The sequence below is a fragment of the Vibrio superstes genome (genome assembly GCF_003569005.1).
In the GTDB taxonomy this organism is placed as follows: Bacteria; Pseudomonadota; Gammaproteobacteria; order Enterobacterales; family Vibrionaceae; genus Vibrio; species Vibrio superstes.
Window position 1 is genome coordinate 551,425 of sequence record NZ_BCUR01000004.1, and the last position, 57,671, is coordinate 609,095.

The window sequence follows — 57,671 nt, forward strand, 5'->3', positions numbered from 1 at the left end:
AATAAAAAGCCCTAGTCGAAAGACTAGGGCTTTTTTACATTTGAATGAAATTAAAAGAGGTCAGAGTAGATCCTATAAGTATCTGATTTATATCAGATATTGCGATTTTATTCTGACCCCTCGCAAACTACTGCGGAGTGGCAGTTCAGTTGGTTAGCTATTCCTTGAAAGAAAGCCGGCCTGTCACGCCGGGGGTCGCGGGTTCGAGTCCAGTGAACGAAGCCACTAATAAAAAGCCCTAGTCGAAAGACTAGGGCTTTTTTACATTTGAATGAAATTAAAGGAGGTCAGAGTAAATCCTGTAAGTATCTGATTTATATCATATATTGGGGTTTTACTCTGACCCCTCGCAAACTACTGCGGACTGGCAGTTCAGTTGGTTAGTTATTCCTTGAAAGAAAGCCGGCCTGTCACGCCGGGGGTCGCGGGTTCGAGTCCCGTGAACGAAGCCACTAATAAAAAGCCCTAGCCGGAAGACTAGGGCTTTTTTACGTTTATGACTTACTAATACCAAAAGTTAATGAGATCAACGAGAGTCGTTAGTCTGCTCCATAGACCCCTTGCTTCAAATACAAAAAAGGCCACCTTTCGGCAGCCTCTTCAATCAAAACGATCAGAACTAACTCTTACCGACCTTTCGCTTTATTCTAGAATGAATAAACAACGCTAGCAGGATGATGCCTCCACCAATGATAAGACGAGTCATATCTACATCTCTATTCCAGATAGTGACATTAACAATCAATCCTGCAGGGATTAGTGCGTTGTTCATGATGGCAAGGTAACCAGGGTCTACTTGGCTTGCGCCTCTGTTCCATAAGAAATAACCCAAGCCGGAAGCGCCGATACCTAACCAAAGCAGCACACCAATTTGAGTTGGGTCTGTAGGCAGTTCAGCTTTGCCCCAGATAGCCCACGCGATGGTGACGACCACTAAAGCACCAATATAGAACCAACCAAAGATATCTCGCTGCGCCATTTCTTCGCGGCTCTCTTTGAAGTACTTATAGCCAACCTGACCAAATGCAAAACAAAGGTTAGAGCACTGAACGACCAAGAAGCCGATAAGGTAATCCTCGGTTAGGTTGTCGTAGCGAATAACCAGAGCACCGATGACAGCGATAAAAGCACTGACTAAATACAGAGGATTGAATTGCTTTTTGAGGGCATCATAAATAAGGGTGACATAAATTGGGGTAAATACAGTAAACACTAATACTTCTGGTACCGTAAGTAGCAAGAAGGATTGATAGTAGAAAATGTACATTAAACCAAGCTGGATACCACCAATACCCATAAGCTGCAGTGCTTCGGACTTTTTAACCACTTTTAAGCGAAGCAAAGGTAAAAAGACTACTGCTGCCAATGCGATACGAATCCAAACCGATACATACGCATCCACTTGTCCCGCTAAGTAGACACCAATTAAACTGAACGATAACGACCACATGATCGTTGTAATGATTAAATATCCCAAAACTACCTCGTATAGCGATAATGCAAGTTTTCTTGTTTACGTGGACCGCTGATTGACCAATTAAACTCGATAGAGTCATTATTCCATTTGGCCATGCCGCTATATAGGTCATCACCACAGACATGTGCTGAATCACTAATCCATTGTTTTGTCTCAGCGTTGTAGCTGAGTACAAATAGCTCTACTGCGTTCTCTCTGCCGAAGCGGCTGTGCAGCAGTTTAATTTTCGAAGCGTCCAGACGTTGCCATATGAACTCGTTTTGAGTGTCGACAGTATGTCCATTTTGCTCGAGAGTGAAACGGCCTTGCTCTTTAAAGTAAAGGGTATGGTTTCCTTCCATCTCTATGTTGACTGAACCACTCCCTTCTCCCGCCCAGCCCATCACTGAATTGACTCCGGGTTTTGATTGGTATTGGTAGTGATTAATCAATTGCAGCTGTTGCCAAAGATCAAACATAGTCGCTCTCTGTCTTCCCTTAGTTAAAAAAAATCCGATAGTCACTAATGAGTATCGGATTTTATAGAATGATAATTTTAGTGGCTCTATGCCATACCCTGAATAATCACAAACTTCTCTAGTAGTTCCTCTTCGGTCTCTACATGCTGAGGGTCAGTAATAATACACTTGGTAATCGGACACACCGATTGGCACGTAGGTGCGTCATAGTGCCCTTTACACTCAGTACACAGATTTGGGTCTATCTCGTAGATAGAGTCACCCATACTGATAGCATCGTTCGGACATTCAGGTTCGCACATATCGCAATTTATGCACGTTTTTTGGATCAATAGAGCCATCGATTATTTACCTGATGGGTTACGAGTATCTTGACCAGCGCCTAGGTTGCGCATTAGCAAGCCAAACTCTAGGTTCATATCTTCTGGTACTGGGATAAAGACAAAGTGTCCATTACCTTTCGCATCGTCGATGCTTTCAGATTTACGGTTTTCCATTAGTTCAAGATTGAAAACAACGTTACCTTCTGGAGTCATTAGCTCTAGGCTATCACCGACCAAAAATTTATTTTTTACTTCTACTTCAGCTAAGTCGCCACGGCGTTTGCCGGTAAATTCGCCTACAAACTGTTGAGAGTCTGATATTGAGTAACCGTATTCATAATTCTGGTAAGCATCATGGGTATGGCGACGCAAGAAACCTTCAGTGTAGCCACGGTGAGCAAGGCTCTCTAGAGTACCTAGTAGGTTTGGATCAAATGGCTTGCCTTCTACAGCATCATCGATAGCTTTACGGTAAACCTGAGCTGTACGAGCACAGTAATAGAAAGACTTAGTGCGGCCTTCAATTTTCAGTGAGTGTACACCCATTTTAGTTAAACGCTCTACGTGTTGAACTGCACGTAAATCTTTAGAGTTCATGATGTAAGTACCATGCTCATCTTCAAATGCTGCCATTTTTTCTTCTGGACGATGAGATTCTGATAGCAAAATCACTTCATCCGTTGGCTTACCAAGACCTAGAGTATTGTCAGGGCGATCTTGGTTTTCAGTAGTCACGGCTTCTTGAATTTCAACGATTTGACCAGCGTCATCTTCCGTAGCTTTCTCTGCCTTGTACTCCCAACGACAAGCATTGGTACATGTACCTTGGTTAGGGTCACGTTTATTCATGTAGCCAGACAGTAAGCAACGACCTGAGTAGGCCATGCAAAGAGCACCGTGTACAAAAATTTCTAACTCAGTTTCAGGGCAGTGCTCACGGATCTCTTCGATTTCTTCAAGAGAAAGCTCACGAGAAAGGATAACGCGCTCTACACCTTGAGTAGACCAGAACTTCACTGTAGCCCAGTTTACCGCGTTTGCCTGAACGGATAGGTGAATAGGCATATCCGGGAATGCTTCACGAACCATCATGATAAGGCCTGGATCAGACATGATCAGAGCGTCTGGGCCCATTTCAACCACGGGCTTAAGGTCGCGGATAAAGGTTTTTAGCTTAGAGTTATGAGGCTGGATGTTACAAACCACATACAGTTTCTTGCCTTGGGCATGTGCTTCATTGATACCGATTTGTAGGTTTTCGTGGTTAAACTCGTTGTTACGAACACGAAGACTGTATCGTGGTTGGCCTGCATAAACCGCGTCTGCGCCGTATGCAAATGCGTAGCGCATGTTTTTTAGGCTACCCGCAGGAGAAAGTAATTCTGGTGTGAACATGTTTTTATACTCTATTCTGATTTCAAGTCAGGATCTCGCCACCTTGTAGCGAGATATAAGGAGGGCGAATTTTACGGGATCGTCGCAAAAATCGCCACTAAAAAGTATACATGTCACAGAATGTAGTGGGTAATTAGGGTTAGTTTTTCTCTAAACCGCCTAATTCGGTATGTAAATTGCCCACCAAAGCCAGCAATTCACTGCTCATCAATGAAAAGTCAGCATCAAAACGAGCGGCTTTATCCTCACGAGGAATGTCTTCGTTTTGATCTTTTACCTCTTCACCAAACTTAATTCGCTTCAAACTCGCGTCTTCAGCAAGGATAAACTCGACACGATCCTGCCAATTTAACGCCAATTTTGTAACAAACTTATTCGCTTCGATATGATTTAGGATCTCTTCGCTTTGTAAATCTTGCTGCTTACAGCGAATGATGCCTCCGTCTTCTAGCGCTGATTTTAGCTCTGCTTCAGCGAGGATTTCGAAGCCAGTTGGTTGGCTTTCGCCCTTAACCCACGCGGTCAATGTTGTCTCAACCGGTGTCTCTGGTAGGGCTGGTACTACAGGTAAACTGCCGATAGTTTTACGCAGTAGCGCAAGCGCATCCTCTGCTTTTTTCGAGCTAGCAGCATCCACTAAAATGACGCCATCTTCGATGGAAACAAGCAGGTAAGTAAGTTGGCTACGAGTGAAGGCGCGAGGCAGTAAATCCATAAGGATTTCATCTTTGATGGTATCGCGCTCTGTCTTCTTCAGACGTCGGTTTTCCTGCTCTTCGAGCATATCAACCTTGTTCGCTACAGCGTCATTGACCACTGATGCTGGAAGCAGTTTTTCTTCTTTTTTTGCACACAGCAGAATGCGATTTTGCGCTACATGGCTGAGTAATTGGTCTTGGCCTGGCATCGCAAAAGACCAACCAAATTTTTGTTTGTCTTGGCTGCCGCAAGGCTTGAATTGAAACTCTTTAAGTTGCTCTTCAAGAGCTTCAGCTTGTATGTCTACTTCACGGTTGAAGCGATAGACTAGGCAGTTTTTAAACCACATGATGTGTCTCTGTATTGCAATGGGAAAACCTAATGATAAAGGAAGGTTTGTACCTATGCCTAATACAATATTCGTCTTGTGCGATGAATTTATTATGATTTTTTGTTTTCAATAGACACAAAAGTGTCATAATTTAGCAAGATAATAAGCCGAGTTTACGAATAATCGAGGTTATCAGAAAAATGTCTAGAAGAATCCTAGTTGTAGAGGATGAAGCACCAATTCGCGAAATGCTTTGCTTTGTTTTAGAACAAAAAGGTTATGAAACGGTAGAAGCTGAAGACTACGATACCGCGGTAAGTATGCTCAAAGAACCCTTTCCAGACTTGATCCTTTTAGATTGGATGCTGCCTGGTGGTACTGGTATTAACTTCATCAAGCACCTTAAGCGAGATGAAATGACGCGTAACATTCCAGTTGTGATGCTGACTGCTCGTGGAGAAGAAGAAGATAAGGTGAAGGGCCTAGAGGTAGGCGCTGATGATTACATCACCAAACCTTTCTCACCAAAAGAGCTACTTGCTCGTCTGAAAGCAGTGATTCGTCGTGCATCGCCAACCTCAACAGAAGAGGTGATTGATGTGCAAGGACTGCGTCTTGACCCGGTATCACACCGAGTGACGGCTCATGACCAAGCACTGGATATGGGACCAACCGAATTTAAGATGCTGCACTTCTTTATGACGCACCAAGAGCGTGTCTATAGCCGTGAGCAGCTTCTGAACCATGTTTGGGGCACCAATGTTTACGTGGAAGATAGAACCGTCGATGTTCACATTCGTCGTCTACGTAAGGCACTGGAAGCCACTGAGCATCATAAACTTGTTCAAACTGTACGCGGTGCAGGTTACCGATTCTCGACCAAAGCCTAACCAGCAGGCTCGTCGAACTCTGGAGTACGCCTTTAGATGGTAGAAAAACTGACATGGAGAAAGCTGGCTTTAGAGCTGGCTTTTTTTTATACACCTTGGGTTTTGCTTGGATGGTTTGTAGGATACATGCCATGGATGCTGCTGATTGCCACCGTATTGCAATTAGGGTGGCATCTGCATAATCAAATCCGTTTTTCACAGTGGCTGTGGAATGACAAGCGCCTTTCACCTCCTTCAAGCTCCGGTAACTGGGAGCCTTTGTTTAATGGCATGTATCGCTTGCAGCAGCGTCAGCGCCGTAAGCGAAAGGAGCTCACTGGGCTTATTCGCCGCTTTCGTAATGGTGCAGAATCCTTGCCCGATGCGGTAGTGGTGTTTCGCGATGAAGGCAATATCGTTTGGTGTAACCGACTAGCGCAGCAACTGCTGGGCTTTCGCTGGCCTGAAGATTCTGAACTCCCTATTACCAATCTGCTTCGTTCTCCAGATTTCATTAAATATCTGAATAAGAATGACTTTTCAGAGCCTTTAGAGATGCGTTCTCCATTAAATGTGGAGCGTATACTGGAACTACGTATTGTGCCGTATACCGACGGTGAGCACCTAATGGTAGTACGTGACGTTTCTCAGCTTAAAACCCTTGAGGGTATGCGTCGTAACTTTTTTGCCAACGTATCTCATGAACTGCGCACGCCGATGACGGTATTGCAGGGCTACTTAGAAATGACGGCCGATCCCGATATGTTGGTGGGCCCAATGTGGCCAAAAGCTCATGGAGTCATGACTGAGCAGCTCAATCGAATGAACAGCCTAGTCAATCAGCTTCTGACGCTATCTAAGATCGAAGCCGCTCCGATGGGAGGGGGGGATGATATTGTCGATGTACCTCGCATGTTGCATGTGCTCGAGAAAGAAGCTCAGGCACTAAGTGGTAGTAAAGAACATCAGCTTAAATTTGATATTGATGAGTCACTGAAGGTAATGGGTGATGAAGACCAGCTGCGCAGCGCCATCTCTAACTTGGTTTATAACGCGGTGAAATATACGTCAGCGGGCTCTCATATTCATGTTACCTGGAATGAGACCGTACAAGGTGCTTACTTGCAAGTCGCCGATACTGGTGAGGGAATCGAACCTCAGCATTTACATAGGCTGACCGAGCGCTTTTATCGGGTGGATAAGGCACGTTCAAGAGAAACGGGTGGCAGTGGTTTAGGTCTGGCAATCGTGAAGCACACCCTGAGTCATCACGATTCACAGCTAGAAATACAAAGTGAAGTGGGCAAGGGCAGTCAATTCTCGTTTGTGCTGCCTAAACGCTTAGTCGCTAGGGAGTTAGCACAATAGTGAGACGCTCGTTGATTGCTGGTTTGTTGGTTTTTGTGACGTCCTTTTGCAGTGCATCAACCCCTTTACCAGATTACAAAGCCATTCAAGGGATCTCCGGTAATCTAACATCCGTGGGTTCAGACTCCCTTGCGGGTATTATTACTGCGTGGGCAGAAGAGTTTTCTGCTCTTTATCCTAGCGTCAATGTGCAGGTTCAAGCCTCAGGCAGCTCAACGGCTGTTCCTGCTCTCACTGAGGGGACGGCGCAGTTTGGGCCTATGAGTCGTGAAATGCAGCCGAGTGAAATTGCCGCTTTTGAGCGTGAATATGGCTATGCACCTACTGAGCTCGTAGTGGCACTTGATGCTTTGGGCATATTTGTACATCAAGACAACCCAATTCAAGGACTAAACTTTGTTCAGCTAGATGCGATCTTTTCCACCACTTACTTTTGTGGCACCAATCGATATATCAATACCTGGAGTGACCTTGGGGTTTTGCAGCCTTGGGGTAAGCTAAAAATACAAAAGTATGGACGTAATCCGGTATCGGGCACTCATGGTGTGTTTAAGAGTAAAGTATTGTGTGGTGGAGACTTTGATAGCTCGGTTAATGAGTTGTTGGGGGCCACATCTGTGGTTCAAGGCGTTGCTTCGTCGGTATCCTCTATCGGGTACTCGGGTGTAGCGTCTAAAGCGGTAGGCACACGTCTGCTTCCAATTGCTGAGTTTGATGATAACTATACGTTACCAACATCGGAGAACATTATTAGCGGTAAGTACCCACTGAGCCGCCAGCTTTATATCTATGTTAATAAACAGCCGAATAAGGCGTTGCCGCGAAGTCAGCGTGAGTTGATTCGCTTTATCTACTCTAAGCAAGGGCAACAAGCGGTATCTCGTGAGGGGTATATTCCTATCTCCCGTGAGCTGGCTCAAAAAGAGCTGACCAAGGTCGATTTGAAACTATAAAGGGCTCAGTGAGCCCTTTTCGCTATCTTTCTTCAAGTAAATCACCAAACTCGAATCTCAATCCCCAACTGGCACTTTGCCAATAGAGTTGCTCTTGCTCTAAGTCTGATATCAATAAGCGATTTTCTCGTAAATGGTCTAAATCCGAGTGAGACAATACCCAATCGCCATCCTCAATGGTGAGTTGCCAAAGGCCGGCCTTTGCATCATTTCGCGAGACATTAATCACAATGGAGAGACGCAAAATCTTGATAAGTTCAAGGATGTCTTCCTTGGCATATAAGCTAAACTCGTCCATCTCACTGAGCTTTAAAGCCTTCCTGTGATATCGAACTAGGGTGGCGATCAACCTTTGTTGCTCGCTGTTGAAGCCGGGCATATTGGTATGCTGAAGAAGGTAATGAGAATGTCGGTGATAGCCACGATAGCTCAGGCTCAATCCTACTTCATGCAATAAGGCTGCCCAGTTGAGTAGCTTGACCAATTCGCTGCTTTTTTCTAAGTCCGTATCGGCAATCACTTGTTTAAGGAAATGCTTGCTGTGCTGTCTCACTCGATTGGCTTGCTCGACATCGATTCTGTGTTGAAGAGCTAGGTTTTCGGCGGTGCGCATACGAATATCGGAATGGGCAAAGCGCTCTTCCATCTCATACATTGCCCCTTCGCGCAGAGCGCCAGAAGAGTAATGAAGTTCTTCGATCTCTAGGGACTGCAGAATGGCTTGTAAGAGAGCAACTCCAGGGGCGAGCACCGACAGTCGCTCCTCAATAATGCCCTTAATCGCTATCTTTTCTACCTTCTTAAACTCACAAAGATGCTTCACCAGCTTTTTGAGGCGCTTGGGTGTGATGATTCCGTCTTCATAGTCCAGGCTAATCAAGCATTCACGAATGGCTTTTACCGTTCCTGATGATCCTAAGGTTAGCTCCCAGCCATGTCGCTTGTATTGCTTCGCCAGAAACTCTAATTCTCGCAGGGCAGCAAGGTTTGCGGCAGTGAAGTTCTTGTTATTTAGCTTTCCGTCACTAAAGTAGCGATGAGCGTAGCTAACACACCCCATCTGTTGGCTATTAACCAGCTCTGCTTCAAAGCCTTCACCAATCACAAGCTCGGTACTACCACCACCGATATCGATAACTAGCTTGCTTTTCGATACGGGTTGAGTGTGAGCAACACCTAAATAGATAAGGCGCGCCTCTTCTTCTCCCGGAATCACCTCTATGGGAAAGGGAAGCACTTGCCTTGCTCGCTGAATAAATAAATGCGCATTGTTGGCAATACGCAGGGTATGGGTGGCAACGATTCTCACATTGCCTGTTTTGAACCCGTCGAGTCGTTCGGCGAACATCTTCAAGCAATCGAGGCCACGTTGCATGGCCTCATTGGTGAGATTGTTATGCGAATCCAGTCCACTAGCCAATTTGACTCGTTGCTTATGGCGACTGATTATCTGTAGGTCTTGCCCTACCACCTTTGCCACAACCATATGGAAGCTATTGGAGCCGAGGTCAATGGCTGCAATATCTTTTTCTGGGGTAGCCTCACTGTTGTGCATCACGTCAGGATGCTTCAATTGTTTGCTCACTCAGTCTTCTAGCCTGCTTTTCTACTTGTTTAATATACTCGTAGGTAGCGATTTGAGAGCGAACCTTGCGGCGATTTCCTCGTGCCACGTAGCTGTTCGACATCTCCTTGTCGATCCATCGAGCCTTAACGGTATCTGTAAATTGTAGCTCCATAATATCAATGATTCTTTGCTTTAGCTTATTATCATTAATCGGTGCTGCTACCTCGATACGGTGCTCTATATTTCTGGTCATCCAATCTGCCGATGAGATAAATACCTTAGGGTCGCCATTATTCTCGGCAATGATGACTCGCGGGTGCTCAAGAAAACGGTCTATGACACTGATGATTTTGATATTCTCGCTGATCCCGTCTACTCCTGGAACAAGCGAGCACATGCCTCGAATGATCATGCGTATAGAGACACCAGCACTGCTCGCTTGATAGAGCTTGTTGATCAGCCCTTTATCTACAAGGTTATTGATCTTAAGGGTGATCCCACTTTTGTTGCCCAATTCTGCATTTTCTATCTCATTATCTATTAGCTTGTAGAGGCGCTTTCGTGAGTTCTTTGGAGAGACGATCAACTGATGAAAGGCAACAGGGCGATAAGGGTTCTCAATATAACCAAAGACATTACGAACCTCATCAGTAATCTCTGGCTTGGCGGTCAGCAGAGAGTAATCGGTATAGATACGAGCTGTTTTCTCATGGAAATTACCAGTCCCTATATGAGCATAGCGCTTTATTTCTTCACCTTCACGGCGGCTAATTAATAGCAACTTAGAGTGTATTTTTAGGCCGGGAGCACCAAAAACCACTTGCACTCCAGCGTCGGTTAAGCGCTTTGACCATAAGATATTTGCTTGCTCATCAAAGCGCGCTTGCAACTCAACCACAACGGTCACTTTCTTGCCGTTATTCACTGCGTCAATCAATGAATTCATGAGCTTTGAGTCTTTAGCGACGCGGTAGATATTGATCTTAATACTGATCACTTTTGGATCAAACGATGCTTGCCTGACAAGCTCAGAGACGTGATCAAAGGTATGGTAGGGGTAATGAAGCAAAATATCTTCAGCACTAATGGCATCAAAGCTGTTGTTGTACTGCTCAAATACGGCGGATTTAAGTGGTGGCAATGGCTTATTTTCCAGGTAATCTCGACCTACGTTTGGAAAGCCAATAAAGTCCTTGAAGTTATGATAGCGTCCACCCGGTATTAAGCTGTCATAGTTGGAGATCTCAAGTTTTCGGCATAGGAATTCCAGCATCTCACGTGGCATGTCTTTTTCGTAAACGAAGCGTACAGGCATGGCGGATAAACGCTGACTCAGGCCTTCCGACATTTGCTCAAGTAAGCTGTGCTCAACCTCGTGACTGAGATCGTACTCCGCATCTCGGGTCATCTTCATTGAATAGCAGTTGATTTCATCGTACTCAAAGAAGCCATTGAAGATATCGTCTAGGCAGTAACGAATCACATTGTCTAACAGGATGATAGTCTTACGACGCTTTCCCTTCTGCTCTGGCACCATAACAAAGCGTGGCAGGTGATCGGTTGGGATCTCGAGCAGTGCGTATTGCGATACGTTGTCTTTAACTAACGCTACGCTTAGGTAAGCATATTCATCTTTGAGGAAATCCAGTACATTAATATCCTCATGCATGACGACAGGCGTGATATGGGGCAGTACTTGCTTACGAAAGAACTTTTTGAGCCATTGTTGCTGAGTTTCGTTGATCTGCGCTTCGTTGACTAAGAAGATACGGCGGCGGGCCATTTCGAGAAGTAATTCGTTATACAAGTCGTCAAATCGCTGATTGAGTTTCATTGCCTTGCTTTGCATTTTGCTGAGTAGACGTTTTGAATTATCTTGGCGGCCTCGTTCCTGGTTGATCAAAATACGGCGTTTAACATCGGAAAATCGCACCTTGTAGAACTCATCGAGGTTGTTGGAAAATATGCCTAGAAATCGGATTCTTTCTATTAAGGGAACCGACTTATCAGCGGCCTCTTGCAGGACTCGTTCATTAAAAGAAAGCCAGCTAAGTTCTTTTTCTACATACAGTTTTTCTGTGCTCATCTTCTGTTCCGTTTTCTAGTTTGCAATGCAAGTCTAGTGCTAAAATGGGGGGAGTGAATATTATTGCAGTTAGATTTCAGCCATGTGACAGTGGTCACGTTGCGTGTAAGGAAATGTGTCGCACAAACTATTACTAATTTGTGTCACCTTTATGTCAAATGCTTGAGTTACAATCATCGGATCAAAGAAGATCACACTAAATGAATAGGGCTACATCGTTGTTAAAAGAGACCAATAGAGCTCGTCTGATCAAAGATAAGTTGATAACCGTATTGGTCAAGGCTAGTGGCCTAGGAATGCTGGTGGGCTTATTCGGCATTCTTATTTATTTCATTTCAGAAACCCTGCCGATTTTTGGTACATCCACCTATCAGCAAACGGAATATCACCTGCCTGTTTCCGGTGATTCATTCATTGATGTCAACATTGATAATACGGGTCGAAATGGCACAGCAATCAATAACAAAGGCGAGGTTATTTACTTCTCGCTAGATGATGATATTAAGGTGATCAACCGAGCCTTGGCGCAAAAAGATCCGGTAGCTATAGCGAAGGACTCTCCGCAACCATGGACGGCAATGTTAGATGCGAGTGGCAATATAGAGGTGGTCATGCCTGAATTTATCGTCTCTCATTCGCAAACTAGAAAGGTATACACGCCTAACTTGAGAGTGAATCGTGAGCTTTCGGCTCTGCGATTCGACAATCCCAACTTTAATACTCAATATTTAGATTTCTCCGTACTACCTGCTGGTGCGGTGCTCGCTAGAGCGAGTGAAACAGAGGTAGAAGTCTTTGATTACTTTGCAGGGAATAGCTATCGAATAGTGTCGTTGCCTATGGTGTTTGATGACATCAACGGCCTGTATATCGCTCGAGATGGGCTTTATGTGGTAGTGCTTGATGGAGACACGGCTAAATTATTCTTTCGGCGCACCAGGACGGAAGAGTTTAGGCTAGCGTTTCAGCATCAAGAGAAAACACAACAAGGGAGTAATAGAGAGTTCAATTTTCTCAGTGGAGATAAAGGCGCCATTGTCTCTAATGGCACTGAAGATCTCGAATTTTGGTTCTTGGTGTTTCAAAATGAAAGACGCTTGCAGACCGCTCGAAAATATACCACCAGCGCTGAGGTGACAAATATACTTTCAGAGCATACGACTAAAGGCTTTTGGACTATTGGTGCCGATGGAACACACAGTCTTTTTTATGCGACACGCTCTAAGCCGATTTTAAACATAAGCACTGATAGCCCGCCATTATTGAGCGCCTTATCGCAAAACGATCGTTACTTGATGAGTGTGTATCAAGATAAAATCCAGCGCTTTCGCATTGATGCCCCTCATCCTGAGATCTCTGTAAAAGAGCTGACGCAAAAGGTGCAATACGAGGGTTACTCGGAGCCGGGTTACGTGTGGCAAACTTCTGCGTCAGCAGAAGATGTCGAACCCAAGTTTAGTCTTGTCCCATTGGTGTTTGGTACGATTAAAGCGGCGCTGTATGCCATGTTGTTCTCAGTACCTATCGCTGTACTAGGCGCCGTCTATACCGCCTATTTCATGTCGACCAAGATGCGAAATACCATTAAACCGGCGATTGAATTAATGGAAGCATTACCGACTTTGGTGATAGGTTTCCTTGCGGCTGTTTGGCTTGCGCCTATTATGGAGAAAAATCTACTCGCCTTTATGCTGAGCATTGTGGTTATTCCGCTTACCGCTCTTGGGTGTGGTGGTTTATGGGCATCGCTACCATTGCGAGTAAAATCTCAAGTGCCCAAGGGATTACACTTAATTACTTTGCTGCCAGCGATTGTTCTGATCTGGTGGGGACTGTTTGAATATTCGCCATACTTGGAAAAGCTCTTCTTTGATGACGGCTTGATTTACTTTCTTGCCGATAAGGGGTGGGATTATCAACAGCGCAACACCTTAATCGTTGGTATTGCGATGGGCTTTGCGGTTATCCCAACCATATTTACCATCTCGGAAGATGCTATTTATTCTGTGCCTAAGCATTTATCCAACGGTGCATTGGCGCTAGGCGCTACCGAATGGCAAACCTTGACTCGAGTCGTATTATTGACGGCGAGCCCCGGCATTATATCCGCCATTATGTTGGGATTAGGGCGCGCAATGGGAGAAACCATGATAGTGCTAACGGTGACGGGAAATACGCCAATAACCGACTGGAATGTGTTTGAAGGCTTGCGTTCATTGACGGCAACTATTGCGACGGAACTACCGGAATCAAAAGTGGGCAGCTCTCACTATCGATTGCTGTTTTTGTCAGCACTGATTTTGTTTTTGTTTACCTTTATCGTGAATAGCGTCGGTGAGAGTGTTCGCCAGCGTCTTCGTGATAAGTATCGATCTCTATAGGCAGGTATATTGAGTGATTAAGTGGTTTAGGTCGGGTAAACCTTGGATATGGTTAACTTCCATGGCAGTGACGATCAGTATTCTTTCAATGCTGACCGTACTGCTGTTTATCGGTTGGAAGGGCATGAGTCATTTCTGGCCACAAACAGTTTATGAGTGGAAGAACGACTCGGATCAGCCATTAATTGGCCAGATTTACCAAACACAACAGGTGCCCTGGTCTCAATTATCCATAACCCAACGCCAAGCTATTCCTAGCACTTTGCGAAGTGAACTAGAAACTCAAACTCTTCCCGAGCTTGAGCGTCTGGTGATTAAGGTGGGTAACCGAGATATCTATGGGGGGGATTTTGTCTCCGAGTTTTCTCATGATTGGTCACAGCCTGTTGCTGAACCTGATTTACTTGTAGTAGAACGAAGAAGAGGCGGCCAGTTCTTTGGTCGTGTTGTAGCCTTCGAGGATCAAGGTGAAAAACACCCAATTAGCTCTGCAAAAGAGATAAAAGAGTTACTGGCTCTTACTCAAGGAGAGAGAGATAAGATTGAGTCTATAGTCGATACGCAGGTTGAACCCGCAAGTGATGGATTGCGAAGAGCAGATCAGGCATTGCGTCGCTTGCAAGCTGACAACTCGATGGATAAACAACGAATTTCGCAATTGGTCTCTACCAAAGATCAGCTGAATGCCAACAGAACTCAAGCCGAACTGCAAATAGAGGAAATTCGCCAGCAAATAGAGCAGCGTATGCTGGTGGTAAAGGACATGAATGGCGATATTCACAGTATCAGCTTTTCTTTGATTTTAGATGCTTGGTATCCAAACCAGATGACCTTGCTCGATAAAGTGGGGCATTGGTTTCACCAAGGCGCATTGTTCTTGTATGAGGAACCTCGCGAGTCCAACTCCGAAGGTGGTGTGTTCCCCGCAATATTCGGCACCATACTGTTAGTCTTACTCATGTCGGTGGCTGTGATGCCACTTGGGGTGCTCGCAGGATTATATTTGCATGAATATGCTCAGAATAATTGGCTGACTCGATTGATTCGAATCACAGTACAGAACCTCGCCGGTGTTCCGTCGATAGTATATGGGGTATTTGGCTTAGGCTTCTTTGTATATACCCTAGGGGGGAGCATCGATGATCTGTTCTACTCTGATAACTTGCCTGCGCCCACCTTTGGCACACCAGGCTTGCTATGGGCCTCGTTGACCTTAGCAATGTTAACTCTGCCAGTGGTAGTAGTGACCATTGAGGATGGCTTGTCGCGTATTCCCAAATCGGTGAGAGATGGCGCGTTTGCTCTTGGAGCGACTAAATCTGAGACCATTTTTAGAGTGGTATTGCCAATGGCGCTTCCTGCTGTGCTGACCGCACTCATCTTAGCGGTGGCGAGAGCGGCTGGTGAAGTGGCGCCACTGATGCTAGTTGGGGTGGTGAAACTTGCGCCTAACCTGCCTATTGATGGCCAATTTCCTTATATACATTTAGAGCGTAAGTTTATGCATCTTGGCTTCCATATCTATGATGCTGGGTTTCAAACCACTAATTTAGAAAGTGCCAAGTCACTGGTATACGCGACCTCTATGTTGCTTGTTACCGTTATTATCGGTTTGAACCTAATTGCGATTCGCATACGAAACTCTTTACGCAACAGTTACCGAAATTTAGGATTTGATGAGCATGTATTCTAGCCCTGCAACCATAAATGTATTGAAGCCTCTTGATGTTGCTAACCTGCCTGCAGGAAAAACTGCGATAGAGATAGAAAACCTCAACCTTTTTTATCGTCAAAAGCAGGTATTACATGATATCTCTATGCGAATACCTAAAGGCAAGGTAACGGCCTTCATAGGTCCGTCAGGCTGTGGAAAGTCAACTATCATGCGTTCGGTCAACAGAATGAACGATTTGATAGAGGGGTGTAAAGTCGAAGGCAATATTCGATTACTTGGCAAGGATATCTACGATGAAGAGGTCGATGTATCCGCGTTAAGACGAAGAATTGGTATGGTGTTTCAAAAACCCAATCCATTCCCTAAAACCATTTACGAGAATGTGGTTTTTGGACTTCGCTTACAAGGCATTAGAAACAGTCGAGTACTGGATGATTGTTGTGAACAAGCATTACGCGGCGCAGGACTATGGGATGAAGTGAAAAATCGTCTCCATGAAAATGCAGTGAACCTCGCAGCGGGTCAACAGCAAAGGTTGGTCATTGCCAGAGCCATTGCCATTGAACCAGAAGTTTTGCTACTCGATGAGCCGACTTCTTCATTGGATCCTATCTCTACACTCACCATTGAAGAGCTGATCAACGATTTAAAAACAAAATATACGGTAGTCATAGTCACCCATAACATGCAACAGGCCGCTAGAGTGAGTGACTATACCGCGTTTGTGCATATGGGAAGAATTGTTGAATACGCGGATACAGATACGGTGTTTACATCACCGAAAGAGAAGAAAACTGAAGATTACATAACGGGTCGAATAGGGTAAGGAGAAGTAAACTAAATGCATACTGGTCGCCATATATCGGGGCAATATAACGTTGAGCTAGAGGCTATTCGAAGCCATGTTCTCACTATGGGAGGACTGGTAGAGCAGCAATTGGCTTACGCATTGCGCTCGCTGGTTAAGCAAGACTATGAGCTGGCGAAAAAGGTAGTGGCCGAAGACCATAATGTAAACTCTATGGAAGTCGTTATCGATGAGGCGTGCACTCGGATCATCGCAAGGCGTCAGCCTACAGCAGGTGATTTAAGGTTGGTAATGACCATTATCAAGACCATCACTGAGCTCGAACGCATTGGAGATGTTGCTTCGCGTCTTGCTCGTACCTCTTTGGAAAATAAAAGCGCAGACCCTCGCTATCAAAACTCCCTTGAGCCTCTTTGTCGATTGGCTATTGATATGCTTCATCAAGTGCTTGATGCCTTTGCTCGCCTTGATATTGACGCGGCGGCACACATCTATGAGATCGATGATAGAGTGGATGAAGAGTATCAGAATATCATCCGTCAGCTCACCCAAAATATGATGGATGAACCGGAAATGATTCCCACTATCTTGCAGGTGATGTGGTCAGCCCGAGCTATCGAGCGCGTCGGGGATCGTTGTCAGAATATCTGTGAATACATCATTTACTGCGTGAAGGGTAAAGACGTCAGGCACTCTGACGATAAAGAAATCTACAAATACAAAGATAAAGAGTAAGTCTCCTTACTCTTTACTTCATAGAAGACTTACTGGAACTCTTATTGGTAAAGGTTTTTCACTGATTGGATAGCAGAAAATCCAGTCACTGGGATTTGAAAATCATCGACGTCACTTGCGCCCATTTGAGCTTCGTTTTGAATACACTTCATTTTGCTTGCGCGTACTGTTTTTCCTGACAGGTGCAGCTCGTTGATGCCTGTCTTATTCAAAATCTCTAGCGCATTGCCAGCATTAACGCCAGCTCCGGCCATAATTTGAATTCGTCCAGCTGCTTGTTGATGTAGCTTAGCCAGTGTTTCGAGACCTGCCTGTGCTGTGCTTTTTTGTCCCGACGTCAGGATTCGTTCGCATCCAAGGGAGATAACGTCCTCCAATGCTTGCTCAACATCTTGGCACTGATCGATCGCTCGATGAAACGTCACCCCCATTCCTGATGCTGCGTCTATCAGCTTCTTGCACATAGAAACGTTTACCTTGGCATCAGTGGTCAAAACACCAATAACGATACCATCTAAGTTCGCATCTTTCGCAGCCTGAACATCGGCAAGCATGATGTCGAGATCTTCTTCTGAGAATAGGAAGTCGCCTTGTCTAGGTCTTATCATTGCGTAGATTGGGATAGAAGAGGCTTGTTTAGCTTGCTTCATGAACCCTAAGCTAGGAGTGAGTCCACCAAGAGCCAGTGAAGAGCAAAGCTCGATACGTGTTGCACCAGCGCGAATAGCCGTGTGCAGGGATTCTATATTGTCGATACAAACTTCAAGTTGATAGGTCATAGGTGTAGGCCAAGTGATTTTTTACGATTATACCTAGGGTCTGTTGACCTTGTGCGATTAAATTTTGCTTGACCAGAAGACATTTTATCAAGGCGAGGGACTTGCCGCCTAGTCATCTAAGCAAAAGTCGCTCAACGAAGAGTAAATGGCTTCTGGACGAGCCCTTCTTGCCGAGCCCTTCGGGTAGCGCTTTGTTGGTCATTTCTACCGCGTTAGTCACTTTTCATGTGGAACCACCACACCTAAAAGCGACTGCCTTGTATTAATACCCAACAAATCGCTACAAAAAGTAACCTCAAAAGGCCAACAGACCCTAATCAACAAATAATAAAAAGCCGGCCAATACAAAGTATTGGCCGGCTTAACGTTAACTAGTTACAAGTAGTAAATTACTTGCTTAGGTCTGCAGCGTGCTCAGATAGGAAGTCTGCAACACCTTTTGGAGATGCGTCCATACCTGCTTTGCCTTCTTCCCACTGTGCTGGGCAAACTTCACCGTTTTTCTGGTGGAAGTTAAGAGCGTCAACCATGCGTAGCATTTCGTCGATGTTACGGCCTAGAGGAAGGTCGTTAACTACTTGGTGACGAACTAGACCGTCTTGGTCGATTAGGAAAGAACCACGGAAAGCAACGCCTGCTTCTGGATGCTCAACATCGTACGCTTTACAGATTTCGTGCTTAACGTCAGCAACTAGAGGGTATTTAACTTGACCGATACCGCCATCATCGATGGCAGTGTTACGCCATGCGTTGTGAGAGAACTGAGAATCGATAGAAACGCCGATTACTTCAACGCCTTTATCTTGGAAATCTTGGAAACGGTTGTCGAACGCGATCAACTCAGATGGGCAAACGAAAGTGAAGTCTAGAGGGTAGAAGAAAACTACCGCTGTTTTGCCTTTAGTGAATTCTGCAAAGTTGAAGTTATCAACGATCTCACCATTGCCTAGTACAGCTGCTGCTGTGAAATCTGGTGCTTGACGGCCTACTAATACCATTTTGAACTCCTAAAATTTGTAATGATGCCTGTGTTTCAGGCTTGGTCCATGTTTGTACGGGACAAACTATAATACACAATATACTATTGAAAAAAGCGAATTAAATAGATTAAGTCAATCGAAAAAAGCGATGTTTAAAACTTGTTAACCAGCGCACAAAACGAATGATAACCGACGGTAATTTTTGAACTTAATATGAATAAATGGCCCAGTCTCAAACAGCTTCATTATCTGATCACTTTGCATGAAACGCGTCACTTTGGTGAGGCCGCTCAGCTGTGTTTTGTTAGCCAATCTACTTTAAGTAAAGGAATCCAGAATCTCGAAGAACAATTTGGTTGTTCACTGTACGAGAAGAAAGATAAGAAGAGTGCATTGGTATTTACCCATATCGGTGAAATGGTGGTTAAACAAGGACGAGAGCTGCTCACTAAGAGTCAAGATTTGATGGAGCTTGGCCAACTTGCGTGTGGCGGCGCAATGCAGGGACAATTGAGGCTGGGGGCTATCCCAACGATTGCCCCGTTTCTTCTCAGTGGCCTGGTTCATGAGGTGAACAAAAACTTCCCCGACTTGACCTTATTACTAAGAGAAGACACCACTGCAAATCTGCTGACGGCTTTGCAAGATGGGCAATTGGATGTTTTAGTGCTAGCCCTGCCTGTGGATATCGGTAACTTTGCCAGCAAGGTTGTTGGGCGAGATCAATTTAGAATGGTGATCAGTGAATCTCAAGCTGGAAGTGTAAAGACTCCATTGCATTATTCGGATCTCCCTGATGAGTCGGTGTTTTTACTAGAAAAAGAGCACTGCCTTACCGATCATGCCGTTTCAGCGTGTAATCTGACTGAAAAGAGCAAGATAAACCCATTTACTGCAACGAGTTTACATACCTTAGTGCAGATGGTGGCCAATGGTCTGGGCACCACCTTTATTCCTCAGATGGCGATTGATCACGGGCTACTGGCAAACCATTCACTGCGTGTTATCGATCCACCAGGTCGTCAGGCTTATCGCAATATAGGGTTAGTGTGGAGGCCAAGCAGTACCCGAACAGAAACCTTTGCTCAACTGGCCGAAGTGATCGAGAAATTATTAGAGAAATAACGATAGAGCCACATTGTCTGCTCCCTTGCGTATATCTAAATGAGTCTAATTTTCAGAAAGATCCCCAATTTAGTTGATCCTCTATAGCTGGTGGTCTTTACTAAAAAGTAGTGTGGGGGTGTATCATGCAAAAACATCAGTTCGACCAATGGATTCATGCTGATATCGAGAGGCATATGGAAGTGCCAAAAGTCTTCGTTATCGGGTGTGCTGATCTTTCTACTTATCAGCTTGCTGTTGAATTTAAGCACAAGCTTGAGCCGATACGTGAAGACGATAAGCCTATGTCTTTTGCTTCATTGGAGATCGTCAAAGAAGAGTTGATTAAGCTTGGGTTAGATAGCGCATACCTGCGACTGCATAATGCTTATGACGAGTGTGGCTCACCGGAAGATAAGCCTTATTGCGATATTGAGTTGTCTCTTAAGAGTTATTAGCCCTCATTCGAGCTGTTAGCTTTCAAGCAAAATAGAGTGAGTAAAGTGCGTTCGTAGGTAGAAACCTCGAGGCAACGTCTTTATTTGCTTACCACTAGCGCCATAGGCATCAGTCAAGGCTCGATTATTGGCGGCTTTGGGGCGAATTTGCATTACCTCACCATGCCTTGCACTGATCTCGTGGATACGCCCTGTAGCTATCATCTCCATTAATTCCTCCCAATCCTCTCTCAGCAATGTTTCTTGCTCATGAGATGGTGTCCATAATTTAGGAAAGCCGACGTGGCGCTCTGCAATCGGTAGCTCTCTCTCTCCCTCTACGGGAACCCACAATACCTTGCTGAGTTTTTGCCTGACATGACTTTGCTGCCATGTTAGTCCATGAATTCCAGTCAAGGGTGCGACACAAACAAAGGTACTCTCTAGAGGTTTACCTGAGTGACTAAGAGGGATTGTTTTTAGTTCGATACCAAGGTGAGCAAAATCTTGTTCAGGTCTACTACCTGCTTCAGCACCAAGGTGAGCTTCGATAAGTTGACCTACCCAGCCTTTATTACGACGAAGATCCGTTGGCACCTCAATACCCGCTTCTTCTGCTAATTCAGCAAAGGAATATCCAGCTAACGATTCTGCCCTGTCTAGCAGTTCTCGTTCGGATTGTGGGGGAGTTGTCTGCAAAGCTGATCTCCATTTGCAAAAGATCGTTATTTATCAAAGATCTTTGATGATAGGGGAATGGGCAATTATAAGCCAACTAGAGTGCAAAATGAAGGTTATCCACAGGGTGGGTGATAATAACTGTAATAATTGATACTTATGTATAAATAAACAGGAGTTTATGTCACGTTATATGCTTGTTTTGCTGACTTAAGTATGCCTCTCTAACCTTGGCGTGTGGATAAATGAGTGTATGGTTGAATTTTAAACGATCCTAAAGGATCAAATATTAAGCAGTTTAACCCTGAGTGATCTATACGCGATTTTTCATTTATACTATTGATATTAAAAGATTAATTATTTTTTGAATATGGTTTTGTAGTTTTCATTGAGATCAAAAATTAGTCCGTACATTAATTATCTCAAGTTTTCTCACAAAGTTACTCACAGATATAGTGAATAAATAGCACTAAACAACGTTACTCTGTTGATAAAGTAAGATTTGCTCGCTATTTATCCAATATTGGTATTCGGACTTCATAGTTTAACAACTTTTACTACGGTTGCATTTGCTCAACTGGGGGATCTGTGGAAAAATCGACTCATATAAAATTTATCAGTAGAGGTTAGCCAGTGATCGATGGCGATGGTTACCGCTTAAATGTGGGAATCGTAATATGTAACAACCACGGTCAAGTGTTTTGGGCTAAACGATACGGACAACATTCATGGCAATTTCCACAAGGTGGAATCGACGACGGTGAAACGCCAGAACAGGCGATGTACCGAGAATTGTATGAAGAGGTCGGATTAACCAAACAAGATGTAAGAATTGTCACTACTAGTCGTCATTGGTTGAGATATCGCTTACCAAAAAGATTAGTGCGTTGGGACTCCAAACCTGTCTGTATCGGGCAAAAACAGAAATGGTTCTTATTGCAACTCACCTGTGATGAATCGCAGGTGAATATGCAAAGAGGACCAACTCCAGAATTTGATGGATGGCGTTGGGTAAGTTTTTGGTACCCAGTGAGACAAGTTGTCTCTTTTAAAAGGGATGTCTACCGCAGAGCAATGAAAGAATTCGCTTCTTTTGCTATGCCGTTCACAGATCGAAAGCAAAACCGAAAACGCAAACACCGTAAAGGGTAGTGAGGCGCAATAATGCTAAATCAGCTAAGGGATATAGTTGAGCACGTATCTCGGGTCGAGGATATACATCAAGCACTTGAGGTGTTTGTTGAACGTACCTGTGATGCTATAAATAGCGAATGTTGCACCATTTACCTTTCTAATCATCAAAAGCAGCGCCTTGAGTTAATGGCAACCAAGGGGCTGACTTTTTCTGGTGAGCGCCTGCATATAGGCTTTCAAGAGGGTTTGGTTGGCTTAGTCCACAGAACAGCAGAACCCTTAAACGTTGCAAAAGCTTCTCTTCACCCTGATTTTAAATTTTTTCCCCAGCTTGGCGAAGATGTCTATCAAGCTTTTTTAGCGACGCCTATCGTCCACCGCAAGCGAATGCTCGGTGTGGTGGTAATCCAACAGAAAACGCCTCGATTATTTAGTGATACCGAAGAGTCTTTTCTAGTGACTCTCGCCGCTCAGTTAGCCGTGCTTATTGCCAGTGAGCAGCAGCAAGGTAACTGGCTTCTACAAGAAAGAAAAAGCTCCACTGTTACAGGTCTCTCTGCATGTAATGGGATTGCGATTGGACCTATCTGGCGTGGTAACGATGAGCCTTTACTCAAAGATGTATCTCCAGCATCTGCTATTGATACCGAGAAAGACAAGGAATGGCTACTCGTAGCGGTAGAGTCGGCTCTGACCGAATTTAGACGCCTTAGAAAGCAACTCGATAGCGACCTTAATAAAGATGCCTTAGCAATCTTTGATTTGTTTACTCACTTGTTGAATGACCCCAAACTTCGGGGTGATCTGATTAAACAGATAGAAAAAGGGGATACTGCTGATTGGGCGCTGCGTCAGGTGATAGAGCGTTACTCTAATCACTTTGCTCGTATGAATGATATTTACCTTCAAGAGCGCTCTCAAGATGTTAGGGAACTAGGTCAGAGACTGCTGTATTTCCTTTATCATTCGCAAACCAAAGAAATCAAACTCGAGAAACCGGTTATCTTTGTCGTGAATGAACTCACAACGACATTGCTGGCGTCAGTACCAAGAGACAAGCTTCTAGGGGTGATTTCATTGCAAGGCGGGGTAAACTCCCATGCTGCAATCCTTTCTCGCGCTTTGGGCATACCCTCGGTCATTGGTTCGAACCTCAATGGTATTGAAGCGGATGACAGACATATTATCTTAGACGGCTATAGCGGTGAGGTATTGCTAAACCCTACAGCTAAAGAGATGAGCGACTATCAGAAGCTATTGGCTGAAGAGCAAGAAGTTCGCTCTATGGTTGAATCAGAGGTGCGTGAGCCAGCGCTGACCTCGGATAAGGTTCCAATCACTATTTTGCTTAATGCCGGATTGGGCGGCGACGCGAGCTATTCATTCTTTGATGTTGTGGATGGTGTGGGACTCTATCGTACCGAGATATCCTTTATCGTTAAGCAGGCCTTCCCTTCCGAAGATGAACAAGTGGAGACGTATCGAAAAGTGTTGGCGTACTCACAAGGGAAACCTGTTGTGATGAGGACGTTAGATATTGGTGGGGATAAATCACTACCTTACTTCCCAATGGAAGAAGAAAACCCATTCTTGGGCTGGAGGGGGATTCGCTTTACTCTCGACCACCCTGATATCTTCTTGATTCAGGTACGAGCGATGATGAGAGCGAGTGTCGGTCAAAAGAGTGAACTGAAGATCCTTTTACCTATGATCTCGGGCGTGCCTGAATTAGACTCCGCACTCTCTTTGATTGCTCAGGCGTATCATGAGGTGGCGCTCACTCATCCGCGTGTGAAAAAGCCTAAAGTCGGCATCATGCTTGAAGTACCTTCTATGATCTATCTACTGCCGGTGATTGCTAAGCGCATTGATTTTGTCTCTGTGGGTACTAATGACCTTACTCAATATCTATTAGCCGTGGATCGAAATAACAGCCAAGTTTCAGAGCTCTATGAAGTGGTACACCCTTCTGTATTGATGGCGCTGAAACAAATACACGATGCTTGCCGATACTCAAAAATCCCAGTTTCAATTTGTGGTGAGTTAGCGGGTGACCCTATCGGTGTTTTACTGTTACTGGGTTTGGGATTCAAGCAACTCAGCATGAACTCAGCCAACGTAGCCAATATAAAATACGTGATTAGGCAATCAAATCTTGATGATTTAGAGGCGCTTGCCAATCAAGCCATAACCAAAGCCTATGCCTCTGATGTGCATAAGCTTGCCTTCGACTACCTAGAGAAACGAGACCTTGCCGGGTTTGTTCGGCCCGGAAAACATTAATGATTACATTCGAATTAATCGCCATCTTAGTGATGATTGGTGCGCTGGTGGGCGTGCTTGCAGGATTGCTAGGCATCGGCGGTGGCCTTATTATCGTTCCTGCATTGTTATTTTTACTGCCAAAGTTCGGAGTATCAGCGGATATTGCCATGCAAATGGCGCTCGCTACTTCCTTAGCCTGCATCATCATTACCTCTGGCTCATCGGCACTCAATCACTATCGAGTGAACAATGTCGATATGTTTGTGGTCAAATTCTTGATTCCAGGTGTCATACTGGGTGGCTTTGGTGGTAGTTTTGTGGCGGAGTTTATACCGAGTCAGTATTTGCCCCCTGTTTTTGGTTGTATTGTCCTGTTCTTATCCATCAAGATGTTTATCTCGGTGAATGCAAGGGCTACAAAACCTTTACCAAGCGCCACAAAGACCTTTATATCTGGAACCACGATCGGTACTATCTCAAGCTTGGCTGGTATCGGAGGTGGCTCTTTGATGGTTCCATTTCTTAACCGACACGGCATAGAAATGCGCAAAGCGATAGGCACCTCATCGTTTTGTGGCGCATTACTTGCTGCTTCTGGAATGATTGGTTTTATTTTGCATGGAGTTGGGGCGAAAGATTTACCTGCCCATAGCGTGGGCTATGTGTACCTTCCAGCCTTGCTTGCGATTGCATGTAGCTCTGTACTAACCAGTAAGCTTGGTGTGAGGTTAACCTCGGTATTACCCACCCAAGTACTGAAAAAATGTTTTGCCGTATTGCTGCTGATAATAGCGATACGAATGCTTTTCTTTTAATGATTTGCTCTAAGAAGATTTTATGAATCAAGGATTTATCTCTTTTCCCCATATCGACCCAGTATTGCTAGAAATTGGTCCAGTTTCTATTCGCTGGTATGGACTGATGTACCTATTTGGCTTCGCATTTGCTATGTGGCTAGCCAATCGTCGCGCGGATCAACCTAATAGTGGTTGGACGCGAGAGCAAGTGTCTGACATGTTGTTCTTAGGGTTTCTCGGCGTGGTCGTCGGTGGGCGTGTTGGTTATGTATTGTTCTACCATTTCGACCTGTTTTTAGATAATCCGTTTTACCTATTCCAAGTATGGACGGGGGGGATGTCATTCCATGGTGGCTTGCTTGGTGTGATCTCAGCGATGGCATTCTATGCTTACCGCAACGGTCGTACCTTCTTCAATGTGGCTGATTTTATTGCGCCGCTTATCCCATTTGGATTGGGCGTTGGCCGCATCGGCAACTTTATGAATGACGAATTGTGGGGCAGGGTAACGGATGTTCCATGGGCGGTGATGTTCCCATCAGGCGGCTATTTGCCACGACACCCTTCTCAGCTTTATGAAGCGATTTTAGAAGGAATAGTGCTGTTCTTTATCTTGAACTTTTTTATTCGTAAACCGAGACCGGCTGGCGCTGTGTCAGGGCTGTTCTTAATTGGCTACGGTTCTTTCCGATTTATCGTAGAGTACTTCCGTGAGCCGGATGCTCACCTAGGGTTGTTTGGTAACTGGATCTCTATGGGCCAAATACTTTCAACTCCAATGATCCTAATTGGCGCCGCTATGATGTGGTGGGCATACAAATACAACCAGAAGTCCCTTGAAGTGAACAAGGCGAAGGAGAAGTAATGAAGCAGTATCTAGACCTATGTCGCCGTATCGTTGATGAAGGGCACTGGATTGAGAACCAGCGCACTGGCAAGCGTTGTTTGACTGTTATCAATGCAGATTTAACCTATGACGTAGCGAATAACGCTTTCCCATTGGTAACGACCCGTAAAAGCTTCTGGAAAGCGGCTGTTGCTGAGCTACTTGGATACATCCGTGGTTACGACAACGCAGAGCAGTTCCGCCAACTAGGCACTAAAACCTGGGACGCAAACTCGAACCTCAACGACGCATGGCTAAACAACCCGTATCGTAAGGGTGAAGATGACATGGGTCGAGTTTACGGCGTTCAAGGTCGTCAGTGGGCTAAGCCTGATGGTGGGCATATTGACCAACTCCGTAAGATTGTTGATGATCTTACAAACGGCGTTGACGACCGTGGTGAGATCCTGAATTTCTACAACCCAGGTGAGTTTCACATGGGCTGTTTGCGTCCATGTATGTACAGCCATCACTTCTCTTTGCTTGGTGATACCTTGTACCTAAATAGTACGCAGCGCTCGTGTGATGTGCCGTTAGGACTAAACTTTAATATGGTACAAGTGTATGCCTTCTTGGCTATCATGGCACAGATAACGGGTAAGAAGCCGGGCGTGGCCTATCATAAGATTGTGAATGCGCACATTTATGAAGATCAACTTGAGTTGATGCGCGATGTGCAACTGCAACGAGAGCCACTAAGTGCACCTAAATTTATCATTAATCCAGAGATTAAGAGCTTAGAAGACCTCGAAACTTGGGTGACCTTAGACGATTTCTCCGTGGAAGGGTACGAATCTCACCCTGCGATTCGCTATCCATTTTCGGTATAAGAACAAATAATTTAAATTTATCTCACTGAATTTTAAAAACTATTATTTAAGAGGCTAATATTTAGGTATTAGCCTTTTTTATGCTTGGAACTCAGTGGATAGAGTTAACTTTAATATGAAACATGGATGTCGTTTGGCGCTGGTAGCTGCTATGTGTGGAAGCTCTGGTTCGGCTATTGCTAGTCTTATTGATCCAGACCAGTATTTAACGGATATTTACGCAACGGCCTTGGTTGCGACTGACAGTGAATTGGTGACAATCGGTTTTGGCCGTTTCGATCCAAATCAAATATTTGGTACCGATAATCCTGATTTTGGTGGTCAAGAGAGTATTGATACCCAACGAAAGGTTACAGTGACTTCTCTCCCTATCTCTTTTTTGTTTGCTAATGATGAAAGCCCTTGGTTACATCGTTTAAAGCTCAGGGCTGCCTATATGGGGCTAACTAGGGATATTGACTATGACGAGCTTGAAGACTTTGGTGTCACTTGGGAGAGTGATAAGAACGAAGACCACGTAATAGCAGGTTACACTGAATACGCTATAGGTTACCAAATATCCGAGGGATGGCAGCTGTTTACAGGAGCAGGCCTTCACCTTATGCATTACAAGAACAAGTTTACCGCGAATAGCCCCGCGGCTGATAGGATTCAAGAGCAAGGTATTGCTTCAGCGATCAATGGGTCGTCTAATGTTTGGGTTATTGAGCCTCAAGCTGATTTGATTTATACCAAAGATACCGGCCCCGGTGAGTTTCGCTTTAATAGTGAATACCACTATTTTTGGGGGAGAAGTTTTGGTGGCAGTATTGGCTCAACTAATGCGACCCCTGAAGGTTGGCGTATTATGAATGGTATACAATACAAATATCATTTAGACCCTTGGGGAAGCCGTAAGCAAGACCTGTTGTTTCGAGCACGCCGAATCGATGTCGGTGGTGACTTAAGAGCTCCTCTAGATACCACTCACTATGCGGAATACAGCTTTGGGTGGGTGATAGACACCAGCGATTATTCTTCATTGATATATAACGTGGGAGTGGGTATTTCATTAAATTATGGTAGCGCATTAAAAGGGGGGGCATTGGTTATTTATTACAATGAGTAACCCTAATGCTTCAAACAAAAAAAACCTGCCAATCGGCAGGTTTTTTTGATTCTTTAGTTGCTTATGCAGTCATAGCGATAATCGCACCAGGCATCACAACGAATACTGCAATTAGATATCCAGCAACAACGCTCTTGTTCTTAATGGCCATTGTTGAAATCCAATCAGCGCCCTTCAGTGGCAGTTCACGTAAGAATGGAATACCAAAGATGAATAAGGTTGCCGCTACGTTGAACAATAGGTGCACTATAGCAATCTGAAGCGCAAAGGCTGCAAACTCGCCGGTTACTGCTGTTGCAGCAAGAAGCGCGGTAATACAGGTACCGATGTTAGCACCTAGTGTAAATGGATATACATCACGTACCTTAAGAACACCAGAACCTACCAATGGAACCATTAAGCTAGTCGTCGTTGATGAGGACTGAACCAGTATCGTTACAACAGAACCAGAGAAGATACCGTGAAGTGGACCGCGACCAATAGCGTTCTTCAAAATCTCACGTGCACGACCTACCATTAGGCTCTTCATTAGCTTACCCATGATGGTAATAGAGATGATGATGGTAGCGATACCTAAAATAATCATGCTCACACCGGCAACGATAGGGCCGAAGGCGGTTAGCGGTTCTTGAATCACACTAATTAGAGGTTTTGTTAGAGGCTTAATGAAGTTAAAGCCACCCATGTCTAGGTCACCGGTACTCATCAATGGAGCGACCAGCCAAGCTGAAAGCTTGCCAAAGATGCCAAACATCATCTCTAGTGGTAGGAAGATCAATACCGCCAGCAAGTTAAAGAAGTCATGAACGGTCGCACTCGCGAATGCGCGTTTAAACTCTTCTTTGCAGCGAAGGTGACCAAGGCTAACTAGAGTATTAGTTACTGTGGTACCGATATTTGCACCCATAACCATAGGGATAGCGATTTGAACCGGAAGTCCGCCCGCTACAAGGCCTACAATAATAGAGGTAACTGTACTTGATGATTGAATAAGCGCCGTTGCTACAAGGCCGATCATCAAACCTGCTACTGGGTGAGAAGCAAAGTCAAAAAGTGTTTTGGCATGTTCGCCAGAGGCCATCTTAAAGCCACTGCCAACCATTGATACCGAAACAAGAAGTAGGTACAGCATGAAAGCCAAGTTAGCCCAACGTAGCCAGCTGGTTTTACCTGCTGTTACTGCTGAAACTGAGGATGCTTGGTTGTTCATTTGTTATCTCCGGGCCTGTTTTAGGCTTTTAATCAACTGTTGGCGAGTTTAGATAACTAATATTTCAGTTATATTACAGTTTTATAAATAATCGCCTTTTTCTTACCCAATGTAAGTAAACGTTTGCGTAAGTTTTTATGTGAATTAAGTTGTTGATTTTTAGGTGTTTTAATTCCGTTGGTAACCTTACCTTTGGACGCTCCTTGAGCAACTTTAGTGTCAAATGTTGATCTGGTCCAAATATTAATGTGACAAAACTGTCATCTTACTTTAACTTGGTTTCGGTAATATCGAAGGTTAATGCACTTTACCTTTAATTTTGAAGGTTGGTATAGGAGAGGAAATGTCGCATTTAAATTACAATCATCTCTATTATTTCTGGATGGTCTGCAAACAAGGGTCTTTGACCAAGGCTGCCGATGCTCTATTCCTTACACCACAAACGGTGACAGGGCAGATCAAAGCACTAGAGCAACGTCTCAATGGCAAGTTAACTAAGCGCAACGGCCGAAGCATAGAGCCAACTGAGCTTGGGCAGTTGGTATTTAAGTATGCCGATAGAATGTATGACTTGAGCTACGAAATGCTCGATATCGTTAACTACAGTCAACGAGCTAACCTATTGTTTGAGGTTGGGGTAGCGGATGCACTCTCTAAAAGTTTAGTGAGCCGTATTCTTTCCACGACGATTCCATCTGACGGTAACATTCACCTTAGATGCTATGAGTCGACCCACGAATTGTTACTAGAGAAACTGTCTCAGCATAAGCTGGATATGATTCTCTCTGATTGCCCTATTGACTCATCTCAAAATGCTGGCCTTTATAGTAAAAAGCTAGGAGAGTGCAAAATGAGCTTTTGCTCAGCGACTCCGATTGATGAGAAAGAGTTCTTAGCCAATTTAGAGCAATACAAGCTACTGATCCCAGGTTCTAGAACGTCAATGGGACGCAAGATAACAGAATGGTGCGATAGACAAGGGTATCAACCTACCATTCTTGGCGAGTTTGATGATTTTGCCTTAATGAAGGCATTTGCTGAGGCGCACCCTGATACCGTATTTGTAGCTCCCACTCGCTATCCTTATAAAAAGGACACCGCTGGCTTCCATCGCATTTCATCAATAGATGCTTTAAAAGAAGAGTATTACGTGATTTTTGCAGAACGAATGATCCAGCACCCAGCAGTAAAAAGTGTCTGTGACGCTGATTTTTCTAATATTTTCCATTAATTTTCGCCAGCAGAGGTTTAATTTTGTCAGCCTCAACGGTAGTCTTAATTCAGTAATCGAACTATGAGATATGATTAATACGCTATGAACTTGCAAGCAATGGAGAAAAATTCTCCTCAAGCCATTTCATTGCTTAAGGCAATGGCAAACGAGAGACGCCTTTTTATCCTGTGTATGTTGCATGACAGGGAGTTATCGGTAGGGGAGTTGTGCCAACAACTCGACCTTAGCCAGTCCGCATTATCTCAACATCTTGCATGGCTCAGAGGTGACGGGTTAGTTGAGACCCGCAAAGAGGCTCAAACGGTGTATTACTCGCTAAGTAGCCCAGAGGTGAAACGCATGATTCATCTTCTGCACGATATGTATTGCTCTGAAGAGTAGTGAGGGGGCGCAACCGGCGCCTTTGACGTGTTACAGGATCGATAGATACAAAAAAACCGGCAGAAGCCGGTTTTTTATCTGAATCGAAGTTCTAATTAAAGAGCTTTGATTGCAGCAGCGAAGCGTGCCTTATGACGTGCAGCTTTATTCTTATGAATAAGGCCTTTAGTCGCAGCGCGATCTAGGATCGGTGCAACAGCTTTTAGTTCAGCAGTTGCAGCTTCTTTGTCGCCAGCTTCAATAGCAGCGATAGTTTTTTTCATGTAAGTGCGCATCATAGAACGACGGCTAGCATTGTGCTGGCGACGTTTCTCAGCTTGGATAGCGCGCTTCTTAGCAGATTTACTGTTTGCCAAGGGTCTAACTCCCAAAAACTTGTTCGGTAACAATATAGGGCGTGGAGAATGCCTGTTTGCTAATCGAAAGTCAATTGATTTGTGTGAAAACTCATCTAAAACAATGTAATTTTGTTTCGACGGGTTAACACGGTTAAGATGGCGGGGATTTTAACAGCATTTAGGGGTTAGATCTACACTCAACCTCAGATACTTCCCCCTAAGTGTATATATCAATAAGTTGGAGTATCTTTCTGGTAGGCTATGCCTTCGCTAGGAGCATGCTAATTGCTAGTTGCATCAGTTGATTAAGGAATAAAAGTGAGTAAAGGACTTCTTCGGTCGGGCGCTATTGTCAGTGCCATGACTCTAGTCTCTCGTGTTTTAGGGTTAGTTCGCGACGTTGTGGTTGCCAACCTTATGGGTGCAGGAGCAAGTGCAGACGTATTCTTCTTTGCCAACAAGATCCCAAACTTTTTAAGACGATTGTTTGCTGAAGGGGCATTCTCACAAGCCTTTGTCCCCGTGTTAACTGAATATCATTCCAAAGGTGATATGAATGAAACGCGGCAATTGATCGCTAAGGTGTCAGGAACGCTCGGGGTGATAGTCTCCATTGTCACCGTTATTGGTGTTTTAGGATCTGGTGTGGTGACGGCGATCTTTGGTACTGGCTGGTTCCTAGATTGGCTTAATGGCGGTCCATCGGCTGAAAAATTTGAGATGGCCAGCTTTATGCTGAAGATCACCTTTCCTTATCTGTGGTTTATCACCTTTGTTGCCTTATCTGGGTCAATACTGAATACCTTGGGCAAGTTTGCGGTTTCTTCTTTTACTCCCGTATTCTTGAACGTGATGATCATTCTATCGGCAACCATGATCTCACCACGCCTCGAAAATCCAGAGATAGGATTGGCGATCGGTGTTTTCCTTGGTGGCTTGGTGCAGTTTTTCTTCCAACTTCCTTTTCTTATTAAAGAAGGCGTTTTGGTTAAACCAAAATGGGGTTGGCGTGACCCTGGTGTGGTGAGAATTCGCACCCTGATGATCCCTGCATTATTTGGTGTCTCTGTTAGTCAGATCAACTTGTTGCTGGATACCTTCATTGCCAGTTTCTTGCAAACAGGCTCGATTAGCTGGCTTTATTACTCTGACCGTCTTCTTGAGTTTCCCTTGGGCTTATTTGGTATTGCCATTGCAACTGTGATTTTGCCTGCTTTGTCCCGAAAACACGTCGATGCACAAAGCGAAGGCTTTGCCTCAACGATGGATTGGGGAGTACGTATGGTGCTACTACTTGGATTGCCAGCCATGCTGGGTTTGATCGTATTGGCTAAACCTATGCTAATGGTACTGTTTATGCGTGGGGAGTTTGGTGTCTATGAGGTGCAGCAGTCCTCTTATTCATTAGTGGCCTATGCCACCGGTTTGTTGAACTTCATGTTGATTAAGGTATTAGCGCCTGGTTACTACTCCCGGCAAGATACGAAAACGCCTGTGCGCTACGGCATTATCGCAATGACGTCTAACATGGTGTTCAATATTATTTTTGCTTGGCATTACGGTTATGTCGGGCTAGCAATGGCCACGGCCTTGTCGGCATTTGTGAATATGGGCTTATTGTATAGAGGCTTGCACAAAGCTCAGGTGTACCGCTTAACTCGTCAAACCCTTGGCTTTATGTTGCGCCTTGGGATATCGGGTGGCGCTATGGTAGGCGCCATCTTGTATCTACTTAAGCCACTTGAGAGCTGGGTGAGCATGTCTCTTACTGAGAGAATCCTTGAGTTAACCTTGATGATAGGGACTGGTGCTACGGCGTATTTATTGACGGCATTAGTGCTTGGTGTTCGATTTAAGCACCTAAAAGCTAGTGCTTAATTTAGGTCAAAATAAATCAGCGCTTCTCGTTGCTAGCATCTATTACAGGTTTCGGTATATAATTCGCCAGTTTAGGGCTTTATGGCCTGCAATGTCGACTGAGAAGGTTAGGTTTTAACACGTTACATGCATCTTATCCGAGGTAGCCACAACATACGCTCTGAGCATCAGGGGTGTGTCTTGACCATAGGTAACTTTGATGGTGTCCACTTAGGACATCAAACGGTCTTGAAGCAGGTACAACAAAAAGCTGAAGTTCTTGGTCTTCCCGCTGTGGTGATGACGTTTGAACCGCAGCCTTTAGAGCTATTCCTGCAAAGTAAGGCGCCAGCTAGGCTGACTCGGTTGCGTGATAAATACGTGCAACTCAGTAAATTGAACCTAGAGCGATTGCTTTGTGTGAACTTTAGTAAGCGCTTTGCTGGACTTCCTCCAGAGCAGTTTATTAAAGAGTTGCTAGTGGAAAAGCTCGGTGTGAAATTTCTCGTTGTCGGTGATGATTTTCGCTTTGGACGTAAACGTCAAGGTGACTTTTCTATGCTTCAACAAGCAGGAAAAGAGTATGGATTTGAGGTTGTGAGCACTGAAAGTTTCTGTCTAAATACAGAAAGAGTCAGCAGCACAGCAATTCGTCAGGCATTAGCCAATGATGAACTGGCACAAGCCAAATCCATGCTAGGAAGACATTACAGCATTAGTGGCCGTGTATCACACGGACGAAAGCTAGGGAGAACCATAGGTTTTCCTACTGCGAATATCCCATTAAAGCGAACTGTGTCTCCCGTCTCTGGCGTGTATGTGGTGGAAACTAGCATAGACGGTCGAATGGTTGGTGGTGTGGCTAATGTTGGCCAGCGACCAACAGTAAACGGTGTACGACAGCAACTAGAAGTACACTTTTTTGATTTTTCAGAAGATTTATACGGCAGACAACTAGAGGTCTGCCTTTTACACAAGTTGCGCGAAGAAGTGAAATTCCCTTCGTTCGAGGCACTTAAAACACAAATTGAATTAGATGCAGAAGCTGCTCGGGTGTGGCTGCTTCAGCACAGGCGCTGACGATATTTGAGGCTTTGCAATACCATTTGCACTGCATTGAATAGGCGTTCGCCATAATGTCTAACTTCGCCCAATATTACGGAACTAAGAATCGATGACTGACTATAAAGATACCCTGAACCTCCCAGAAACAGGGTTTCCAATGCGCGGTAATCTGGCGAATCGTGAACCAGAGATGCTTAAGCGTTGGTATAAAGAAGATCTTTACGGTGCTATCCGTGAAGCTAAAAAAGGCAATAAGCCTTTTGTTTTGCATGATGGCCCTCCATACGCAAACGGTGACATCCACATTGGTCACGCGCTAAATAAGATTCTTAAAGACATTATTATTAAATCAAAGACTCTTTCTGGTTACGATGCACCTTATATCCCAGGCTGGGACTGTCACGGTCTTCCAATCGAATTAATGGTTGAGAAGAAAAAAGGCAAGCCAGGGCATAAGATCTCTGCGGCTGAATTTCGTGAGGAGTGTCGTAAGTACGCTGCTGGTCAGGTTGAAGGTCAGAAAGAAAGCTTCAAGCGCCTTGGTATCATGGGCGAGTGGGATAAGCCATATCGCACTATGGACTTCGGTACTGAAGCCAACATCATTCGCGCTTTAGGTAAAATCGCAGATAACGGTCACCTATTGAAAGGCTTTAAGCCAGTTCACTGGTGCACGGACTGTGGTTCTGCTCTTGCAGAAGCCGAAGTGGAATACAAAGACAAGGTTTCTCCGTCAATCGATGTGAAATTTGCGGCGGCTGATGAAAAAGCAGTATTGAACAAATTCTCTCTAGCGGATGGCCATGAAGGCGAGGGTGACATTTCAGTTGTTATCTGGACAACGACGCCTTGGACTCTTCCTGCTAACCGCGCTGTATGTATGCGTGACGATCTTGAGTACGTGCTAGTTCAAGTAGAAGGTGAAAACCCTCAGCGCTTGATCCTTGCTTCTGATCTTGCAAAAGATGTGATGGATCGTGCGGGTATCGAGCACTTCCATAACCTTGGCTTTGCTAAGGGTGCTGACCTTGAACTGTTGAACTTCCAACATCCGTTCTATGACTTTACTGTTCCAGCGATCCTTGGTGAGCACGTAACAACAGATTCGGGTACTGGTATCGTTCATACCGCACCTGGACACGGTCAAGAAGACTTTGTTGTCGGCCAACATTACAACCTAGAGGTCGCTAACCCTGTGGGTTCAAATGGTGTGTATCTTCCAGATACTGAGCTGTTTGCTGGTCAGCACGTGTTTAAAGCAAATAACTCGGTACTAGAAGTACTTAAAGATAAAGGTGCTCTGCTACATCACCATGCTTATGAGCACAGCTACCCACATTGCTGGCGCCACAAAACGCCGATCATCTTCCGTGCTACGCCACAATGGTTTGTCTCTATGGATCAAGCTGGCTTGCGTACAAATGCACTTGAAGCTATCAAGGGCGTTCAATGGATGCCTGAGTGGGGTCAAAGCCGCATTGAAGGTATGGTTGAAGGTCGTCCAGAATGGTGTATTTCTCGTCAGCGTACTTGGGGTGTACCGATCACCTTGTTCGTACACAAAGAGACTTCTGAGCTTCATCCAGACACTCAACAACTTATCGAGAAAGTCGCTCAACTTGTTGAGCAAAAGGGCATTCAAGCTTGGTGGGATGTAGACGCAGTAGAACTTCTTGGTGAAGAAGACGCAGCAAATTACGAAAAAACTTTAGATACACTCGATGTATGGTTTGATTCTGGTGTGACTCACTACTCTGTAGTTGATGCTCGTGAAGAGTTTAACGGTGCAGGTGCTGATCTATACCTTGAAGGCTCAGACCAACACCGCGGCTGGTTCCAATCATCACTAATCTCTTCTATTGCAATGAAGGGTGAAGCACCGTACAAGCAAGTATTGACGCATGGCTTTGTGGTTGATGGCCAAGGCCGTAAGATGTCTAAATCAGTAGGTAACGTTGTTGCCCCTAAAGATGTGACGAACAAGCTAGGCGCAGATATTCTTCGTCTATGGGTCTCTTCTACTGATTATACTGGTGAAGTCGCGGTTTCTGATGAAATCCTAAAACGCAGTGCTGACGCATACCGTCGTATTCGTAACACCGCGCGTTTCTTCCTTGCAAACCTAAGTGGTTTCAACCCTGCAACCGACCTTGTTCCTGCAGAAGAGATGGTTGCGCTAGACCGCTGGGCAGTAGGTCGTGCACAAGCTGCACAACAGGAAATTGTTAAGGCTTACGAAGACTACAACACACATGCAGTAACACAGCGTTTGATGCAGTTCTGTTCTATCGAGATGGGCTCTTTCTACCTAGACGTAATTAAAGACCGTCAGTACACAGCCAAGCAGGGCAGCCATGCTCAACGCAGCTGTCAGACTGCACTTTACTACATCGTAGAAGCGCTTGTTCGTTGGATGGCACCAATCATGTCGTTCACTGCAGACGAGATCTGGAATGAAATGCCAGGTGAGCGCGATAAGTTTGTATTCACTGGTGAATGGTTCGATGGCCTATTCGGCTTAGCGGAAGGCGAAGAGCTAAACAACGAGTTCTGGGCTGACGTACAACAGGTTCGTGCTTCTGTGAACAAGCTTCTTGAAGACGCGCGTAAAGAGAAACTGATCGGTGGTTCACTTCAGGCTGAAGTCACTCTGTACGCAGACGACGCATTGGCGAGCAAGCTAAACAAGCTTAGTGATGAACTCCGTTTTGTTCTGTTGACGTCTCGCGCTGACGTAGCATCAGTAACAGACAAGCCTGATACTGCTCAGCAAACCGAGACTGAAGGCTTGTTCGTTCAAGTTAACGCGACTGAGCTTGAGAAGTGTGATCGTTGTTGGCACCACACTGCAGATGTAGGCACTATCGAAGGCCATGAAACAATCTGTGGTCGTTGTGTGTCAAACGTAGAAGGCGAAGGTGAGGTTCGTAAGTTTGCCTAATATGAACTTACTAAAACAAACAGGGTTACGCTGGCTTTGGCTAGCGGCTCTGATCTTTGTTGCAGATTTAGCAATAAAGCTGGTGGTGATGGACACCATGGGATATGGCTGGGCGAACCGCATTGAGGTATTGCCCTTCTTCAACCTGCTTTATGTACATAACTATGGTGCTGCATTTAGCTTCCTTGGCGACCAAGGTGGTTGGCAACGCTGGTTATTTACTGGCATCGCCTTTGCCGTATGCGGAATGTTGATGTTTTGGATGCGAAAACTACCTCAAACTGAAAAGTGGAATAACATTGCGTATTCACTGATCATTGGTGGCGCTCTAGGCAATGTTTTTGACCGTATCGTGCATGGTTTTGTGGTTGATTACCTCGATTTCTTCGTGGGAACGTATCACTGGCCTGCATTCAACCTTGCTGATAGCGCTATTTGTATTGGTGCTGGCATGGTTATTCTTGATGGCTTTATTAGCGGTAAACGCGACTCAGCTGGTTCTGCTGAGAAGTAATAACCTTTGATTGGGTGCTCGATAAGTGAGCACTTGATGGTGGTGGCAGTATATTTTACTTGTCACCGCTACAAGGTTTCGCTAGTATTGCGTCCGCCCTATGAAGGGGCGCGCTAGCTTTGTTGTAATCCAATTTAAATCACGATTATGACGCGCTGGCTCAACAATTTGGAACATAGGTGGAAAGATGTTTGAAACTCTACTTGTGATTTACCTGTTGGCTGCGCTTGGTGTGATTGGCCTAGTTCTGATTCAACAAGGTAAAGGCGCAGATATGGGAGCCTCGTTCGGTGCAGGCGCATCAAATACAGTATTTGGCGCAGGCGGCTCTAGTAACTTTTTAACCCGAATGACTGCAGTTTGTGCAACAGTCTTCATCGTTGTTTGTTTGTTTCTTGGTAATATGTCTACGCATAAAACCGAGTCTCAGTGGGTTGACCCAACAGCTGGTCAAACTATTCAAAAAACAGACGACGCAGTGAGTGAAATTCCAGCCGAAAAAGGCGCGGATATTCCTCAGTAAGCTGAAATGCTTATTGCCGAGATGGTGAAATTGGTAGACACGCCAGCATGAGGTGCTGGTGCCTTTGGTGTGAGGGTTCGAGTCCCTCTCTCGGCACCATATATTGTTTGAAAAGCAATCTATTAAGCATATAATGCTTAGTAGTCGGACGCGGGGTGGAGCAGCTTGGTAGCTCGTCGGGCTCATAACCCGAAGGTCGTCGGTTCAAATCCGGCCCCCGCAACCATTTTTAGTTGAGTCTGAATTTTCAAACATCATAACTGAAATTTTTCGGTTATGAGCTAAGCTTCTTTTAGCTTAGTGATATCAGGGTCCAGCAGCATAAAACCCCGACTATCGGGGTTTTTTGTTATCTGCGGTTTATCACTGTGGATGTGTGCTTGGTAAATGAAATGGGCTTTATGCCCTTTTTTTGTTTCTGGAGTGGTTGAACAATGACTGGTTTAGAAAGACAACTAACTGAGATGCTTGAAGCGCCTGTAGAGGCATTAGGTTATGAGTTAGTTGGACTTGAGTTTATTCGCGCGGGCGAATATTCGACATTACGCATTTATATCGATAGCGAAAACGGTATTAATGTTGACGATTGTGCTGAAGTAAGCCATCAGGTTAGTGCGGTAATGGATGTAGAAGATCCTATTTCTGTTGCTTATAACCTTGAAGTGTCTTCACCAGGACTTGAACGACCGCTTTTCAAAGCCGCACACTATGAACAGTTTGTAGGCCAAGAGGTCAGCATTGTGTTGAAGATGGGTGTTGGAAATCGCCGTAAGTGGAAGGGCGTTATCAAGGGTGTTGATGGTGAACTCATCACTGTTGAAACCGACAACCAAGATAATGAGTTTGCTCTGAGCAACATATCTAAAGCCAATCTGATCCCTAAGTTTTAAGTCTATTTAAAGAGGCTATAAGAATGAATAAAGAAATTCTAGCTGTAGTAGAAGCGGTTTCAAATGAGAAAGCCGTTCCTCGCGAGCGTATTTTTGAGGCGCTAGAAATCGCGCTTTCAACTGCGACAAAGAAAAAGTACGAGATGGAAATCGAAGTACGCGTTGAGATTGATCGCAAGAGTGGTAACTTCGAAACTTTCCGTCGCTGGGAAGTGGTTGCTGAAGTTGAAAATCCAACATTGGAAATGTCAATCGAAGCTGCACAGTTCGACGATGAAACACTGGGTTTAGGTGATTTCGTTGAAGACGAAATCGATTCGGTTAAATTTGACCGTATTACGGTGCAAACAGCGAAGCAAGTTATCGTACAAAAAGTACGTGAAGCAGAGCGTGAGCAAATCGTTGAGCAGTTTATTGATAACGAAGGTGAGCTAATCACTGGTGTTGTTAAGAAAGTAAACCGCGAAACTGTTGTTCTAGACCTTGGTAACAACGCTGAAGCCGTTATCCTTCGTGATGACCAGCTACCTCGTGAGAACTTCCGTCCAGGCGACCGTGTACGTGGTCTTCTTTATTCTGTACGCCCAGAAGCGCGTGGCTTCCAGCTATTCATTACTCGCTCTAAGCCTGAAATGCTAACTGAGCTATTCCGTATCGAAGTGCCTGAAATTGCAGAAGACATCATTGAGCTTAAAGCAGCAGCTCGTGATCCAGGTTCTCGTGCGAAGATCGCAGTTAAAACTAACGATCGCCGTATCGACCCAGTAGGTGCATGTGTGGGTATGCGTGGTGCACGCGTACAAGCTGTATCTGGTGAGTTAGGTAATGAGCGTATCGATATCATCCTTTGGGATGACAACCCAGCGCAATTCGTTATCAACGCAATGGCTCCTGCTGATGTGGCGTCAATCATCGTAGATGAAGACACGCACTCAATGGATATCGCTGTTGAAGCTGATAACCTAGCGCAAGCAATTGGCCGTAGTGGTCAAAACGTACGTTTGGCATCGCAACTTACTGGTTGGGAACTGAACGTAATGACTGTAGAAGACCTACAGAAGAAACACGAAGCAGAATCAACTGAAGCTATTGAAAGCTTCATGAAGCACCTAGACCTTGAACAAGATTTCGCAGAAATGTTGGTAGAAGAAGGCTTCTCAACTCTTGAAGAAGTGGCATACGTGCCAATGAGTGAGCTTTTGGAAATTAACGGTCTAGATGAAGATTTGGTCGAAGAACTACGTAGTCGAGCTAAAGATGCACTCACCACCCTTGCACTTGCGCAAGAAGAGTCGTTTGAAGGCCTGCACCCAGCTGATGACCTATTAGCATTAGAAGGCTTAGAGCGCGAAATGGCGTTCAAACTAGCTGCCAAAGGTGTAGTGACCCTAGAAGATCTTGCTGACCAAGGCACAGATGATCTTGAAGGTATCGACGATTTAACAGAAGAACGTGCTGGTAAGCTAATCATGGCTGCACGTAACATCTGTTGGTTTGGTGACGAAGAATAATCCGGCACGGAGGTAGTTGCATGACACAACTTACAGTTAAAGCCCTAAGTGAAGAAATTGGTACGCCGGTTGAGCGCTTAATTGAACAATTAGAAGACGCAGGTCTGAAAAAGAACTCTAGCGACAATGTAACTGACGAAGAAAAGCAGGCATTGTTGACGCACCTGAAGAAAGAACATGGTGATACGTCTGGCGAGTCTGAACCAACCCGTCTAACTTTACAACGTAAGAAGCGAAGCACACTGAGTGTTGCAGCTGGCGGCGGCAAGAGCAAGGATGTGACAGTAGAAGTACGTAAGAAGCGTACCTACGTGAAGCGTAGCTCTGTTGATGAGCAAGCTCGTCTAGAAGCTGAGGAAAAAGCTCGCCTAGAAGCAGAAGTTGCAGCGAAACAAGAAGCTGAAGAGAAAGCAAAACGCGAAGCTGAAGAAAAAGCACAGCGTGAAGCAGAAGCAAAAGCAAAACGTGACGCTGAAGAAAAAGCGAAACAAGAAGCAGCAGCTAAGGCGAAAGCTAACTCAACTGAAGCTCCACAAATTGACTCTGAAGAGCGTAAAGTGAAAGATCAAGCAGCAAAAGATGCGGCTGACCTAAAACGTCGCCAAGAAGAAGAAGCTAAGCGCAAAGCGGAACAAGAAGCAGAAAAACTTCTTGAAGACGCACGTAAACTTGCAGAAGAAAATGCAGAGCGCTGGGCAAAAGAAGAACAAACTAAGAAGACCGAGACTACGGACTACCACGTCACGACTTCTACTTACGCTCGTGAAGCTGAAGATGCAGCTGACCGCCGTGCAGATGGCGGTGGCCAACGTAAGAAGAAGAAGAAAAAGCCAGCTGATGCTAACGCAAATGCTCGTGGTAACAACCGTAACCAACGCGGTCAGCGCGGTCGTAAAGGCAAGCTAGCTAAGCCGACTTCAATGCAACAAGGTTTCGATAAGACAGCAACAGTAGCAAAAGCTGACGTTGCAATCGGCGAAACTATCGTTGTATCTGAACTGGCTAACAAGATGTCAGTTAAAGCAACTGAAGTGATCAAGGTTATGATGAAGATGGGCGCTATGGCGACTATCAACCAAGTAATCGACCAAGAAACTGCAGCACTTGTTGCTGAAGAAATGGGTCACAAAGTGGTTCTTCGTAAAGAGAACGAACTAGAAGAAGCAGTAATGTCAGATCGTGACAGCTCACTTGAGTCTGTATCACGTGCTCCTGTTGTTACTATCATGGGTCACGTTGACCACGGTAAAACTTCTACACTTGATTACATTCGTAAAGCACACGTTGCTGACGCGGAAGCGGGTGGTATTACCCAGCACATTGGTGCTTACCACGTAGAGACTGAGAACGGTATGATTACCTTCTTGGATACTCCTGGACACGCAGCGTTTACCGCAATGCGTGCTCGTGGTGCTCAAGCGACAGATATCGTAGTTCTAGTTGTTGCTGCAGATGATGGCGTAATGCCACAGACTGTGGAAGCGATTCAGCACGCACAAGCGGCTGGCGTTCCATTGATCGTTGCAGTGAACAAGATCGATAAAGAGGGTGCAAACCCAGACAACGTTAAGAACGAACTAGCACAGTACGACGTTATTCCTGAAGAGTGGGGCGGTGAGAACATGTTTGTTCACATCTCTGCGAAACAAGGTACTAACATCGAAGGTCTACTAGAAACTATCCTTCTACAATCTGAAGTTCTTGAACTTACAGCGGTAGCAGAAGGTATGGCATCTGGTGTGGTTGTAGAATCTCGCCTTGATAAAGGTCGCGGTCCTGTTGCAACGGTTCTTGTTCAGTCTGGTACGCTTAACAAAGGCGATATCCTACTTTGTGGTCAAGAATACGGCCGTGTTCGTGCAATGCGCGACGAGAACGGTGCTGAAATCACAGAAGCGGGTCCTTCTATCCCTGTAGAAATCATCGGTCTATCTGGTGTTCCTGCGTCAGGTGATGAAGCAACTGTAGTTCGTGATGAGCGTAAAGCTCGTGAAGTAGCAAACTACCGTCAAGGTAAATTCCGTGAAGTGAAACTAGCACGTCAACAGAAAGCGAAACTAGAGAACATGTTCTCTAACATGACTGCTGGTGAAGTTGCTGAGCTTAACGTTGTACTTAAAGCTGACGTTCAGGGTTCTGTGGAAGCTATCGCTGATTCTCTACGTAAACTTTCTACTGAAGAAGTGAAAGTGAACATCGTAGGTTCTGGTGTTGGTGGTATCACTGAAACTGACGCAGTACTTGCTGCAGCGTCTAACGCTATCGTACTTGGTTTCAACGTTCGTGCTGATGCATCTGCTCGCCGCGCTGTTGAGAACGAGAACCTAGACCTTCGTTACTACTCGATCATTTACCAATTGATTGACGAAGTTAAACAAGCGATGGGCGGTATGCTTGCTCCTGAATTCAGACAAGAAATCATTGGTCTTGCTGAAGTACGTGACGTATTTAAGTCACCTAAACTAGGCGCAATCGCTGGTTGTATGGTTACTGAAGGCGTGATTAAGCGTAACAACCCAATCCGTGTACTTCGTGAAAACGTTGTAATCTACGAAGGTGAGCTAGAATCTCTACGCCGCTTTAAAGATGACGTACAAGAAGTTAAGAATGGCTACGAGTGTGGTATCGGCGTTAAGAACTACAATGATGTTCGCGTTGGTGACCAAATCGAAGTATTCGAAATCGTTGAAGTTAAGCGTACTCTTGACTAATCAACACATTGACAAAAATTGTCTGACCCCTAAGGTTAGATAATTGGTTGTTGAATACACCATGGGGGGCTTATGCCCCTCATTATTTTTTCTAAAGTGAGAAAAACAATGTCAAAAGAATTTAGCCGCACACAGCGTGTGTCGCAACAATTGCAAAAAGAACTGGCTGTTCTACTACAGCGTGAAGTTCGTGACTCTCGTATCGGAATGGTGACCATTTCAGACGTAGAAGTATCTCGTGACTTAGCAGTTGCAAAAGTATTTGTTACCTTCTTCTGTGTGGGTGAGCAAACGCCAGAGTCTTGCCTTGCTGCTCTTCAAGAGCATGAAGTTGAGATTCGCATGATGCTAGGTAAGCGTATCCGCCTTCGCCTAACTCCTGAAGTTCGCTTTGTTTACGACAACACTCTCGTTGAAGGCATGCGCATGTCTAATCTTGTGAGCGAAGTTGTTTCTAAAGATGCGAAGAAGAAAGCAGAGTCAGGTCGCGAGGACGAAGAGTAATGGCAAGACGTCGTAAAGGTCGTCCAGTTAACGGCGTCGTATTGCTGGATAAACCAACCGGAATCTCTTCAAATGATGCGCTACAGAAAGTAAAGCGCATCTACTTTGCTGAAAAAGCGGGCCATACTGGTGCTCTTGATCCTCTAGCAACGGGCATGCTGCCTATTTGCTTAGGTGAAGCGACCAAGTTTTCGCAGTTCTTGTTGGACTCCGATAAGCGTTATCGCACCATTGCTAAGTTGGGTGAGCGTACTAACACCTCAGATTCTGATGGTGAGGTAGTGGAAACACGCCCGGTCTCCGTCACGAAAGATCAGCTGCTAGATGCGATTGCTACCTTCCGTGGCACAACGGATCAAGTCCCTTCTATGTTTTCAGCATTGAAGTATCAGGGCAAGCCTCTGTACGAATATGCACGTGAAGGTATCGAAGTGCCTCGTGAATCTCGCAAGATCACTGTGTACGAGATTGAACTGATTCGCTTTGAAGGTGATGAAGTTGAACTCGAAGTTCACTGCTCTAAAGGTACCTACATCCGCACTATTGTTGATGACCTTGGCGAAATGCTAGGTTGTGGTGCTCACGTTACTTATTTACGTCGTACTGGTGTTGCTAAATATCCGTACGAAAAGATGGTGACACTGGAGCAACTGCAAGAGCTACTTGATAAAGCGAATGCTGAAGAGATTGCACCGAAAGAGCTATTGGATGAGCTATTGCTACCAATGGATACCGCGGTAGAAGACTTGCCAGAAGTGAACTTGATTCCAGAATTAACGGATATGGTTCAGCACGGTCAACCTGTACAGGTATTTGGTGCACCAAGCGAAGGCGTGGTTCGCATGACTTCAGGTGAAGAAAAAACCTTTATCGGCGTTGCTGAAATTGATGATGATGGACGTATCGCACCGAAACGCTTAGTGGTGTTTAGAGACGAAGTTGAAAGTTAATAGCGTTAAGCTTTAAGCCGGACATTAGTACACATTTAATACCAGATACATCATAGCTGAGGACTTTTATCGGCTATGTCTGGATGATTAAGATTCCCGATAAAACACTCGGGAATGACAGTGTTATAGTCATCCCCGAATGCTTTTATCGGGGATCTCTTTGCCATCAGACCCTCTCTAGCAACGGCAAGTATGCCGAGGCCTAGAGCGGTCGGGTATATTAGAGGGCATTCTGCTCAAGAGGCAGACATTAAGCTATCGGAAACTCGATAACTTTTAATTATTGCTTTAATGTTTTCTTGTCAGTATAATCCGCGCTTCGCGTAGCGGCTGAATCAGAGATTGGCGCTACAACTTTTAAACTTACTCTTATCAGGAGAGAATTATGTCTCTGAATGCAGAAACTAAAGCAGCGATCGTTGCAGAATACGCACAAGGTGAAGGCGATACAGGTTCACCAGAAGTTCAAGTAGCTCTACTTACAGCTTCTATCAACCACCTTCAAGGTCACTTTGCGAACCACAAGCACGATCACCACAGCCGTCGTGGTCTGCTACGTATGGTTTCTCGTCGCCGTAAGCTTCTAGATTACCTTAAAGGTAAAAACCTAGCTCGCTACCAAGACCTAATCAAACGTCTAGGCCTACGTCGCTAATTAAGCGACTGCGTCAAGCAGTTTGAAGAAAAAGGAGCCTATGGCTCCTTTTTTTGTATCTGTTGACCCATCCTAAATAAGGTTGAACAACACTCTGACTAGAATGTTTTCAGGTATAGCTCAGCTTTTTCCGCTCTAGATTACAAAATCTAACTCAAGTAGTTTATACTACGCCTCGTTATTTGTATTTTCACGAATAGCTACCGACCCAACACATTACAGTCACAGATTGTCGGCCAATAGGTCGCGACTATTACAAGTAGATTCAAGACCTGTCTTTAGTCTGTTTTTACTAGTCGCGATTAGTAATGGTTTGGGTTTTCACTAAATTTTTCTATGGCTCAAAGGCTATGGAACAAGGAAACAAGAATGTTCGAAAAACCAGTTGTTAAGACTTTCCAGTACGGTAACCACACGGTTACTCTAGAGACTGGCGTAATTGCACGTCAAGCTACCGCTGCTGTTATGGCGACAATGGACGATACTTCAGTATTCGTATCTGTTGTTGCTAAAAAAGAAGCGGTAGAAGGCCAAGATTTCTTCCCTCTAACAGTAAACTACCAAGAGCGTACTTACGCTGCAGGTAAAATCCCTGGTGGTTTCTTCAAGCGTGAAGGCCGTCCTTCTGAAGGCGAAACACTAACGGCTCGTCTTATCGACCGTCCAATTCGTCCTCTATTCCCAGAAGGCTTCAAGAACGAAGTTCAGGTTATCGCGACAGTAATGTCTGTTAACCCTGACGTACAACCAGACATGATCACTATGCTTGCAACATCTGCAGCATTGTCTATCTCTGGTGTTCCATTCAACGGTCCTATCGGTGCAGCACGTGTTGCTCACATCGATGGCGAGCTAGTGCTTAACCCGTCAATGACTGAACTAGAAAGCTCTAAGCTTGACCTAGTTGTTTCTGGTACTGAAGGCGCTGTTCTTATGGTTGAGTCTCAAGCAGACAACCTAACAGAAGAAGAGATGCTAGCGGCTGTTGTTTACGGTCACGACCAACAACAAGTTGCTATCCAAGCGATTAACGAATTTGCGGCAGAAGTAGCAACTCCTTCTTGGAACTGGGAAGCACCAGCTGAAAACACTGAGCTTGTAAACAAGATTGCTGCACTAGCAGAAGCACAAGTTGTTGAAGCTTACCAAATCACTGAGAAGATGGCGCGTTATGACCGTATCCATCAGATCGGCGACGAAGTAAAAGCAACTCTACTTGCTGAAAACGCTGAGCTTAACCCGAAAGAAATCCACACTATCTTCCATGATCTTGAGAAGACAGTAGTACGTCGTGGCATCATTGCGGGTAACCCTCGTATCGATGGTCGTGAAAAAGACATGGTTCGTGCTCTAGACGTACGTACTGGCGTTCTTCCTCGTACTCACGGTTCTGCACTATTTACTCGTGGTGAAACTCAGGCGATCGTTACTGCAACTCTTGGTACTCAACGTGATGCACAAATCATCGACGAGCTAACAGGCGAGCGTAAAGACAACTTCCTACTGCACTACAACTTCCCTCCATACTGTGTAGGTGAAACTGGTTTTGTTGGTTCTCCTAAGCGTCGTGAAATCGGCCACGGTAAACTGGCTAAGCGTGGTATTGCAGCGGTAATGCCTTCAGTTGAAGAATTCCCATACACCGTTCGTGTTGTATCGGAAATCACAGAATCTAACGGTTCTTCTTCAATGGCTTCTGTATGTGGTACTTCTCTTGCTCTTATGGATGCAGGTGTGCCAATTAAAGCTTCTGTTGCGGGTATCGCAATGGGTCTAGTTAAAGAAGGCGACGACTTCGTTGTTCTTTCTGACATCCTAGGCGACGAAGATCACCTTGGTGACATGGACTTTAAAGTAGCCGGTACTAACGACGGTATCACTGCACTGCAGATGGATATCAAGATCGAAGGTATCACTAAAGAGATCATGCAAATTGCTCTTAACCAAGCGCAAGGTGCACGTAAGCACATCCTATCTGTAATGGATGACGCTATCTCAGGTGCTCGTGAAGAAATTTCTCAATTCGCTCCACGTATTCACCAAATGAAGATCAACCCTGAGAAGATCCGTGACGTTATCGGTAAAGGCGGCGCAGTTATCCGTTCACTTTGTGAAGAAACTGGCACAACTATCGAGATCGAAGACGACGGTACAGTGAAGATCGCAGCAACTTCTGGCGAACAAGCACAAGATGCAATCGACCGCATCAAGGCGCTAACGGCTGAAGTAGAAGTGGGCACTATCTACGTAGGTAAAGTCGCTCGTCTAGCTGACTTCGGTGCGTTCGTTACTATCCTTCCTGGTAAAGATGGTCTAGTACATATCTCTCAAATCGCTGACAAGCGTGTAGAGAAAGTATCTGACTACCTAACTGAAGGCCAAGAAGTGAAAGTTAAGGTTCTTGAGATCGACCGTCAAGGTCGTGTACGTCTAAGCATGAAGGAAGCTGTTGAAGCTCCTGCAGCAGATGACGCAGCACCAGCCGCTGAATAATATTGATTTTTAAGAAAAAATTGATGTATGTGTAAATAAAGAGGAGCTTTTTAGCTCCTCTTTTTCTATGCTAAAGGGATATGATTCGAATTCGATGATCCACATGGAGGTAGTATTTCGTGAAATGGTTTAGTGTGCTGATAGCGGGTGTAGTACTGATGATGTCCGGCTGTTCAAGCATCGGCGGTCAGAGTCAACAATGGGCGCCACCACCGATGGCCGTTCCTCTGCAGCCTTCAATCCAACAAGAAGTACAGATTGCGCGTACAACGCAACTGCTGTTACGCAATGATATTAATGATAAAGAAAGGGCAGAACTGCATTTTCAGCGTGGTGTTTACTACGATAGCCTAGGGCTAAGAGAGTTGGCACGTTACGACTTCAATCAAAGCCTATCTATTAATCCGGCTCAACCGGACATCTTTAACTTGCTTGGCGTTTACTTTACTCAGGTAGGACAGTATGACGCGGCCTACGAGGCGTTTGATTCCACTTTAGAGTTAGACCCTAGTAATCAGTATGCAGAGCGTAACAGGGCGATAGCGCTCTATTACGGTGATAGAGTGGATTTAGCTTTAGAGGAAATGACTCGTCATTACAATGATGATCCAAGCGATCCGTTTCGCGCATTATGGTTGTATATCATTGAGGAAGAAACCAATCAGCAGCTAGCGTTCGAGAAACTAAGTAAAAGCTACGCTAATCGAGATCAAGAGTGGGGCTGGATTCTGGTGGGCTTGATGCTGGATGAAGTTCCAGAAGATGATGCCTTTATGGAGGTAGCTGCAGGGGCGAAAGATAACTTAACCTTAGCTCAGCGACTAACAGAAGCCTATTTCTACCTTGCAAAGCGACATCAGCTAAAAGGAGAGTATGCTGAAGCGGTTAGCTTGTATAAGCTTTCTTTAAGCCTGAACGTCTACGAATATGTTGAACATAGATATGCGTTTCTTGAGTTAGGACGGATTTTTTCTGATATTCGCGCTGAACGAAAACAGCAGTTAGAGCAAACTTCGCAGGAAAATGAATAATTAATGTCATTTTATTGAACTTACTTTTGTCTCTAGACTCTTACAAATACCGTACTCATTGAGGCGGTATTTTTTGTTTTTACTCCCATCACCGTAGTTATTGTTCCATTCATCATCGTTACCGTCTTTATTTCTTTCATAAATTTCAAAAACATGAAAGTTATGAAAGAAACTCTTCAAGAACACACTTCCTCCTTTGATATTTTTGTGACCATTTTCTGCTATCTCATGAAATGAAACCGCTTTCTCAAAGTGTGGACTATGGGGGTTAATTTGTTAACTCATTGTATTTATTGATGTGTTGCGTTTCATGTGTCCTATGAATATTTCATGGGATTCCTATCCATCATTCATTGTGAGGTATCGCTGAACTTTCATCTCTTTCATCAGATAACATTTGTTTCGTGGACATAAAACCTATAACAAAACTAGGAAATAACATGAAACTTTTTAAACTCTTACCTCTATCCCTTGCAGTGGCTGGTACCCTAGCTTCTGCTGGCGCTCTTGCCGATAATCACGACATCGATGCAATGGAAGCTCGTCTTGCTGAGCTTGAAGCTCGCGTTGGCGGTGAATTCAATGACACTCAACAACCAGCGGTACTAAACGCACAGTCTGAAGTTCCTCTAGGTATCGTATTCTCTGGTTATGCTCGCTACGGTGCGGGTTACCAAAGTGGTGACTCTCTTTATGTTGGTACTGCGGGCTCTCTAAACGCAAATGCAACAGGTCGCCTAGGTAACGAACAAAACGGTGGTGAAATCCAGTTTGCTAAAGCATTCGAAAGTGAAAAAGGTGCAATCTGGGACATCGTATTCATGGTAGACCATTGGGCTGATGCTTCTTGGGCTAACGACGGTGGTGTTCAAGTTAAGAAGCTATACGCTGGTGCATCGAATGTATTTGAATCTCAACCTGACCTATACATCTGGGCAGGTCGTGACTTCCACCAACGTCCACAGACAGATCTAGATGATTACTTCTGGATGAGCCATGATGGTCAAGGTGCTGGTTTCTACAACCTAAGCCTTGGTGGCATTAAACTGGACTTTGGTGTTGTTGGCCAAGTTGATGGTGAGATGGTAGGTGATAACGGTAAGTACGCTGCAACTTCTAAACTTCATGGAATGGAGTTTGGTGGTCTAGATCTTGCTTTCTACGCAAACTACGGCTTCAAATCTGAAAAACTAGAAGATGACAACGGCGTTGCTGATAGCGCATACCAAGTAGCGGCAGAAATGAAATTCTCTGGTCAGAAGTTCATTGTTCGTTACTCTGACAACGCAAAAGACAGTGTATATGACCTAGCTGAAGACCAAGAAGCATTGCTATTCAGCCTTGGTGGTGGTTTCGGTCTGACTGATAACGCTGGCATCCAATACCAAGCGGCTTACCAAACACTAACAGGTGACGCAGTAGAAGATCGTGCAAACTACAACATCATTGTTCGCCCAACATACCAGTGGAACGACGTTCACTCTACTTGGCTTGAAGGTGGTTACAACGTAGTTGATTACGATGATATCGATGCAACTAACTCATCTTGGAAAGTAACACTGTCTCAAAACATCGCAATCGGTGGTATGACTTGGTCTCGTCCAATGCTTCGCTTCTACGCAACAGTGGGTGAGGCGGATAACGAGTACACAGGCAAGAATGCAGATGGTTCATACCAAACTAGCAACCCAGACACTCTAACTGTTGGTGCTATGTTCGAGGCATGGTGGTAAGCACTAGCTAACTGTTAATTTGATGTAAGTTCTTCAATTGGTCCCTTTTCCCTTGAAGGGGCCATTTTTTCGACAAAATAACTCCCGTCGGTTGGGTACCTTGGTGCCCACTTTTCTTCACTCGTTAATATAAAAACTTAAAGTTAGTGCTCCAATCGAGCATGAAAGCGTTAGATCGATCAAACTTCTAATGTTCAATGAATATCAGATATTCAGCCTGTGATCCCTTTCCTTATCTTTCCCTTATTTGATTGCTATTGTCACCACGGCAAGAAAGCGCTTTCTTTTTAAGGTCGAGAATATGGCAACAATCAAGGACGTTTCAGAACTGGCAGGAGTATCTCAAGCCACGGTTTCACGCGTAGTAAATGGTACTAGTCGGGTGAGTCACACCAAAAAACTAAAGGTTGAAAAAGCCATCAGAGAACTTGGCTACAAACTGAGCGCTTTTGGACGAACCCCAAGTAACACGAGAACGGGTAGTATCGGGATCATTGTTCCTGAGCTTGGAGGACCGTTTTACTCTGAGATCTTGAATAACATTGAAAGCACGCTTAGTCGCTATGGTTACCACACCGTGGTCACGTCAGGTCAATCCTCAGAGCATTACCAAAAAGAATCCATAGAGTTCCTGCTGGGAAGAAGAGTCGACGGGATCATTCTACTCACACCGAACCTTACCGATGACTATTTGATCAATCTAGAAGATCAAGGTGTCCCTTTAGTGGTTCTCAATCGTACAATCCCTGAGATGCCTCGCAGTTGTATCAATATTGACAATGAACTGGGCGGACGTATCGCCACGCAGCACCTCATCAAGCAGGGGCACACATCCATTGCTTGTATCTCTGGTCCTTTATCAGAGGCAGATGCTAGAGCTCGTTTACTTGGTTATCGCAGAGCGCTTGAAGAAGCTGATATTCCATATGACGAGATGTTGGTGTGTGAAGGCGGATATACCGAGACTTCTGGTAATACGGTCATGGCAAAACTGCTACGCCGAGAACGTGAGTTCACGGCTGTGTTTGCTTGTAACGATCATATGGCGTTTGGCGCTTATGAGACGCTACGCGAAGAGGGGATCTCTGTACCAGAGGATATTTCGCTGATTGGTTTTGATAACGTTAATTTTGCCCGTTACTTAACACCAGCTTTAACAACCGTCAGTTTCCCAATAAAAGAAATGTGTATGGAGGCGGTAGAGTTGATGTTCCAAAAACTGAATAAAAACCAAACTCAAGTACGCTATCGTCTATTACCTTCGTTGGTGATCCGTGACTCTGTTGCGGAAAAGTCACTGATTCATGCATAGAGAGCGAGTGAGTTTTACTATGGATATCTCTAAGGTTAAAAGGAAAGTCACAGTACACCACGTAGCCAAAGAGGCGGGAGTTTCTGCAAGCACAGTTTCTCGATTTTTGAATCAAACCACCTTCGTTGCAGAAGACAAACGCAAACAGATTTTAGAGGCCATCCGCAAAACAGGTTACCAAACTCAAATTGCTAACAGTAAGTCGTCATTGAGAAGTCGAACCATTGGCGTGCTAGTACAAAATCCGGAAAGCCCTCATAACACTCGAATCTTAGAAGATATGGAAAAGGTGCTGTTTTCCTATGGCTATACCATCTTGATTGCCGCTGGGCACTGGAAGATAAAAAACCAGCTACATGGGTTGGAGTATTTAAAGAAAAGTGGGGTAGATGGGGTTATAGCCGTGATGGGCAACCTGAAAGAACAGCATATTCAGGAGTACGCGAAGGCGATCCCTATCATCGCTGTAGGCTATCGAATATCAGGGCACAATATTCACTCACTTTGCAATGACAATACTATTGGCGGGTATATGGCTACCCTACACTTGCTACAAAAGGGGCATAAGAGGATAGCTCACATTAAAGGGGTGCAAGAGCAACCCGATGGAGTAACGCGTTGTGATGGATATAAACGAGCTTTGACCGAGGCTGGCTTGAAAATCGATCCACAATTGATCAAGCAAGGGGATTTTGGCTCTGAGATGGGGTATCAAAAAACCATTGAGCTGATTGAGTCCCGCACCCCATTTACGGCTATTTTTGCCGCGAACGATCAAACGGCCTATGGCGCTATAAAAGCCATTCATGATAAAGGCTTACGAGTACCTGAAGATATTGCCGTGATTGGCTTTGATGACCTCGCAACCTCTCGTTACTTCACTCCCTCTTTGACCACTATGCGCCAACCCGTTGAAGAAATAGGGGCAACCTGTGCGGAGTCTATGGTGAGGTTTTTAGAGGCGGGGAAGCAACTGAAACCGCGGCTTCCCCCTATCGAACTGATTGTCAGGCAATCCACCTAACGAGTTTCAGTTTAGTGGTTATTGCGTAACTCCAGACCCGCGATCTGATGCCAGTAGCCATTGCACTGGCGATCTTCAATCACTATAGGGCTATTACCCTTTTCATTTGCTTTAAAAGCATCAAGATGGCTGAAGGTATCTACGCCTAGCGGGCTCAAACGAACCACATCGACCAAGCCTTGCATCGATGGGATGTCGTTTCCTAGGTTATAGCAATAACCTGACTGAGTCTGGATACCATTGAGGTTGAACACCGTTTGTCCTTCTTGGCTGTCCACCTTAAGACCTGTTGGGTACTTGATGCAGCAGGTCTCACAGTCATCTTTTGCCTTGTTTTCTGCGCGAGCGGTAAAGCAGCGTGCAGAGTAAGCCAGAGGCAGATAACCGTGACTAAATACTTCAACTTCGAACTTATTACGAATACCAATCTCATCACATTGATTCAAGGTATTGGATAGCCAATCGCGAGATAACTCGACCGGCATACACCAACGAATCATCCCTTGCTTAAGGAATAGGTTGAGCGTATGAGCGTTATAGGTATTAACCGCAGGCCCTACAACAAATGGCACGCCTTTTTCATTGGCCAGTTGAATAGCGGAGACATCATTAGCTTCAATGGCGAAGTCACCGTTATCGATGTACTTCTTCATTATGTTCACTTCGCTAGGGGCTTCAAGTAGTGCCATTGTGGAGAGCACGACTTGTTTGCCTGAATCAGCAAGCTCTTTTGCGATATCAAACCAATGCTTTGGTCTCACTTCTCTGCGTTTTGAGCACACTGACTCACCCAGATAAATAACATCGGCATTGGATTGTTTTGCTTGCTGATAAAAGCTTTCTACATCTTGTTTTGGCCAAAAGTAGAGTAGAGGCCCTAATGAATATTTCATGTTAATTTCTCCTACTATTGCCATTTGCGATGATAAGCGCCGAGGGTGGTTTGGGTACCTTCTGATACATTAGCCAGTGCTTTGTCCCATTCAGGCTGTACCTGGTAGTTTTCTGGATCTCGTTGATAGGCATCAATTGCTGCGCGCCATGTACGAGTCACCTGCTCAACATAAGCAGGACTGCGTTGTCGGCCTTCAATTTTCACTGATGCGACATTCGCGGCAAATAGCTCAGGCAGTAGAGATAGGGTATTTAAACTGGTAGGTTCTTCTAGAGCATGGTAGAGCTTGTTCTCACCCTCAACGGTGGCATTGAAGCGCCCCTTACATAGGGTTGGGTAACCCGCATTTTCACCTTGAGCGTAGCGATCAATTAAGATCTCGTTCAGTCTCGATTCCAGGCCAGAATCGGTTTCTTGCCAGCGAACATATTTAGCTGGAGAGCATGCGCCAACGGTGTTTGGGGATTCACCTGTCAGGTAAGAAGACAGGTAACAGCGACCTTCAGACATGATGCATAGGCTACCAAAAGCAAAGACTTCTAGCTCCACGTCAGAGGTGAGGTTTCTAGAAAGTTGTTTAACCTGGTGAATGGATAGCACTCGTGGTAGAACCACACGCTTAATATTGAAGTTACTGTGGTAGTAATCAACGGCGGCGACGTTGGTCGCGGATGCTTGAACCGACAGATGAAGCTCAAGCTCAGGGTAGCGTCTTGCGGCGTATTCTAACACAGCAATATCGGCCACAATGAGGGCATCAATGCCATTTTGCGCAGCCATATCCACCGCATTGGTCCATCGCTCAAACCCTGATGGTTGAGCAAAGGTATTTAATGCCACGTGAATTTTCTTGTTGGCGTTGTGCACATACTGCACCGCTTTCTCGAATTTTTTACCGTTGAAGTTTAAACCAGCGAAGTGACGGGCATTAGTATCGTCTTTAAAGCCGACATAAACCGCATCAGCGCCACAATCAATGGCTGTTTTCAGTGCAGGTAGATTACCCGCGGGGCAGAGTAGTTCCATAATTCTGATAATTTACTGAGCAAATAGTGAAGCAGTTTATCTATAGGTGATGAGTCGGTAATTGATATGGGGCAGTTTTGTTATTCGCCTGTATGATTTTTAATCACGCTACGTAGTAGTTTGACCAAACTCAGTTCATTTATTTGCGCAATTCAGTATGATGAGCACCAAACTATGAATGAGAGTAGTAATCGTGCTTGAGAGAGTTAGACAACAATTAGTCGCAAATGCCGCGACCATTTTTCGTGTTCCAGCCAAATTAATGCCAGCAAAGATTCAAAGTATGACCCTATTAGAAGGCCTCAAGCTTGCTTTTAAAGAAGCATTGGAAGATGGCGATTTTGAATTTCTTGAGGGTAAGTGGCTGAAGGTTTCTGTTAGCGATATGGATCTTAGTTGGTTCATCAGTTGTGATGACGGACAGTTATTAGTCAGTACTGAACAAACTGAGCATCATGTTAGCTTTAGTGGCTCATTGAATGATCTGGTTCTCATTGCAGGAAGAAAAGAAGACCCCGATACTTTGTTTTTCCAACGTCGCTTAAGCATTGAAGGTGATACTGAACTAGGGTTAGAAGTTAAGAACCTAATGGACAGTGTTGACCTCGATGCACTACCAAAAACTGTGAGAGTTGGCTTGGAGCAATTAGCAACATTCGTTTCTAAAGGCGTTCAGACCTCAACTGAATTATCATCAAACTCGATGAGAGAGACTGAAAATGCTTATTAGAACTGAAGCGCCAGCGGACAACCTTGGAATTCTCGCTCTTTTAGAGCACGCTTTCCCAACAGATGCAGAATCAAAGTTGGTTAACAGCCTTAGAGAGAATGGCAAAATTACCCTAAGTATCGTGGCAAGCGATGACGAAGGGAAAGTGATCGGTTGTGCTCAGTTCTCACCGGTAACTCTTTCTGGTAATGATTATGGTTGGCAGGGATTAGCGCCTGTAGCCGTGCACGAAGATTACCGTAATCAGGGCATTGCTGAGAAGATGATCAAAGAAGGCCTAGATTCATTGTTGGAGTTTGGCTACTCTGCCTGTGTTGTGTTAGGTGAACCTGAATACTACTCTCGCTTCGGCTTCTCATGTGCTGAAAAGAACCGCTTTCGTTGTCAATGGGATCTACCTGTCGGTGTTTTTCAGGTATTAGATCTGACCGGTGAAAGCTTTGAGGGCCTTTCTGGTCTTATTGAATACTGTGAAGAATTTGATCAATTCTGAGGCTCCATTGAAATCAAACAACTCCTCTGCATTTTTAGCTGAAATGGACATTCAGGAGTGGCATCTTGCTCATCCTGAGAAACTTCAAGGCTATCAACAACCTGAGATCTCACTTGAGGATTCGGTTAAGCTATTGTTGGTGTCACCTCAAGTGCCTTCTGGGCACTATGCTGAATTTCTACAGAAAGTATTGAAGGCGATGAAGTTAGATCTTGATGATTGTCGCCATCTTTATCCTAACCAACTTCAGCAGTTGGGTGCACATTCCCTGCAATGGTTATGGTTCAGTGATTGTGCATCGCAACCACTAGATGATGTTAAAGTCATCGCTTCTCCAGCACTCTCTGAGATAGATGGTCACAACCAGAATCGTCGTCAACTATGGAATCAAATACAAGCCAATGCCTGATCTTGTCCCGTTAGCGCCATCGCACCTTGAGAAGGTATGGCAGATAGAATCTAAAGCGCACTCTCATCCCTGGAAACGCTCTATGATTGATGATCTTGCCAGTCGCGGGGCTATGCACTTTGCTTTTGTCCAAGATGACCAAGTTGTCGGCTATTTTTATGCGCAGAATATTGTCGGTGAAGTGACCTTACTTAATGTCGCGATAGACCCGCAGTGCCAAGGTCAAGGACTGGGTAGCAAGTTGGTTGAGGGCTTTATTGAAATGTGTGAGCAAAAGGGGATTGATAGTATTTGGCTTGAGGTACGTGAATCAAATCAAATCGCTCAATCGCTATACCTTAACGCTGGTTTTAATGAAGTCGACAGACGCAACAACTATTACCCAACCGCTGGTGGTCGCGAAGATGCGATCATTATGAGTTATCTCTGCCTCTAATCTTTCTAAGAATCGCTACGGCTTAAGTCAGTAGCGATTTTTTTACCTATATTCACCTTGCTTCACATGAGTCACAGATAGCTCTTCCCGTTTTTTGCCCTCTCTACCCTTGCAGATACAACTGCTTCTCATTCACCCTTGCTATTTATTGATCTAGATCAGTGAGGCATTAAGTTGCAATTAAAATGCTTCTTTAAAAGATCGCGAGATACTAATATTTGCCACTCATAACATATATTTTAAATATCATTTAAAGGGAAGGCGAAATGTTCTGTATTCAATGTGAGCAAACAATGCAAACTCCAGTTGCCAATGGCTGCCAATACGCCATGGGTATGTGTGGTAAAACAGCAGAGATTTCTGATCTACAAGACGTATTGATTTACATCCTTCAAGGTGTGAGTGCCTACGCCAACGCAGCGCGCGATCTAGGTGTTGTAGACTCACAAGCAGATGCGTATGTGCCACAAGCATTCTTTGCAACCTTGACCAACGTGAACTTCGATGATGCACGTTTGATTGAATACACAGAGCAAGCTCTTTCTTACAAAGCTAAGCTGAAAGCGGCTTACGAGGCTGCATGTGTGCTGAAAAACGTTGAGCCTAAAGTGCTTGAAGGTGCAGCGCAGTTCACCATTGAAGCAGAAAAAGTCACCTTACTAAGCAAAGCAACGGATACTGC

Annotated in this window: 52 protein-coding genes and 2 tRNA genes (1 of these 54 running past the window's edge); 40 read left to right on the top strand and 14 right to left on the bottom strand. The window is 44.9% G+C overall.

Annotated features, from left to right (window positions below):
* Positions 1–619 precede the first annotated feature (619 nt).
* The 5 genes from D5I41_RS10530 to rdgC all read right to left on the bottom strand — a co-directional run bounded on the left by D5I41_RS10530 (position 620) and on the right by rdgC (position 4,701).
* Complete coding sequence (locus D5I41_RS10530; protein WP_119009756.1) at positions 620–1,450, bottom strand: DMT family transporter; 831 nt, start codon at positions 1,448–1,450, stop codon at positions 620–622.
* A 29-nt stretch (positions 1,451–1,479) separates the two neighbouring features.
* Positions 1,480–1,935: a DUF6314 family protein gene (locus tag D5I41_RS10535; RefSeq protein ID WP_119009757.1), complete on the bottom strand. Its 456-nt coding sequence runs from the start codon at positions 1,933–1,935 to the stop codon at positions 1,480–1,482.
* Positions 1,936–2,021: 86 nt separating this feature from the next.
* A complete protein-coding gene (locus D5I41_RS10540) occupies positions 2,022–2,276 on the bottom strand; it encodes a YfhL family 4Fe-4S dicluster ferredoxin (RefSeq protein ID WP_017028938.1) in 255 nt (84 codons plus the stop codon).
* A 3-nt stretch (positions 2,277–2,279) separates the two neighbouring features.
* Positions 2,280–3,653, bottom strand: coding sequence for a prephenate-dependent tRNA uridine(34) hydroxylase TrhP (trhP, locus tag D5I41_RS10545; RefSeq protein WP_119009758.1), 1,374 nt, complete (start codon positions 3,651–3,653; stop codon positions 2,280–2,282).
* Between the two features lie 139 nt (positions 3,654–3,792).
* On the bottom strand, positions 3,793–4,701 hold the full coding sequence (rdgC, locus tag D5I41_RS10550) for a recombination-associated protein RdgC (protein WP_119009759.1): 909 nt from the start codon (positions 4,699–4,701) through the stop codon (positions 3,793–3,795).
* Positions 4,702–4,883: 182 nt separating this feature from the next.
* Here rdgC and phoB point away from each other — a divergent pair, with 182 nt between their 5' ends.
* The 3 genes from phoB to D5I41_RS10565 are packed head-to-tail and all read left to right on the top strand — an operon-like array spanning position 4,884 to position 7,873.
* Positions 4,884–5,573 (top strand): phosphate regulon transcriptional regulator PhoB, encoded by a 690-nt coding sequence (gene phoB, locus D5I41_RS10555; RefSeq protein WP_017028935.1) that lies wholly within the window; start codon positions 4,884–4,886, stop codon positions 5,571–5,573.
* A gap of 36 nt (positions 5,574–5,609) precedes the next feature.
* Entirely contained in the window at positions 5,610–6,920 is a 1,311-nt protein-coding gene (gene phoR / locus D5I41_RS10560) for a phosphate regulon sensor histidine kinase PhoR (RefSeq protein WP_119009760.1), read from the top strand.
* Complete coding sequence (locus D5I41_RS10565) at positions 6,920–7,873, top strand: PstS family phosphate ABC transporter substrate-binding protein (protein ID WP_119009761.1); 954 nt, start codon at positions 6,920–6,922, stop codon at positions 7,871–7,873. The genes phoR and D5I41_RS10565 overlap by 1 nt, the downstream gene beginning before the upstream one ends.
* A gap of 22 nt (positions 7,874–7,895) precedes the next feature.
* Here the strand turns inward: D5I41_RS10565 and ppx are convergent, their stop codons facing one another.
* Together ppx and ppk1 are read right to left on the bottom strand one after the other, a co-directional pair.
* On the bottom strand, positions 7,896–9,428 hold the full coding sequence (gene ppx, locus D5I41_RS10570; protein ID WP_186811108.1) for an exopolyphosphatase: 1,533 nt from the start codon (positions 9,426–9,428) through the stop codon (positions 7,896–7,898).
* 4 nt (positions 9,429–9,432) lie between these two features.
* A complete protein-coding gene (ppk1, locus tag D5I41_RS10575; protein ID WP_119009763.1) occupies positions 9,433–11,526 on the bottom strand; it encodes a polyphosphate kinase 1 in 2,094 nt (697 codons plus the stop codon).
* Between the two features lie 200 nt (positions 11,527–11,726).
* Here ppk1 and D5I41_RS10580 point away from each other — a divergent pair, with 200 nt between their 5' ends.
* From D5I41_RS10580 to phoU, 4 genes are all read left to right on the top strand, one after another.
* On the top strand, positions 11,727–13,907 hold the full coding sequence (locus tag D5I41_RS10580; RefSeq protein WP_119009764.1) for an ABC transporter permease subunit: 2,181 nt from the start codon (positions 11,727–11,729) through the stop codon (positions 13,905–13,907).
* Between the two features lie 61 nt (positions 13,908–13,968).
* Positions 13,969–15,600, top strand: a complete 1,632-nt coding sequence (gene pstA, locus D5I41_RS10585; RefSeq protein WP_119009765.1) for a phosphate ABC transporter permease PstA — start codon at positions 13,969–13,971, stop codon at positions 15,598–15,600.
* Positions 15,590–16,408 carry a phosphate ABC transporter ATP-binding protein PstB gene (gene pstB / locus D5I41_RS10590; protein ID WP_119009766.1) on the top strand — a complete coding sequence of 273 codons (819 nt, stop codon included), beginning with the start codon at positions 15,590–15,592 and terminating at the stop codon, positions 16,406–16,408. The genes pstA and pstB overlap by 11 nt, the downstream gene beginning before the upstream one ends.
* Positions 16,409–16,423: 15 nt before the next feature.
* The gene (gene phoU, locus D5I41_RS10595; protein WP_119009767.1) at positions 16,424–17,125 is read left to right on the top strand and encodes a phosphate signaling complex protein PhoU; all 702 of its coding nucleotides are present in this window, start codon (positions 16,424–16,426) and stop codon (positions 17,123–17,125) included.
* 41 nt (positions 17,126–17,166) lie between these two features.
* On the opposite strand, the gene D5I41_RS10600 is transcribed toward phoU, so the two are convergent.
* Complete coding sequence (locus tag D5I41_RS10600; protein WP_119009768.1) at positions 17,167–17,904, bottom strand: copper homeostasis protein CutC; 738 nt, start codon at positions 17,902–17,904, stop codon at positions 17,167–17,169.
* A gap of 389 nt (positions 17,905–18,293) precedes the next feature.
* A complete protein-coding gene (locus tag D5I41_RS10605) occupies positions 18,294–18,902 on the bottom strand; it encodes a peroxiredoxin C (RefSeq protein ID WP_119009769.1) in 609 nt (202 codons plus the stop codon).
* A gap of 195 nt (positions 18,903–19,097) precedes the next feature.
* Here D5I41_RS10605 and D5I41_RS10610 point away from each other — a divergent pair, with 195 nt between their 5' ends.
* The gene (locus D5I41_RS10610) at positions 19,098–20,009 is read left to right on the top strand and encodes a hydrogen peroxide-inducible genes activator (protein WP_017031251.1); all 912 of its coding nucleotides are present in this window, start codon (positions 19,098–19,100) and stop codon (positions 20,007–20,009) included.
* 125 nt (positions 20,010–20,134) lie between these two features.
* Positions 20,135–20,446 (top strand): DUF6482 family protein, encoded by a 312-nt coding sequence (locus tag D5I41_RS10615; protein ID WP_017031250.1) that lies wholly within the window; start codon positions 20,135–20,137, stop codon positions 20,444–20,446.
* A gap of 15 nt (positions 20,447–20,461) precedes the next feature.
* Here D5I41_RS10615 and mutH read toward each other — a convergent pair whose 3' ends face one another.
* A complete protein-coding gene (mutH, locus tag D5I41_RS10620; RefSeq protein WP_119009770.1) occupies positions 20,462–21,124 on the bottom strand; it encodes a DNA mismatch repair endonuclease MutH in 663 nt (220 codons plus the stop codon).
* Positions 21,125–21,736: 612 nt separating this feature from the next.
* Between mutH and rppH the strand changes: the two genes are divergently transcribed.
* The 6 genes from rppH to D5I41_RS10650 all read left to right on the top strand — a co-directional run bounded on the left by rppH (position 21,737) and on the right by D5I41_RS10650 (position 28,123).
* On the top strand, positions 21,737–22,255 hold the full coding sequence (rppH, locus tag D5I41_RS10625) for an RNA pyrophosphohydrolase (protein WP_017028921.1): 519 nt from the start codon (positions 21,737–21,739) through the stop codon (positions 22,253–22,255).
* Positions 22,256–22,267: 12 nt separating this feature from the next.
* Entirely contained in the window at positions 22,268–24,520 is a 2,253-nt protein-coding gene (gene ptsP, locus D5I41_RS10630) for a phosphoenolpyruvate--protein phosphotransferase (RefSeq protein WP_119009771.1), read from the top strand.
* Positions 24,521–24,522: 2 nt separating this feature from the next.
* On the top strand, positions 24,523–25,317 hold the full coding sequence (locus D5I41_RS10635; protein WP_186811109.1) for a sulfite exporter TauE/SafE family protein: 795 nt from the start codon (positions 24,523–24,525) through the stop codon (positions 25,315–25,317).
* 22 nt (positions 25,318–25,339) lie between these two features.
* Complete coding sequence (lgt, locus tag D5I41_RS10640) at positions 25,340–26,164, top strand: prolipoprotein diacylglyceryl transferase (protein ID WP_119009773.1); 825 nt, start codon at positions 25,340–25,342, stop codon at positions 26,162–26,164.
* Complete coding sequence (locus D5I41_RS10645; RefSeq protein ID WP_119009774.1) at positions 26,164–27,015, top strand: thymidylate synthase; 852 nt, start codon at positions 26,164–26,166, stop codon at positions 27,013–27,015. Before lgt ends, D5I41_RS10645 begins: the two co-directional genes overlap by 1 nt.
* A 115-nt stretch (positions 27,016–27,130) precedes the next feature.
* Positions 27,131–28,123 (top strand): Solitary outer membrane autotransporter beta-barrel domain, encoded by a 993-nt coding sequence (locus D5I41_RS10650; protein WP_119009775.1) that lies wholly within the window; start codon positions 27,131–27,133, stop codon positions 28,121–28,123.
* A 61-nt stretch (positions 28,124–28,184) separates the two neighbouring features.
* On the opposite strand, the gene D5I41_RS10660 is transcribed toward D5I41_RS10650, so the two are convergent.
* Positions 28,185–29,333 carry a Na/Pi symporter gene (locus D5I41_RS10660; protein WP_119009776.1) on the bottom strand — a complete coding sequence of 383 codons (1,149 nt, stop codon included), beginning with the start codon at positions 29,331–29,333 and terminating at the stop codon, positions 28,185–28,187.
* A 343-nt stretch (positions 29,334–29,676) separates the two neighbouring features.
* Here D5I41_RS10660 and nhaR point away from each other — a divergent pair, with 343 nt between their 5' ends.
* Both nhaR and D5I41_RS10670 read left to right on the top strand, forming a co-directional pair.
* Positions 29,677–30,564 carry a transcriptional activator NhaR gene (gene nhaR, locus D5I41_RS10665; protein ID WP_119009777.1) on the top strand — a complete coding sequence of 296 codons (888 nt, stop codon included), beginning with the start codon at positions 29,677–29,679 and terminating at the stop codon, positions 30,562–30,564.
* A gap of 84 nt (positions 30,565–30,648) precedes the next feature.
* A complete protein-coding gene (locus tag D5I41_RS10670; RefSeq protein ID WP_017028913.1) occupies positions 30,649–30,948 on the top strand; it encodes an ArsR/SmtB family transcription factor in 300 nt (99 codons plus the stop codon).
* A gap of 95 nt (positions 30,949–31,043) precedes the next feature.
* On the opposite strand, the gene rpsT is transcribed toward D5I41_RS10670, so the two are convergent.
* Positions 31,044–31,304 (bottom strand): 30S ribosomal protein S20, encoded by a 261-nt coding sequence (gene rpsT, locus D5I41_RS10675; protein WP_017028912.1) that lies wholly within the window; start codon positions 31,302–31,304, stop codon positions 31,044–31,046.
* A gap of 300 nt (positions 31,305–31,604) precedes the next feature.
* Here rpsT and murJ point away from each other — a divergent pair, with 300 nt between their 5' ends.
* The 18 genes from murJ to D5I41_RS10770 all read left to right on the top strand — a co-directional run bounded on the left by murJ (position 31,605) and on the right by D5I41_RS10770 (position 53,000).
* A complete protein-coding gene (gene murJ / locus D5I41_RS10680; protein WP_119009778.1) occupies positions 31,605–33,164 on the top strand; it encodes a murein biosynthesis integral membrane protein MurJ in 1,560 nt (519 codons plus the stop codon).
* 126 nt (positions 33,165–33,290) lie between these two features.
* Complete coding sequence (gene ribF, locus D5I41_RS10685; RefSeq protein ID WP_017028910.1) at positions 33,291–34,223, top strand: bifunctional riboflavin kinase/FAD synthetase; 933 nt, start codon at positions 33,291–33,293, stop codon at positions 34,221–34,223.
* A gap of 94 nt (positions 34,224–34,317) precedes the next feature.
* On the top strand, positions 34,318–37,149 hold the full coding sequence (gene ileS, locus D5I41_RS10690) for an isoleucine--tRNA ligase (protein ID WP_119009779.1): 2,832 nt from the start codon (positions 34,318–34,320) through the stop codon (positions 37,147–37,149).
* A gap of 1 nt (position 37,150) precedes the next feature.
* The gene (gene lspA / locus D5I41_RS10695; RefSeq protein ID WP_162892822.1) at positions 37,151–37,663 is read left to right on the top strand and encodes a signal peptidase II; all 513 of its coding nucleotides are present in this window, start codon (positions 37,151–37,153) and stop codon (positions 37,661–37,663) included.
* Positions 37,664–37,850: 187 nt separating this feature from the next.
* Positions 37,851–38,186: a preprotein translocase subunit SecG gene (gene secG / locus D5I41_RS10700; protein WP_017028907.1), complete on the top strand. Its 336-nt coding sequence runs from the start codon at positions 37,851–37,853 to the stop codon at positions 38,184–38,186.
* A 15-nt stretch (positions 38,187–38,201) separates the two neighbouring features.
* Positions 38,202–38,285 (top strand) — tRNA-Leu (locus D5I41_RS10705).
* A gap of 50 nt (positions 38,286–38,335) precedes the next feature.
* Positions 38,336–38,412: transfer RNA gene (locus tag D5I41_RS10710), tRNA-Met, on the top strand.
* A 208-nt stretch (positions 38,413–38,620) separates the two neighbouring features.
* On the top strand, positions 38,621–39,076 hold the full coding sequence (gene rimP / locus D5I41_RS10715; protein ID WP_017028906.1) for a ribosome maturation factor RimP: 456 nt from the start codon (positions 38,621–38,623) through the stop codon (positions 39,074–39,076).
* 23 nt (positions 39,077–39,099) lie between these two features.
* The gene (gene nusA, locus D5I41_RS10720; protein ID WP_119009781.1) at positions 39,100–40,587 is read left to right on the top strand and encodes a transcription termination factor NusA; all 1,488 of its coding nucleotides are present in this window, start codon (positions 39,100–39,102) and stop codon (positions 40,585–40,587) included.
* A 20-nt stretch (positions 40,588–40,607) separates the two neighbouring features.
* Entirely contained in the window at positions 40,608–43,298 is a 2,691-nt protein-coding gene (gene infB, locus D5I41_RS10725) for a translation initiation factor IF-2 (protein WP_119009782.1), read from the top strand.
* Between the two features lie 108 nt (positions 43,299–43,406).
* Entirely contained in the window at positions 43,407–43,802 is a 396-nt protein-coding gene (gene rbfA, locus D5I41_RS10730; protein WP_026026188.1) for a 30S ribosome-binding factor RbfA, read from the top strand.
* The gene (gene truB, locus D5I41_RS10735) at positions 43,802–44,752 is read left to right on the top strand and encodes a tRNA pseudouridine(55) synthase TruB (RefSeq protein WP_119009783.1); all 951 of its coding nucleotides are present in this window, start codon (positions 43,802–43,804) and stop codon (positions 44,750–44,752) included. The genes rbfA and truB overlap by 1 nt, the downstream gene beginning before the upstream one ends.
* 385 nt (positions 44,753–45,137) lie before the next feature.
* On the top strand, positions 45,138–45,407 hold the full coding sequence (rpsO, locus tag D5I41_RS10740; RefSeq protein WP_119009784.1) for a 30S ribosomal protein S15: 270 nt from the start codon (positions 45,138–45,140) through the stop codon (positions 45,405–45,407).
* A 369-nt stretch (positions 45,408–45,776) separates the two neighbouring features.
* Positions 45,777–47,900 (top strand): polyribonucleotide nucleotidyltransferase, encoded by a 2,124-nt coding sequence (gene pnp / locus D5I41_RS10745; RefSeq protein WP_119009785.1) that lies wholly within the window; start codon positions 45,777–45,779, stop codon positions 47,898–47,900.
* A 119-nt stretch (positions 47,901–48,019) separates the two neighbouring features.
* A complete protein-coding gene (gene nlpI / locus D5I41_RS10750) occupies positions 48,020–48,931 on the top strand; it encodes a lipoprotein NlpI (protein WP_119009786.1) in 912 nt (303 codons plus the stop codon).
* Positions 48,932–49,371: 440 nt separating this feature from the next.
* Positions 49,372–50,664 carry a carbohydrate porin gene (locus D5I41_RS10760; protein ID WP_119009788.1) on the top strand — a complete coding sequence of 431 codons (1,293 nt, stop codon included), beginning with the start codon at positions 49,372–49,374 and terminating at the stop codon, positions 50,662–50,664.
* Between the two features lie 301 nt (positions 50,665–50,965).
* Positions 50,966–51,976: a LacI family DNA-binding transcriptional regulator gene (locus D5I41_RS10765; RefSeq protein WP_119009789.1), complete on the top strand. Its 1,011-nt coding sequence runs from the start codon at positions 50,966–50,968 to the stop codon at positions 51,974–51,976.
* Between the two features lie 19 nt (positions 51,977–51,995).
* Positions 51,996–53,000 (top strand): LacI family DNA-binding transcriptional regulator, encoded by a 1,005-nt coding sequence (locus D5I41_RS10770; RefSeq protein ID WP_119009790.1) that lies wholly within the window; start codon positions 51,996–51,998, stop codon positions 52,998–53,000.
* Positions 53,001–53,011: 11 nt separating this feature from the next.
* Here D5I41_RS10770 and D5I41_RS10775 read toward each other — a convergent pair whose 3' ends face one another.
* The gene (locus tag D5I41_RS10775; protein ID WP_119009791.1) at positions 53,012–53,893 is read right to left on the bottom strand and encodes a U32 family peptidase; all 882 of its coding nucleotides are present in this window, start codon (positions 53,891–53,893) and stop codon (positions 53,012–53,014) included.
* A gap of 14 nt (positions 53,894–53,907) precedes the next feature.
* A complete protein-coding gene (gene ubiU / locus D5I41_RS10780; RefSeq protein WP_065209501.1) occupies positions 53,908–54,921 on the bottom strand; it encodes a ubiquinone anaerobic biosynthesis protein UbiU in 1,014 nt (337 codons plus the stop codon).
* 193 nt (positions 54,922–55,114) lie between these two features.
* Between ubiU and ubiT the strand changes: the two genes are divergently transcribed.
* From ubiT to hcp, 5 genes are all read left to right on the top strand, one after another.
* Positions 55,115–55,651, top strand: a complete 537-nt coding sequence (ubiT, locus tag D5I41_RS10785; protein WP_119009792.1) for a ubiquinone anaerobic biosynthesis accessory factor UbiT — start codon at positions 55,115–55,117, stop codon at positions 55,649–55,651.
* Positions 55,641–56,144: a GNAT family N-acetyltransferase gene (locus D5I41_RS10790; RefSeq protein ID WP_119009793.1), complete on the top strand. Its 504-nt coding sequence runs from the start codon at positions 55,641–55,643 to the stop codon at positions 56,142–56,144. Before ubiT ends, D5I41_RS10790 begins: the two co-directional genes overlap by 11 nt.
* A gap of 7 nt (positions 56,145–56,151) precedes the next feature.
* The gene (locus D5I41_RS10795) at positions 56,152–56,553 is read left to right on the top strand and encodes a DNA polymerase III subunit psi (RefSeq protein WP_235868901.1); all 402 of its coding nucleotides are present in this window, start codon (positions 56,152–56,154) and stop codon (positions 56,551–56,553) included.
* Positions 56,546–56,989, top strand: coding sequence for a ribosomal protein S18-alanine N-acetyltransferase (gene rimI, locus D5I41_RS10800; protein ID WP_017028890.1), 444 nt, complete (start codon positions 56,546–56,548; stop codon positions 56,987–56,989). Before D5I41_RS10795 ends, rimI begins: the two co-directional genes overlap by 8 nt.
* A 266-nt stretch (positions 56,990–57,255) precedes the next feature.
* A protein-coding gene (gene hcp / locus D5I41_RS10805) for a hydroxylamine reductase (protein WP_119009795.1) crosses the window boundary here: on the top strand, positions 57,256–57,671 show its beginning. 1,246 nt of this gene lie beyond the right edge of the window; the window shows 416 of its 1,662 coding nt (coding positions 1–416); its start codon is at positions 57,256–57,258; its stop codon lies beyond the right edge, outside the window.

Excerpts from the sequence above, each read along its gene's own strand:
- pnp (WP_119009785.1), top strand. The coding sequence starts at position 45,777 with ATGTTCGAAAAACCAGTTGTTAAGACTTTCCAGTACGGTAACCACACG.
- D5I41_RS10765 (WP_119009789.1), top strand. The coding sequence starts at position 50,966 with ATGGCAACAATCAAGGACGTTTCAGAACTGGCAGGAGTATCTCAAGCC.
- D5I41_RS10645 (WP_119009774.1), top strand. The coding sequence starts at position 26,164 with ATGAAGCAGTATCTAGACCTATGTCGCCGTATCGTTGATGAAGGGCAC.
- infB (WP_119009782.1), top strand. The coding sequence starts at position 40,608 with ATGACACAACTTACAGTTAAAGCCCTAAGTGAAGAAATTGGTACGCCG.
- D5I41_RS10610 (WP_017031251.1), top strand. The coding sequence starts at position 19,098 with ATGAATAAATGGCCCAGTCTCAAACAGCTTCATTATCTGATCACTTTG.
- D5I41_RS10580 (WP_119009764.1), top strand. The coding sequence starts at position 11,727 with ATGAATAGGGCTACATCGTTGTTAAAAGAGACCAATAGAGCTCGTCTG.
- rpsO (WP_119009784.1), top strand. The coding sequence starts at position 45,138 with ATGTCTCTGAATGCAGAAACTAAAGCAGCGATCGTTGCAGAATACGCA.
- phoB (WP_017028935.1), top strand. The coding sequence starts at position 4,884 with ATGTCTAGAAGAATCCTAGTTGTAGAGGATGAAGCACCAATTCGCGAA.
- nusA (WP_119009781.1), top strand. The coding sequence starts at position 39,100 with ATGAATAAAGAAATTCTAGCTGTAGTAGAAGCGGTTTCAAATGAGAAA.
- ptsP (WP_119009771.1), top strand. The coding sequence starts at position 22,268 with ATGCTAAATCAGCTAAGGGATATAGTTGAGCACGTATCTCGGGTCGAG.
- ribF (WP_017028910.1), top strand. The coding sequence starts at position 33,291 with ATGCATCTTATCCGAGGTAGCCACAACATACGCTCTGAGCATCAGGGG.
- D5I41_RS10605 (WP_119009769.1), bottom strand. The coding sequence starts at position 18,902 with ATGGTATTAGTAGGCCGTCAAGCACCAGATTTCACAGCAGCAGCTGTA.
- phoR (WP_119009760.1), top strand. The coding sequence starts at position 5,610 with ATGGTAGAAAAACTGACATGGAGAAAGCTGGCTTTAGAGCTGGCTTTT.
- secG (WP_017028907.1), top strand. The coding sequence starts at position 37,851 with ATGTTTGAAACTCTACTTGTGATTTACCTGTTGGCTGCGCTTGGTGTG.
- lgt (WP_119009773.1), top strand. The coding sequence starts at position 25,340 with ATGAATCAAGGATTTATCTCTTTTCCCCATATCGACCCAGTATTGCTA.
- trhP (WP_119009758.1), bottom strand. The coding sequence starts at position 3,653 with ATGTTCACACCAGAATTACTTTCTCCTGCGGGTAGCCTAAAAAACATG.
- ppk1 (WP_119009763.1), bottom strand. The coding sequence starts at position 11,526 with ATGAGCACAGAAAAACTGTATGTAGAAAAAGAACTTAGCTGGCTTTCT.
- D5I41_RS10615 (WP_017031250.1), top strand. The coding sequence starts at position 20,135 with ATGCAAAAACATCAGTTCGACCAATGGATTCATGCTGATATCGAGAGG.
- D5I41_RS10540 (WP_017028938.1), bottom strand. The coding sequence starts at position 2,276 with ATGGCTCTATTGATCCAAAAAACGTGCATAAATTGCGATATGTGCGAA.
- truB (WP_119009783.1), top strand. The coding sequence starts at position 43,802 with ATGGCAAGACGTCGTAAAGGTCGTCCAGTTAACGGCGTCGTATTGCTG.
- lspA (WP_162892822.1), top strand. The coding sequence starts at position 37,151 with ATGAACTTACTAAAACAAACAGGGTTACGCTGGCTTTGGCTAGCGGCT.
- pstA (WP_119009765.1), top strand. The coding sequence starts at position 13,969 with ATGGCAGTGACGATCAGTATTCTTTCAATGCTGACCGTACTGCTGTTT.
- D5I41_RS10650 (WP_119009775.1), top strand. The coding sequence starts at position 27,131 with ATGAAACATGGATGTCGTTTGGCGCTGGTAGCTGCTATGTGTGGAAGC.
- D5I41_RS10535 (WP_119009757.1), bottom strand. The coding sequence starts at position 1,935 with ATGTTTGATCTTTGGCAACAGCTGCAATTGATTAATCACTACCAATAC.
- nhaR (WP_119009777.1), top strand. The coding sequence starts at position 29,677 with ATGTCGCATTTAAATTACAATCATCTCTATTATTTCTGGATGGTCTGC.
- D5I41_RS10760 (WP_119009788.1), top strand. The coding sequence starts at position 49,372 with ATGAAACTTTTTAAACTCTTACCTCTATCCCTTGCAGTGGCTGGTACC.
- D5I41_RS10670 (WP_017028913.1), top strand. The coding sequence starts at position 30,649 with ATGAACTTGCAAGCAATGGAGAAAAATTCTCCTCAAGCCATTTCATTG.
- D5I41_RS10770 (WP_119009790.1), top strand. The coding sequence starts at position 51,996 with ATGGATATCTCTAAGGTTAAAAGGAAAGTCACAGTACACCACGTAGCC.
- pstB (WP_119009766.1), top strand. The coding sequence starts at position 15,590 with ATGTATTCTAGCCCTGCAACCATAAATGTATTGAAGCCTCTTGATGTT.
- D5I41_RS10775 (WP_119009791.1), bottom strand. The coding sequence starts at position 53,893 with ATGAAATATTCATTAGGGCCTCTACTCTACTTTTGGCCAAAACAAGAT.
- ileS (WP_119009779.1), top strand. The coding sequence starts at position 34,318 with ATGACTGACTATAAAGATACCCTGAACCTCCCAGAAACAGGGTTTCCA.
- D5I41_RS10660 (WP_119009776.1), bottom strand. The coding sequence starts at position 29,333 with ATGAACAACCAAGCATCCTCAGTTTCAGCAGTAACAGCAGGTAAAACC.
- D5I41_RS10530 (WP_119009756.1), bottom strand. The coding sequence starts at position 1,450 with ATGTGGTCGTTATCGTTCAGTTTAATTGGTGTCTACTTAGCGGGACAA.
- D5I41_RS10790 (WP_119009793.1), top strand. The coding sequence starts at position 55,641 with ATGCTTATTAGAACTGAAGCGCCAGCGGACAACCTTGGAATTCTCGCT.
- D5I41_RS10600 (WP_119009768.1), bottom strand. The coding sequence starts at position 17,904 with ATGACCTATCAACTTGAAGTTTGTATCGACAATATAGAATCCCTGCAC.
- rbfA (WP_026026188.1), top strand. The coding sequence starts at position 43,407 with ATGTCAAAAGAATTTAGCCGCACACAGCGTGTGTCGCAACAATTGCAA.
- phoU (WP_119009767.1), top strand. The coding sequence starts at position 16,424 with ATGCATACTGGTCGCCATATATCGGGGCAATATAACGTTGAGCTAGAG.
- ppx (WP_186811108.1), bottom strand. The coding sequence starts at position 9,428 with ATGCACAACAGTGAGGCTACCCCAGAAAAAGATATTGCAGCCATTGAC.
- ubiU (WP_065209501.1), bottom strand. The coding sequence starts at position 54,921 with ATGGAACTACTCTGCCCCGCGGGTAATCTACCTGCACTGAAAACAGCC.
- rimP (WP_017028906.1), top strand. The coding sequence starts at position 38,621 with ATGACTGGTTTAGAAAGACAACTAACTGAGATGCTTGAAGCGCCTGTA.
- rimI (WP_017028890.1), top strand. The coding sequence starts at position 56,546 with ATGCCTGATCTTGTCCCGTTAGCGCCATCGCACCTTGAGAAGGTATGG.
- rdgC (WP_119009759.1), bottom strand. The coding sequence starts at position 4,701 with ATGTGGTTTAAAAACTGCCTAGTCTATCGCTTCAACCGTGAAGTAGAC.